Origin of the sequence: Stenotrophomonas maltophilia group sp. RNC7 (genome assembly GCF_030910085.1) — a bacterium.
In the GTDB taxonomy this organism is placed as follows: domain Bacteria; phylum Pseudomonadota; class Gammaproteobacteria; order Xanthomonadales; family Xanthomonadaceae; genus Stenotrophomonas; species Stenotrophomonas sepilia.
In genome coordinates this window covers 1-55,995 of the sequence record NZ_JAVFVN010000864.1, presented here as the reverse complement: position 1 = coordinate 55,995, position 55,995 = coordinate 1, and the positions used below count along the sequence as shown (strand labels likewise).

General features: G+C 66.1%; 52 protein-coding genes, 1 tRNA gene and 2 pseudogenes (1 of these 55 only partly in view). 19 read left to right on the top strand and 36 right to left on the bottom strand.

The window, feature by feature from the left end; all coding sequences use genetic code 11:
- A protein-coding gene (locus RCF13_RS20590) for a GNAT family N-acetyltransferase (RefSeq protein WP_134968743.1) crosses the window boundary here: on the top strand, positions 1-199 show its end. It extends 314 nt beyond the left edge of the window; 199 of the gene's 513 nt are visible here — the last part of the coding sequence; its start codon lies beyond the left edge, outside the window; it ends in the stop codon at positions 197-199.
- 89 nt (positions 200-288) lie between these two features.
- On the opposite strand, the gene RCF13_RS20585 is transcribed toward RCF13_RS20590, so the two are convergent.
- Positions 289-594 carry a zf-TFIIB domain-containing protein gene (locus RCF13_RS20585; protein WP_134968744.1) on the bottom strand — a complete coding sequence of 102 codons (306 nt, stop codon included), beginning with the start codon at positions 592-594 and terminating at the stop codon, positions 289-291.
- A 149-nt stretch (positions 595-743) separates the two neighbouring features.
- Between RCF13_RS20585 and RCF13_RS20580 the strand changes: the two genes are divergently transcribed.
- Together RCF13_RS20580 and RCF13_RS20575 are read left to right on the top strand one after the other, a co-directional pair.
- The gene (locus RCF13_RS20580) at positions 744-1,511 is read left to right on the top strand and encodes a CPBP family intramembrane glutamic endopeptidase (RefSeq protein ID WP_134968745.1); all 768 of its coding nucleotides are present in this window, start codon (positions 744-746) and stop codon (positions 1,509-1,511) included.
- 93 nt (positions 1,512-1,604) lie between these two features.
- A complete protein-coding gene (locus RCF13_RS20575; protein WP_061480336.1) occupies positions 1,605-2,030 on the top strand; it encodes a response regulator in 426 nt (141 codons plus the stop codon).
- Positions 2,031-2,067: 37 nt separating this feature from the next.
- Here the strand turns inward: RCF13_RS20575 and RCF13_RS20570 are convergent, their stop codons facing one another.
- Together RCF13_RS20570 and RCF13_RS20565 are read right to left on the bottom strand one after the other, a co-directional pair.
- Positions 2,068-3,006, bottom strand: a complete 939-nt coding sequence (locus RCF13_RS20570) for an alpha/beta hydrolase-fold protein (protein WP_134968746.1) — start codon at positions 3,004-3,006, stop codon at positions 2,068-2,070.
- Between the two features lie 82 nt (positions 3,007-3,088).
- A complete protein-coding gene (locus RCF13_RS20565) occupies positions 3,089-3,937 on the bottom strand; it encodes an alpha/beta hydrolase-fold protein (protein WP_134968747.1) in 849 nt (282 codons plus the stop codon).
- Positions 3,938-4,869: 932 nt separating this feature from the next.
- Between RCF13_RS20565 and RCF13_RS20560 the strand changes: the two genes are divergently transcribed.
- The 4 genes from RCF13_RS20560 (at position 4,870) to RCF13_RS20545 (ending at position 9,009) form a co-directional block, all read left to right on the top strand.
- Positions 4,870-5,226: a hypothetical protein gene (locus RCF13_RS20560; RefSeq protein ID WP_134968748.1), complete on the top strand. Its 357-nt coding sequence runs from the start codon at positions 4,870-4,872 to the stop codon at positions 5,224-5,226.
- 431 nt (positions 5,227-5,657) lie between these two features.
- Positions 5,658-6,878 (top strand): hypothetical protein, encoded by a 1,221-nt coding sequence (locus RCF13_RS20555; protein ID WP_134968749.1) that lies wholly within the window; start codon positions 5,658-5,660, stop codon positions 6,876-6,878.
- 311 nt (positions 6,879-7,189) lie between these two features.
- Positions 7,190-7,849, top strand: a complete 660-nt coding sequence (locus RCF13_RS20550) for a hypothetical protein (RefSeq protein ID WP_308141529.1) — start codon at positions 7,190-7,192, stop codon at positions 7,847-7,849.
- Between the two features lie 233 nt (positions 7,850-8,082).
- Complete coding sequence (locus RCF13_RS20545) at positions 8,083-9,009, top strand: 2OG-Fe(II) oxygenase (RefSeq protein WP_134968751.1); 927 nt, start codon at positions 8,083-8,085, stop codon at positions 9,007-9,009.
- A gap of 729 nt (positions 9,010-9,738) precedes the next feature.
- Here the strand turns inward: RCF13_RS20545 and RCF13_RS20540 are convergent.
- Positions 9,739-10,002, bottom strand: coding sequence for a hypothetical protein (locus tag RCF13_RS20540; protein ID WP_134968752.1), 264 nt, complete (start codon positions 10,000-10,002; stop codon positions 9,739-9,741).
- 325 nt (positions 10,003-10,327) lie between these two features.
- Here RCF13_RS20540 and RCF13_RS20535 point away from each other — a divergent pair, with 325 nt between their 5' ends.
- Positions 10,328-10,597, top strand: a complete 270-nt coding sequence (locus RCF13_RS20535) for a hypothetical protein (RefSeq protein WP_134968753.1) — start codon at positions 10,328-10,330, stop codon at positions 10,595-10,597.
- 128 nt (positions 10,598-10,725) lie between these two features.
- Here RCF13_RS20535 and RCF13_RS20530 read toward each other — a convergent pair whose 3' ends face one another.
- The 3 genes and pseudogenes from RCF13_RS20530 to RCF13_RS20520 all read right to left on the bottom strand — a co-directional run.
- Positions 10,726-11,040 (bottom strand): HigA family addiction module antitoxin, encoded by a 315-nt coding sequence (locus RCF13_RS20530; protein ID WP_111175729.1) that lies wholly within the window; start codon positions 11,038-11,040, stop codon positions 10,726-10,728.
- A 143-nt stretch (positions 11,041-11,183) separates the two neighbouring features.
- Entirely contained in the window at positions 11,184-11,462 is a 279-nt protein-coding gene (locus tag RCF13_RS20525) for a type II toxin-antitoxin system RelE/ParE family toxin (RefSeq protein WP_111175727.1), read from the bottom strand.
- 196 nt (positions 11,463-11,658) lie between these two features.
- Positions 11,659-12,027 (bottom strand): annotated as a pseudogene (locus RCF13_RS20520) (DNA methyltransferase); the annotation flags it as partial.
- 295 nt (positions 12,028-12,322) lie between these two features.
- Here RCF13_RS20520 and RCF13_RS20515 point away from each other — a divergent pair.
- On the top strand, positions 12,323-13,375 hold the full coding sequence (locus tag RCF13_RS20515) for a tyrosine-type recombinase/integrase (RefSeq protein WP_134968755.1): 1,053 nt from the start codon (positions 12,323-12,325) through the stop codon (positions 13,373-13,375).
- 60 nt (positions 13,376-13,435) lie between these two features.
- On the opposite strand, the gene RCF13_RS20510 is transcribed toward RCF13_RS20515, so the two are convergent.
- Positions 13,436-13,511, bottom strand: a tRNA-Lys gene (locus RCF13_RS20510).
- Positions 13,512-13,679: 168 nt separating this feature from the next.
- Between RCF13_RS20510 and RCF13_RS20505 the strand changes: the two genes are divergently transcribed.
- A complete protein-coding gene (locus tag RCF13_RS20505) occupies positions 13,680-14,633 on the top strand; it encodes a DUF2268 domain-containing putative Zn-dependent protease (protein WP_134968754.1) in 954 nt (317 codons plus the stop codon).
- 97 nt (positions 14,634-14,730) lie between these two features.
- Here RCF13_RS20505 and queC read toward each other — a convergent pair whose 3' ends face one another.
- From queC to aspS, 18 genes are all read right to left on the bottom strand, one after another.
- Complete coding sequence (queC, locus tag RCF13_RS20500) at positions 14,731-15,396, bottom strand: 7-cyano-7-deazaguanine synthase QueC (RefSeq protein WP_061480332.1); 666 nt, start codon at positions 15,394-15,396, stop codon at positions 14,731-14,733.
- Positions 15,397-15,473: 77 nt separating this feature from the next.
- Complete coding sequence (gene queE, locus RCF13_RS20495) at positions 15,474-16,175, bottom strand: 7-carboxy-7-deazaguanine synthase QueE (RefSeq protein WP_111175715.1); 702 nt, start codon at positions 16,173-16,175, stop codon at positions 15,474-15,476.
- A gap of 176 nt (positions 16,176-16,351) precedes the next feature.
- The gene (gene ybgF / locus RCF13_RS20490; RefSeq protein WP_180867541.1) at positions 16,352-17,170 is read right to left on the bottom strand and encodes a tol-pal system protein YbgF; all 819 of its coding nucleotides are present in this window, start codon (positions 17,168-17,170) and stop codon (positions 16,352-16,354) included.
- A 3-nt stretch (positions 17,171-17,173) separates the two neighbouring features.
- On the bottom strand, positions 17,174-17,692 hold the full coding sequence (gene pal, locus RCF13_RS20485; protein WP_005418510.1) for a peptidoglycan-associated lipoprotein Pal: 519 nt from the start codon (positions 17,690-17,692) through the stop codon (positions 17,174-17,176).
- 64 nt (positions 17,693-17,756) lie between these two features.
- Entirely contained in the window at positions 17,757-19,076 is a 1,320-nt protein-coding gene (gene tolB / locus RCF13_RS20480) for a Tol-Pal system beta propeller repeat protein TolB (RefSeq protein ID WP_005418511.1), read from the bottom strand.
- Between the two features lie 283 nt (positions 19,077-19,359).
- The gene (gene tolA / locus RCF13_RS20475; protein WP_061480414.1) at positions 19,360-20,415 is read right to left on the bottom strand and encodes a cell envelope integrity protein TolA; all 1,056 of its coding nucleotides are present in this window, start codon (positions 20,413-20,415) and stop codon (positions 19,360-19,362) included.
- Positions 20,405-20,833 carry a protein TolR gene (gene tolR, locus RCF13_RS20470; protein WP_005410751.1) on the bottom strand — a complete coding sequence of 143 codons (429 nt, stop codon included), beginning with the start codon at positions 20,831-20,833 and terminating at the stop codon, positions 20,405-20,407. Before tolR ends, tolA begins: the two co-directional genes overlap by 11 nt.
- 24 nt (positions 20,834-20,857) lie before the next feature.
- Positions 20,858-21,637, bottom strand: a complete 780-nt coding sequence (gene tolQ, locus RCF13_RS20465; protein WP_005410752.1) for a protein TolQ — start codon at positions 21,635-21,637, stop codon at positions 20,858-20,860.
- A gap of 10 nt (positions 21,638-21,647) precedes the next feature.
- Positions 21,648-22,079 (bottom strand): tol-pal system-associated acyl-CoA thioesterase, encoded by a 432-nt coding sequence (ybgC, locus tag RCF13_RS20460; protein WP_134969345.1) that lies wholly within the window; start codon positions 22,077-22,079, stop codon positions 21,648-21,650.
- Positions 22,069-23,109, bottom strand: a complete 1,041-nt coding sequence (gene ruvB, locus RCF13_RS20455; protein WP_308141528.1) for a Holliday junction branch migration DNA helicase RuvB — start codon at positions 23,107-23,109, stop codon at positions 22,069-22,071. The genes ybgC and ruvB overlap by 11 nt, the downstream gene beginning before the upstream one ends.
- Positions 23,110-23,440: 331 nt before the next feature.
- On the bottom strand, positions 23,441-25,360 hold the full coding sequence (locus tag RCF13_RS20450; protein WP_061480411.1) for a potassium transporter Kup: 1,920 nt from the start codon (positions 25,358-25,360) through the stop codon (positions 23,441-23,443).
- A gap of 49 nt (positions 25,361-25,409) precedes the next feature.
- The gene (gene ruvA, locus RCF13_RS20445; protein ID WP_005418517.1) at positions 25,410-26,003 is read right to left on the bottom strand and encodes a Holliday junction branch migration protein RuvA; all 594 of its coding nucleotides are present in this window, start codon (positions 26,001-26,003) and stop codon (positions 25,410-25,412) included.
- A 13-nt stretch (positions 26,004-26,016) separates the two neighbouring features.
- Positions 26,017-26,538, bottom strand: a complete 522-nt coding sequence (gene ruvC / locus RCF13_RS20440; protein ID WP_005418518.1) for a crossover junction endodeoxyribonuclease RuvC — start codon at positions 26,536-26,538, stop codon at positions 26,017-26,019.
- 105 nt (positions 26,539-26,643) lie between these two features.
- Entirely contained in the window at positions 26,644-27,375 is a 732-nt protein-coding gene (locus tag RCF13_RS20435) for a YebC/PmpR family DNA-binding transcriptional regulator (RefSeq protein WP_005418519.1), read from the bottom strand.
- A 176-nt stretch (positions 27,376-27,551) separates the two neighbouring features.
- The gene (locus RCF13_RS20430; protein WP_032954421.1) at positions 27,552-28,184 is read right to left on the bottom strand and encodes an alpha/beta fold hydrolase; all 633 of its coding nucleotides are present in this window, start codon (positions 28,182-28,184) and stop codon (positions 27,552-27,554) included.
- Positions 28,185-28,259: 75 nt separating this feature from the next.
- Positions 28,260-28,781, bottom strand: coding sequence for a GNAT family N-acetyltransferase (locus RCF13_RS20425; protein WP_134968908.1), 522 nt, complete (start codon positions 28,779-28,781; stop codon positions 28,260-28,262).
- 31 nt (positions 28,782-28,812) lie between these two features.
- Positions 28,813-29,124, bottom strand: a complete 312-nt coding sequence (locus RCF13_RS20420; protein WP_061480409.1) for a hypothetical protein — start codon at positions 29,122-29,124, stop codon at positions 28,813-28,815.
- Between the two features lie 16 nt (positions 29,125-29,140).
- Positions 29,141-30,892 (bottom strand): aspartate--tRNA ligase, encoded by a 1,752-nt coding sequence (aspS, locus tag RCF13_RS20415; RefSeq protein ID WP_088497145.1) that lies wholly within the window; start codon positions 30,890-30,892, stop codon positions 29,141-29,143.
- A gap of 158 nt (positions 30,893-31,050) precedes the next feature.
- Here aspS and RCF13_RS20410 point away from each other — a divergent pair, with 158 nt between their 5' ends.
- Positions 31,051-31,794: a DUF3011 domain-containing protein gene (locus RCF13_RS20410; protein WP_061480407.1), complete on the top strand. Its 744-nt coding sequence runs from the start codon at positions 31,051-31,053 to the stop codon at positions 31,792-31,794.
- A 76-nt stretch (positions 31,795-31,870) separates the two neighbouring features.
- Here RCF13_RS20410 and RCF13_RS20405 read toward each other — a convergent pair whose 3' ends face one another.
- From RCF13_RS20405 to blaL2, 4 genes are all read right to left on the bottom strand, one after another.
- Positions 31,871-32,515 (bottom strand): hypothetical protein, encoded by a 645-nt coding sequence (locus RCF13_RS20405; RefSeq protein WP_134968909.1) that lies wholly within the window; start codon positions 32,513-32,515, stop codon positions 31,871-31,873.
- Between the two features lie 59 nt (positions 32,516-32,574).
- Positions 32,575-34,131: a glycosyltransferase family 39 protein gene (locus RCF13_RS20400; protein WP_061480405.1), complete on the bottom strand. Its 1,557-nt coding sequence runs from the start codon at positions 34,129-34,131 to the stop codon at positions 32,575-32,577.
- A 104-nt stretch (positions 34,132-34,235) separates the two neighbouring features.
- Positions 34,236-35,465, bottom strand: a complete 1,230-nt coding sequence (locus tag RCF13_RS20395; RefSeq protein WP_134968910.1) for a cation:proton antiporter — start codon at positions 35,463-35,465, stop codon at positions 34,236-34,238.
- 84 nt (positions 35,466-35,549) lie between these two features.
- On the bottom strand, positions 35,550-36,464 hold the full coding sequence (blaL2, locus tag RCF13_RS20390) for a L2 family extended-spectrum class A beta-lactamase (protein WP_134968911.1): 915 nt from the start codon (positions 36,462-36,464) through the stop codon (positions 35,550-35,552).
- A gap of 174 nt (positions 36,465-36,638) precedes the next feature.
- On the opposite strand from blaL2, the gene ampR reads away from it, so the two are divergent.
- Positions 36,639-37,502 (top strand): LysR family transcriptional regulator AmpR, encoded by an 864-nt coding sequence (ampR, locus tag RCF13_RS20385; protein WP_154351748.1) that lies wholly within the window; start codon positions 36,639-36,641, stop codon positions 37,500-37,502.
- 114 nt (positions 37,503-37,616) lie between these two features.
- On the opposite strand, the gene RCF13_RS20380 is transcribed toward ampR, so the two are convergent.
- Positions 37,617-39,482: an ABC-F family ATP-binding cassette domain-containing protein gene (locus RCF13_RS20380; protein WP_134969000.1), complete on the bottom strand. Its 1,866-nt coding sequence runs from the start codon at positions 39,480-39,482 to the stop codon at positions 37,617-37,619.
- A gap of 335 nt (positions 39,483-39,817) precedes the next feature.
- Between RCF13_RS20380 and RCF13_RS20375 the strand changes: the two genes are divergently transcribed.
- Both RCF13_RS20375 and ybaL read left to right on the top strand, forming a co-directional pair.
- Entirely contained in the window at positions 39,818-42,205 is a 2,388-nt protein-coding gene (locus RCF13_RS20375; RefSeq protein WP_134968999.1) for a TonB-dependent receptor, read from the top strand.
- A gap of 210 nt (positions 42,206-42,415) precedes the next feature.
- Positions 42,416-44,113, top strand: coding sequence for a YbaL family putative K(+) efflux transporter (ybaL, locus tag RCF13_RS20370; RefSeq protein WP_061480400.1), 1,698 nt, complete (start codon positions 42,416-42,418; stop codon positions 44,111-44,113).
- 274 nt (positions 44,114-44,387) lie between these two features.
- Here the strand turns inward: ybaL and RCF13_RS20365 are convergent, their stop codons facing one another.
- Positions 44,388-45,674, bottom strand: a complete 1,287-nt coding sequence (locus tag RCF13_RS20365; protein ID WP_231352262.1) for an aminotransferase class I/II-fold pyridoxal phosphate-dependent enzyme — start codon at positions 45,672-45,674, stop codon at positions 44,388-44,390.
- Between the two features lie 180 nt (positions 45,675-45,854).
- On the opposite strand from RCF13_RS20365, the gene RCF13_RS20360 reads away from it, so the two are divergent.
- The 3 genes from RCF13_RS20360 (at position 45,855) to RCF13_RS20350 (ending at position 48,820) form a co-directional block, all read left to right on the top strand.
- Entirely contained in the window at positions 45,855-46,592 is a 738-nt protein-coding gene (locus RCF13_RS20360) for a response regulator transcription factor (RefSeq protein WP_134968998.1), read from the top strand.
- On the top strand, positions 46,589-47,878 hold the full coding sequence (locus RCF13_RS20355; protein ID WP_134968997.1) for an ATP-binding protein: 1,290 nt from the start codon (positions 46,589-46,591) through the stop codon (positions 47,876-47,878). Before RCF13_RS20360 ends, RCF13_RS20355 begins: the two co-directional genes overlap by 4 nt.
- A gap of 141 nt (positions 47,879-48,019) precedes the next feature.
- On the top strand, positions 48,020-48,820 hold the full coding sequence (locus tag RCF13_RS20350; RefSeq protein ID WP_134968996.1) for a MipA/OmpV family protein: 801 nt from the start codon (positions 48,020-48,022) through the stop codon (positions 48,818-48,820).
- A gap of 39 nt (positions 48,821-48,859) precedes the next feature.
- Here RCF13_RS20350 and RCF13_RS20345 read toward each other — a convergent pair whose 3' ends face one another.
- The 3 genes from RCF13_RS20345 to RCF13_RS20335 form a co-directional block, all read right to left on the bottom strand.
- Complete coding sequence (locus tag RCF13_RS20345; protein WP_235643252.1) at positions 48,860-49,405, bottom strand: hypothetical protein; 546 nt, start codon at positions 49,403-49,405, stop codon at positions 48,860-48,862.
- 93 nt (positions 49,406-49,498) lie between these two features.
- A complete protein-coding gene (gene clpB, locus RCF13_RS20340) occupies positions 49,499-52,084 on the bottom strand; it encodes an ATP-dependent chaperone ClpB (protein ID WP_154351283.1) in 2,586 nt (861 codons plus the stop codon).
- A gap of 181 nt (positions 52,085-52,265) precedes the next feature.
- Positions 52,266-53,087, bottom strand: a complete 822-nt coding sequence (locus tag RCF13_RS20335; RefSeq protein WP_231352264.1) for a DUF3014 domain-containing protein — start codon at positions 53,085-53,087, stop codon at positions 52,266-52,268.
- 170 nt (positions 53,088-53,257) lie between these two features.
- On the opposite strand from RCF13_RS20335, the gene RCF13_RS20330 reads away from it, so the two are divergent.
- Positions 53,258-53,968 carry a glutathione S-transferase gene (locus RCF13_RS20330; RefSeq protein ID WP_134968410.1) on the top strand — a complete coding sequence of 237 codons (711 nt, stop codon included), beginning with the start codon at positions 53,258-53,260 and terminating at the stop codon, positions 53,966-53,968.
- Positions 53,969-54,133: 165 nt separating this feature from the next.
- Here the strand turns inward: RCF13_RS20330 and RCF13_RS20325 are convergent, their stop codons facing one another.
- Positions 54,134-55,744 carry a hypothetical protein gene (locus tag RCF13_RS20325; protein ID WP_134968411.1) on the bottom strand — a complete coding sequence of 537 codons (1,611 nt, stop codon included), beginning with the start codon at positions 55,742-55,744 and terminating at the stop codon, positions 54,134-54,136.
- 12 nt (positions 55,745-55,756) lie between these two features.
- On the opposite strand from RCF13_RS20325, the pseudogene RCF13_RS20320 reads away from it, so the two are divergent.
- Positions 55,757-55,995 (top strand): annotated as a pseudogene (locus RCF13_RS20320) (ATP-binding cassette domain-containing protein); the annotation flags it as partial.

Sequence of the window (55,995 nt, the reverse complement as noted above, 5' to 3'; positions counted from 1 at the left end):
CGGCCACGGCGCGCGCCTGATGGACGCGTTCATGGCCTGGCTGGACCAGCCGCAGCGCCGCACCCTGTGGGTGGGCGTCTGGGAGGAGAACTTCGGCGCGCAGCGCTTCTACACGCGCTACGGCTGCAGCAAGGTCGGCGAGTACGACTTCATCGTCGGGGATACGCGCGACCGCGAGTTCATCCTGCGCCGGCCGTGATCATGCGGCCCCTGTAGAGTCGAGCCATGCTCGACTATTGGCGGCAACAGCCAGTCGAGCATGGCTCAACGCTACAAAGAGCGAAGCGCCTAGAAATCGAACAGCTCCGACAGGAAGCTCTCCTTCTTCTTTTTCTTGTAGCCGTGGCCACGGTTGTCCTCGTAGCGCTGGCCGAGGTGGCGGGTATCACGGTGCATCACTGGTGGCGGCGCGGACGCCGGCTGAGCCTGCACGGCTGGCGGCGGTACGGCCGCACCGGCACCGGCACGTTCGATGATCTTGTCCAGCTCGCCACGATCCAGCCAGACACCACGGCAGCCAGGGCAATAGTCGATTTCGATGCCATGGCGTTCGGCCATCTGCAGGGTCTGGGTCTTGCACACGGGGCACAGCATCGGCATTGCTCCTCTCGGTCTGGTTTCGACTTTACCTGTCCTGTGATGACTGTGCGGCAACACATGACCGATGGCACAGGGACTTCCGGCGCGTGCCAGCGTGCCCGGTCCCTTCCACACTGCATGCTGGTTCCGCAGGGAGTGCGTGCATGACCGTCCTGTCCCGCCTGCCCAGCGCCGCGCGCCTGCTGCTGGTGCTGCTCGGCGTCGGCGTTGGCCTGAATCTGCGCGATGTCGCTGCGGCCGCAGGCGCGCCGATTCCCGCCTTGCCCATGCCCTACGGCGGCAGCCTGCTGGACAACGCACTGGCCGTGCTGCTGGCACTGCTGCTGGCCGCACTGCTGCGCCCCCATGGGGTAGGCCTGATGGCCAGCCTGGGGCTGCGCGGCAACGGCTGGAGCGGCCCGATGTGGGTACTGCTGGCCAGCCTGCCCTGCTGGCTGGGCCTGGCGCTGCTGGGCACGCCCAACACCGCACTGACCACCCTGGATGCAACGATGCTCGCCGTGCTGTTCCCACTGGCCGAGGAACTGCTGTTCCGCGGCCTCGGCTTCGTGCTGCTGGTGAAGCTCATGCGTGGCCCGTGGTCCCTGCTTGCGCTGCCGCAGGCGCTGCTGTTCGGTTGGGTGCACTGGCTGGGCTTCGGCGGCTTCGACGGCGGCGGCACTGCCCTGTTCGTCGGCGCGGTCATCGCACTGGGCGGCTTCATCTTCGCTTGGCTCGACCATCTGGACGGCGACACCCTGTGGTGCGGCCTGGTGCTGCATGTATCGATGAACATGGCGTGGAACGCGTTCAGCCTCGACGACGCCGTCGCGCTGGGCTGGCAGGCCACCAGCCTGCGTATCGGCACCGCGCTGCTGGCGCTGGCGGTGCTGGCCTGGCAGGTGCGCCGCCGGCAGCAGCATCGGCTGTAACGCCCACTTAGCCTGCCGTGCACGCCGGGATCACCCCCGGCTTGCGCATACTTGCGCGCCTTTTGCTCCCCTGTTGTCCGGAGTTGCCGCGTCATGTTGCTGTCCAAGCGCTTTGTGGAACCGCGCGTCCTGCTGATCGAGGACGCCGAGGAAACCCAGGAACTCAGCCGCCTCGCCCTGGAAAGCCAGGCCTGCCAGGTCACCGCTGTCAGCAGTGCAGAGGCCGCGCTGGGCCTGCTCAACGCCGGCGAGCCGTTCGACCTGCTGTTCACCGACGTCTGCCTGGGCGGGATCAGCGGCATCGAAACCGCCAACCGCGTGCGCGAGCATCTGCCGCAGCTGCCGATCCTGGTCACCTCCGGCATGGACCAGCATCATGTGCTGCCGCAGCTGCGCGCCGGCATCCACTTCCTGCCCAAGCCGTACAGCATGAGCGAGCTGCTCGATGCCATCCGCCTGTGCTTCCGCCATGCAGCGGATGCCACGTTGATGCCGCCGCCGCAGGCCAGCGCGGCCTGAGGCAATCATTCACGCATGGCGTGGATTGAACCTGCAATCAACCGCTGCTGTACGGTCCGGTACCCGGGAACACCTTCAGCAGCGCGCGGGTGATCATGTCCGGATACACGGTGAAGTGATCCTCGTCATCGATCACCATGTTCTCCACCTTCAACGATCGCCCGCTGCTGCGCAGCTGCTCGGCGAATTCTGCGTTGTGGCGCAGCATGTCGTTGCGGGTGAAATAACGCGGCTCCGGCTTCACCGTCTCGAAGCTGCCGATCGACAGCACCACCGTGGTCGGCTGCGTGGGCGCCTTGGCCTCGGCCTGCATGCGCGGCACCCGATGGTTGTCGAACCACAGCGACGGGCTTGACAGGATGTAGCTGTGAAACATGTCCGGGCGCGTGGTCAGCACGTAGGCACCGAACAAGCCACCATAGGAATGACCGGCATAGGCGCGCCGCGCCGGATCGGTGCGGTAGCGCGCATCGATCATCGGCAGCACCTGCTCAGCGAGGAAATCGCGGTAGTGCGCCGCGCCGCCGTAGCTGACGTCGTCGCTGTAGTCACGCGGATCGGTGCGCGCCGGATCGCTGGGCGTATAATCGCGCGAGCGGCTCTGCTTGGACGTCAGGCCTTCCTGCGGCGGCAGCCCGACCAGGATGAAATCCTCCAGGTTGACACCCTTCTGGCCCACCAGGTTGCGCACGCTGCGCACCAGCGGGAAGCTGTACAGCGCGTCGGTCACGTACAGCACCGGATAGTGCTTTTCCGGATGTGCGGCGTAGTCGGCCGGCAACGCCACCCAGACCGGATAATCGCGGCCGATCGGATCGTGCACGCGCAGCGCTTCGGTATCCGGCAGCACCACGCCCGACACAGCGGCGGCCGGGCTCTCCTTCGCTTCACTCTGCGCTGCCGGCGGCGCCACCGACATCGCACAGCCACTCACGGCCAGGCAGGCCGCCACACTCCATCCACGCATACGCTGCATCCACAGGCTCCCATTGCGGGCGGCGCACCGGATGGCGCCGCTGCCGCATCCTTGCATGGTGCGCAACCCGCTGCCAGTGCGGTCAGGGCGAGGCCGGCGGCGCCGGGAACAGTGTGCGCAGCGCCTGCAGTGCGGCTGGATGATAGATCGTAGCGTGGGTTTCTTCCGGCAACGGCAGGTACTTCACCAGCGGCGACGGCGAAGCCTGCTGCAGCAACTCGGCCAGTCGTGCAGTGGATGCGGCCAGCTCCGGCTGCCCACTGCTGGCCAGGAACACGTGCGGCTGCGCACGCGTCACCGCAGGCAACTGCTTGGCCACTCCGGCCAGCATCGCGCCGCGGTTCCACCACAGGCTGGGATCCAGCGCGATGTAGCTGTTGAACAGCATCGGCTCCTGCAGCAGTGTTTCCACCACGAACAGGCCGGCCAGCGACTCGCCGATCAGTGCGCGCTCGTCGGTGGTCGGGTAGCGCTGGCGGACCTGCGGCATCAGTTCATCGCGCAGGAACGCGCGGTAGTCCGCCGAACCACCGATGCGCGGGGCGATCTTCTGGTCCTGCGGATCGCTGCTGGGGCCGGTCATGTCGCGGCGGCGCTCGGTGTTCTCGATGCCGACCAGCAGGAACGGGCGCATGCTGCCGTTGCCGGTCAGCACCTGCACCAGCCCAGCCACATGCAGGAAGTCCTCGCCGATGCCGCCGTCGGGCATGTAGAGCACCGGCAGCGGCGTTTTCGGGTCCAGGCCCCAGGGCTGCGGGCGGTAGACATTGATGCGGCGGGTTTCACCCAGCGCCTTCGATTCGATGGTGAAGGTTTCGCCGATCACCAGCGGGGTTGCGGCCGCTGATTGTGCGGACGGCGCCGGTTCGGCGGCCATCAACGGCGCGACGGAGACGGCGGACAACAACAGCGACAGCATGATCAAGCGCATGGGGTGACCCGTCCTGGGAAAGAGGCCGAGCATAGCGCCCAGCGGCAGGCATTGGCGGCTTCTGCACGCTCAGCATCCCTGCCAGATGCATAGATCCATGCCATGCGGGGGATAACCTCCCCGCGCGCAACCGGGTACGGCTCGGTTTCCCATGCGAATCGCAGCCGAGCATGGCTCGGCTCTACAACAGTTCAACCGTCGCGGATGGGACGGATCACTGTAGAGCCGAGCCCACGCTCGGCTCAGCCCACCGCGCAAACCGCAGCCGAGCATGGCTCGGCTCTACAACAGTTCAACCGTCGCGGATGGGACAGATCTCTGTAGAGCCGAGCCCACGCTCGGCTCAGCCCGCCGCGCAAACCGCAGCCGAGCATGACTCGGCTCTACAGCACCTTGGACGTCGCAGATGCACCGATTTTTGAGTGCGTTACCCGCTGTTCCGTACCACCGCGGCTGGCAAACGTGGCGCCCACTTTCCACGTCCCCCATCACGGCAAACGTGCCGTCAGCGGCAGTTACCGACATTGTCCAACGCGACCGGCCAAGCGCCTGAGCACATGCGTCGCGCCCTGTCGCTTGCTGCGTCGGCGCGGCCTGCGCCACCATCGTCGCGCGCCCGGATTCCGCATCGTTCCTCGGAAAATCCCTCATTGAGCTCCAGGCGCAGGCGTAAACACCATGCAGCGCCACCGACAACGGGTGGCAGCGGGCCTGCAAGCCCGTGATGACCGTAAGCATGTTGTTTGCGCTCACCCGCCGACACTGTCTTTGGACCGTGTCGGTGGGTGATCCGCCGGCCTTCATGGCGGGCGCTGCGTGGGGGTCTTCGGACCCGCCGGTTACTGCGTGATGTCATTCCGGCTTGCAGCCACGCATCGCCCGCCACCCGCCCTGCGCGGTGGCACGCCCACTCCAGAGCCGAGGAAGCCGAGATGACCGACCGTCCGCCCCATGCTTCATACACCGCCAGCACCCACGATGACGACGACAACCCTTCCCCCGAACTGAGCACGTTTCTGGGCTGCCTCAAGCGCATCCGCGCGGGCGAAGGCGCCGATGGCCTGCCCTGGCCTGAAACCAGCGTTTCAACAGGGCGCGGGGTTGCCCTGTCGCGGGTGGAACGGGCCGCCATCGGCATGCTGACCGTGGCGGAAATGCTGCACGCCGCCGACCGCTGCCGGGCCATGGCCACGCCGGACCGGCATCTGGATGCCTGCGTGGTTGAAGGGCTGTTCTTTGCCTGCCGCAGTCTGGCCGAGCTGGTGTGCCGGGACGTGCGGCCGGAGTAGGCGCCGCTCTGCAACGAATCGACCGATGCTCGCCAGACCGGCTGCATCCGTACTGCGCGCCGATTGTCTGCGCGGCAACATTCAGCCCGGCGTGTCCGTTGGCGCTGTCCAACTTGTCTGTACAGCAGGCCTGTGCTGCAGAGCATCCCGGCAGCCTCCTTGTCTCGCTGGAACAGGAGCGCAGTCGACAGCCCGAATTCGGTGCCAACCGAGTCGCTGGTGCCCATCTCCGCATGCTCTTGACTGCCGCGTAGCAGGACATTCTGGCGCATTCATGCTGATCAGAATCTGCTCCGTCGGAAAATATCGCCATCCTCGCCACGGGGAATGAGAACCCGGACGCAAATCCGCGACAGGCGTCCGCATATTCTCAATACTCTTTCAAGAAACTGAGTGGCACGAATTCAATCCGTCCTCACAAGGAAGTTCAGATGAAATGGAAATCTCTCGCGTCCGTTGCAGCGCTCGTCATTGCCTCGGGAAATCTCTCCGCGCAGATGCCTCCCGCCAATTCGGATGCCGAAAAGGAAATGGAGACACTCGTTCATGCCTACACTGCAAAGCATCCTGAAGTTTCGGTGGACGCGGCGATTACACGCTTGGCAGTCCAAGGAGAACTCAATGAGACTTTCGAAAGTCTCAGCGCCGAGTTCGCGGACCGCCTGTCAGCAATATCACTGAGGCATACCCCCGATCAGCACATCCTGGTGGAGCTGACCGGAAACAGCCCAGTGCCCGATCGGTTGATCGGGACAGACAGCGGGACCACGCGCGTCACCTTCGAAACCGGCAACGTTCACACCGAGCGGGAGTTCTACCAGATACTCGAACGCCATACGCCACTGATCTACAGCCTGATCCCTGGGGTTACCGGCATCTCCGGCTTCCCGGGCGACAACCGCGTCGTGATACTGATTGAGGGAAACGCTGCACTTGCCAATAGTCTGAGGACGAACGTACGCAAGCTTGAGCGCGTCACAGGCTTCCAGATCATTCTTGAGGCGGACAATCCCAGATCGCGGAATGCCGCGTACGTGGTAGGCGGCGCGGTGCTTCAAAGCAACAATTCCTACTGCACGAGCGGCTTTCCTGTGAAGCACACCGCTACCGGGCAAAGGGGCATCACCACAGCCGGTCATTGTCCAAACGACTTCATCTACGGAAACTACGCCACTGGAACGGACAAGTACACGCTACCACTCACCTACGTCGACGGCATCGAGGATGCCAGTCACGATGTGCAATGGCATACGGTGGGCTCCCACACGACATTGAGAGAGGTCTATGGCACCTCCACGTCCGACTACAGCAGGCGGTCGATCATGTACATGTGGACCAACGCAAAGGTCGGCCAGGAGATGTGCTTCCGTGGAGTAAGAAGCGGCTACGGTTGTGGAGATGTGGTGGATATCAAGCACAACCCCGGCATCGCCTTCGGCCCCGGCGAGAACCTCCCCTGTGCCAATGCCTGGATACGAATCACAGGCAATCAGCTGGCGTGCGGAGAAGGTGACAGTGGCGCGGCCATCTTCCAGGGAAACAATGGGTACGGAATCGTGTCCAAGGCCAACTCCACTACCCCGTTGAAGGGCGATTGCAAGGGAGTTACTGCAATGCCATGGGGGGCGATCTCGGTGCTCGGCCCCGAATAGGGTTAACGGCCCCTCCTCGGCGCTTGATCGCGGATTCCCGGCAGAGGATTACATCACTGCCGGGATCCATCGCCATTCGCCTTGCAAGGGCGGCCTCCGTCCCGCATCGAAGTGTTCATGCTACGGTCGCATTGATCCTGCGAAAAGATCGGCGATTGCGGAAAAGAAGAGGGCTCCGGATCGCTCCGAGACCCTCGTCTCGCAATGGTGGGCCGTGAAGGATTCGAACCTTCGACCAGAAGATTAAAAGATGGCTAGGCCATCGTTTAGGATCAGTAGCCTACATCCGCGCTCTTTCCCGGCCGCATTCCGTGAAACGCCTGCGGTTGCTTATGGTCCGACTGAATTCTCCCGTCCTGGATCTCGCTGATCTGGCCGACACTCGCCCCCCCAATCTGGAACCAATCTTCATGGTCTATTTTTCTGCTGATCAAGATGACACAACCTCGATGAAGATCTATCGCGGCATGACCTCGCATCAGTGGGAGACTCGGCAAGGTGTTGCGCGAAAGGGCGAGGAACGCGAGGCACAGTTTCATGCAGGAGACACTCGGGTCTTTGCAGGAGACACTGACATCTACGTCGGCAGGTGCGTTCAGAACGCTCTGACCTTCACTGCGATGGACTCTTCCGGCTACAGGCACAGTTGGCTGAGCTTCACCAAAGACAAGTCCGTCGCTGCGTTCTTCGCGCTGAATGAGCTGGACGAGTTAGGTTCAGACCATGGAGTTGTTGTCGAGACGACCCTGGAAGCGCTTCGGGAACTTGGAATAGCCTGCGCGCAGAACGACATTCGAGTTCCATGGGAGCAAGAGATCAGCGTGGATCTCTACGACTCCCCCTACTTCCCGGAGTCAGCAATCATCCAAGTGCATCACGTGCCTTACTCGGAGCTCTGGAAGGTCGCATCGGACCTCCAGAGTCGCTGGGGAGGGACGGGAGCCTACACCCGGCATGCTTTCAGCTTATGACGGTCAGTGGCAAGGAAAAAGATCTGGTAACCACTCCGCTAGCGGTCTCGAGGTCTTTGTCCGCGCCTGCGACCGTCGCTTCCAGCATGCATCAGAACGAGGACAGGGTCTGCGAATCCCCAGCAAGTCATTAAAGCGTTAGGAATAGTTTGAAACTCTCCATTGCACCGCAGGGATCGCTGATCTGCACCACCTAGACTTCGCTTCCCAAAGGTGGCGTAGAGGCCAGGTCGATGCAGACAGGTACCTCCATATTGAATCCCAGCGTTGTTGCCAACGCGGAGAAGCTGCAGTCAGAGTTCCGATGCGGAGTCCCGTTCCCCCACCTGGTCATCGATGACTTCCTCGACCTGGACTTCGCGGAACTTCTCTCCGAGCAATTCCCGCCCTTTGATTGCGGCAACTCCATGGGAGACGACGGAACACCTGGCGGGAAGTCCACCGTCGAGGCCGTGCGCTCTCTGGGCGCCGCCTATCGTCAACTCGACGATTGCATCAGGAGCCCCGAGTTTCTGTTGCTGCTATCGAGGCTGACCGGGATTGACGGTCTGATCTACGATCCGTGGTACCTCGGCGGTGGAACCCATGAAAGCAGAGACGGGACCAGCCTCGACCCGCACATCGATGCCAATTTCCACCCCGTCGAACCCTGGCACCGTCGTCTCAACGTCGTCCTCTATCTGAATCCGTCCTGGGAAGCGGAATGGGGTGGCTCGTTTGAGCTGTTCCGTGATCCCTGGACCACGTCAAACGCCGAGAGGCAAGTGCCGCCAACGTTCAATCGTTGCGCGATCTTCGCGACCTCCGAACACTCCTGGCATGGCTTCAGCCAGGTTCGTCTACCGGCAGCACACGCTCAGCGCACCCGGCGATCGATTGCGCTCTTCTTCTACACCGAGGTTCGACCTGCCGCAGAAACGGTGGAGCGGCACACGGTTCACTACGTCAAGCGCCAGCTACCAGATTACTTCACCACGGGCTACGTGCTGAGCGCGCACGACGTCGCATGGGCCAAGGACGTGATCGCGCAACGCGATGCCCATATCCGGCAGCTCTATTCCGAGAATGCCGCCCTACGCAACGCCCAGGACTCTGGCCTGGGGGGCACGCTTCTCTACTGGGCAAAGCGAGCCTTCCTTCGTCTGCGCCACGCGCGGTAGCACCGGAAGTACCGAAGGCTCCTTCGCATCGCCCGCACCCGGCCGGGCCGGGAGGCAGCCTACTCCCCTGCCATCCAACTGAATGGCAGAACCACAGCGGTCCTGGCCAGCCTGTTGGCGCGCACCGCTTGGCGGTACTTGGTCAATGCAGCCACGTCGGAGCGGAGCCTTGCTTGATGCCGGGCAACCCACAGCTCCGCACCGGCCTGCCCCTGCTCAAAACTGCTGCAGCTCCGGGCAGAGCTGCCCGGACCATATCGGTGACGGTCGAGCGAAGCGAACCACGAGCCGTCGTCCACCCGTTGGGACATGCTGACGATCCACACGCCATCATAGGAAATGACGGTCTGCGGCTCCTCAGGCTTGCTGGCCGAGCGCGTTGTCCCAGAAGCCGTCGGGAAGTGCCATGACGTGCAGGATACGGCTGGCCGTCGCAGGGACTGGGATCACACAGCCAGGCAACGCAGGTAAGCGAGAGGGAAAGAGAGGAAGCGCGTGAGCGGATAGAGAGATGGGTACCCCGCCCTTATAGAGGGAAATTTTCAGATGCCCATCGGGAAGAGGCAATTTCTGTAACGCCCCAGCGAAAAGCACCAAATACCGTTCAAATTCATATAGTTATGAATCAGCTCCACTGGCAACTAATGAGCAATCAAACTGCAATCAGATTACTAAGAGACAGGGCAATCTTCCTCCTGAAATTTTTCTTTATGAATCAATAACATTGCATCAGCGCCCCGCACCGATTATCGGCACATTGCCTTCCCAAGCAACCTCAAATCCTTCTTCTAATTCAACGACATAGGTCGGCTCCAGCGAGATGGCCCAACAGATTGCCTGTTTCCGGTGGGCACATGAAGAATTCCGGCCGCTCATCAGCGACAGACCAGCAGTGCCCTGGCCGCACCAAAGCTGCCCGAGCGCAGGGATCTGCAGGCGGCGAACCATGCTGCCCATGGAACAGGAGCCCACGTAGGGCAGGACTTTCGGCAAGTTGCAGGGGCTGCAGGGAAACCGCCCTATCAAGCCCGCAGGCATGGCGGGGAGACGAGTGCGCGCGCGGGGCATTGAGCATCGCCTGACAAACCGCAGCTGGTTTCGGCGATCTTTGACTTCGTTGATGCGAATTCGTGTCGTACTCGTCCCACATCTACACACAGACCAGCAATGCCCCCTCCGGTCAGCCCAGCTCGCGTAGCCGCATATTCCGTGGCCTCCGGGAATCCCCATCCCTCATCTTTGGGCACTCAAGTTGCGGCCCGTCTCGCCGATACCTCACGCTCAGGGGGAATCCACAAATCTATTGAGGAAGGTGTGTATGTCTGATGGTCTCTCGTTGGGAATTTGGACCGGCATTGGTGCCGCCGGTGGCATCGCCGTTGCGCTCATCGGGGCCGGGCTGCGCCGGTTCGCCGGCTATATGAATGCCGAGGAGGTCAAGCCGCGCCCGCTCATGGCCTGGTGCATCATGTTGGCTATCGTCGGTGCTGTAGCAGGCACGGTGTGGCAGAGCATCGGGTTCGCAGAGTGCCGCGACGCGGGCTACAAGGTGGCAGAGTGCCTGTTGCCCTTACTGCGGCGGGACTGAGCAGTTGGCGTGCCCCACAGGCGGCAATCTCCCGGTGCATCAGACATAAGAAACCCCTGCCGCAAGGCAGGGGTTCCAGTCGCCAGAGGGTGCGGAAGACGCCGCATCTATGCCCTTGAGCCGGCAGATTACGCGGCCCTGGGGCTGATGTGGTCGATCACATCCGCCAGTTCCACGCTAACGGTCAACAGGTCGTACTGCGTTTGCAGGTTCAACCACAGCTGTGGCGTGGTGCCGAAGTAGCGTCCCAGACGAAGCGCGGTATCGGCGGTGATGCCGCGACGGCCGGCGATGATCTCAGAAACGCGGGCCGGGGTGACATTGATCTCGGCGGCCAGTGCGCGTGCGGACATGCCCAGCGGGACCAGGAACTCTTCGGAAAGGATTTCTCCCGGATGGATAGCGGGGAGCGCGATAGCAGTTTTTGCGTTGGCGCGTGTCATGTGCTTTGTAGTTCGCCGCAGGTTGTGGGTGCGGCGCCTCCTATTTGGTGGGCTTCTATATGGTGGAACGAACTTGAACTAATGCAGCGCCGGAACGTCTCAGGGCCGGAGCTGGCGCCAGGCATTCCCGGCGCCTTGTCAGATCAGTGGTAGTCGGTGATCTCTACATCGTAAACGTCGCCATCTTTCCACTTGAAACAGATCCGAAACTGGTCATTGATGCGAATGCTGTACTGCCCTGACCTGTCGCCTTTGAGGGCTTCCAACCTGTTGCCTGGAGGGGCCTTCAGGTCAAGTAGTGAAGTCGCAGCGTTGAGATAGACCAGCTTTCGTAGAATCTGTTTTTCCAGATTAGCCAGGGCTTTAACTTTCTTGCCGCTGGCTATTCGTTCCGTGTCCTTGTCTGCGTACGTTCGTATCAATGGCGGCTCCTTCGTTGGCGACTGGGTGTATCATATATCGATACACAGTACACTGCAAGCAGTTTTGGATACTGTTTCGGGATTCGGCAGGGACCTAGCCAAGGCCGTTCGTGCCAGCGGCCGGGAAATGAACCATGCTGCCAGATGCGAGAAAGCCGCCTGTCGGCGGCTTGTGAAGGGCTGGAATGTGGAAGGGTTACGGGCTGGGCAGTCGGGACCGAGCCACGTCGAAGTAGTGCCTCGTCATCTCGATGCCGGTCCAGCTGTAGCCCTCAAGATCCGCGGCCACCAGCGTCGTGCCAGAGCCGGCGAACGGATCCAGGATCCGCCCGCCTTCCTCACAGATCTGCACCAGCTGCCGCATCAGGTCGGTTGGCTTACCGGTCATGTGGTGCTTGTCGGCCTTCCTCACCTTCTCCCGGATGACCCCGGGCAGCACCGGCGCCCGTCGACCGAGGGGCATGTGGCCCTTGCTGCCCCAGACCACGTACTCGGCCTGATTCCGAAACCGCCCCAACTGCGGCCGCACACCTTCAGTCTTGTCCCATACGGTGATGCCGCGCCAGCCGACACTGCCAGAGAACGTGCTGCAGCTGCCGCTCCTGGCCTCGCATCGGGAGGTGCGCCGTGTCGGCGGCTGACAAGATTATGCGTCCTGGCGCACACGGCGATGTGGCCGAGCTAACAGGCGCACACACCAAGCGCAGGCAGATTCAGAACCTGGCCCGCAATGGCATCCCGCATACCATCAACGCGGCCGGATGGCCGGTGGTCATGTGGTCGGCAGTCGATGGCTCGGCGAAGAAGGCCCCCGAGGCAGATGGCGCTTGGTCAAGCAACGCTATGAGGCCCGCAGCGTAATGGGACGGCGCTCTAAGGATCCTGGTGCCATCCCACACATGCGAAAGCGCGTGCGGGGCAAGACCACGTATTACTTCTTCGACCACGGCGGCAAGCCGCGCCGCGAAACAGCACTGGGCAAGAGCTATCCAGAGGCTGTGCGCAAGTGGGCCGAGCTGATGGCGACCGAGGCAGCAGTGCCGGAAATCGTTACTTTTCGCGACGCTGCCAAGCGGTACAAGCAATTGGTCATCCCGAAGAAGCGCGCATCAACGGCCAAGGTCAATCTGGCGGAATTGGCGAAGCTCGAAGAATTCTTTTGCAATCCGCCTGCGCCACTGGCCAAGATCAGGCCGCTACACGTTCGTCAGTACCTTGACTGGCGAACCAAGAACGGGGCGGTGGCCATGGTCAGCGCCAACCGCGAGAAGGCGCTGCTGAGTCATCTGTGGAACAAGTGTAGGGAATGGGGCTTCACCGACGCGGAAAACCCTTGCAAGGGCGTGCGTGGTTACGGCGAAGCGGGCCGCGATGTGTACGTCGAGGACGACGTATACCGGGCAGTGTGGGATGCAGCAGATCAGCCGTTGCGCGATGCGCTGGATCTGGCTTACCTGACTGGCCAGCGGCCGTCCGATGCTCTCAGCATGGATCGGCGAGACGTGCGCGATGGCTTCCTGCATATCAGCCAGAACAAGACAAAGCACAAGCTGCGCATTGCCATCGAGGGTGAGCTGGCCGAGCTGCTGGTGCGCTTCAGCGCCAGGACGTTCAAGCGGCGCGGCAAGCAAAAGGGCGCGGTCATTGTGCACACGGCGCTGCTGCTGGACGAATACGGCCAGCCCCTCAGCAAGGGTCAGCTGCGGAGCCGGTTTGACGCAGCGCGCGAGCGCGCAGGCGTGCCCAAGGCGGCGTTCCAGTTCCGGGATCTGCGGGCAAAGGCAGGCACCGACAAGGCCGATTCGGCTGGCGATATTCGGAAGGCACAGCAGCAGCTCGGCCACCAGTCGGTGACCACGACAGAGATCTATGTGCGGAAGCGCCGCGGTGCGCTGACCAGCCCGACGAAGTGAATTGCGGAGCGGTCGATATTTTGCGGAGCGAGGGGGAAGGGCTGAAACCCTTGGTGCATATGGTGGGCCGTGAAGGATTCGAACCTTCGACCAAAAGATTAAAAGTCTTCTGCTCTACCGACTGAGCTAACGGCCCATTGCACTGCCCCAGCCTTTCGGCGGGGTGGGCATTCTACCCTACTTTGGCCGGTCGCGTGAAACCCCGGTGTGTCGAGGATGCCGGCCAGCGGCCGGCACTACCAGCGGGCTTAAACCTTTCGGGCCATTGTCGCATCCCATCTGTGATCCTTCCCCGGAGCCATGGATGCGCCTGATCGCCAGCCTGCTTGCCGCCCTGCTGCCCTGCGCAGCCCTGGCCGCCCCGCCCCAGGTCGTCACCGACGACATCGGCCGCTTCTGGGCCACCTATGACGCGGTGCGCGCCGAGCCCGACGTTGACCGCCAGGTCGCACTCGTGCAGGAGCGCTACATCGATCCAGGCAGCCCCGGCCTGCATGCGCTGATGCAGGTCCGCAACTACACCGCCCGCGAATACGCCGAGGCCATGCGTGCGTGGCCGCGCTTCTGGACGTCGGTTCGGCCGTTGACCGCCAACGCGCAGCAGGCCAGCGCCACCCTGGAACGGGATCTTTCCAGATTCCGGGCGCTCTACCCGGCCTTGCGCCCGGCCACCATCACCTACGCAGTCGGTGTGCTGCGCACCGGCGGCACCACGCTGGGTGACAAGGTGCTGATCGGTGCCGAGATGGCACTGGGCGATGAGCGCGTGGACGTGAGCGAACTGCCCGAAAAGATGCGCGACCGGCTACGGATCTTCTACGACAGCCGCCCCGGTGCGAACAACGCGCAGAACAACCTGCACGAGTACGTGCATACCCAGCAGCGCGAAACCAGCGGCAGCGTGGCCCAGTACGCGGTGCGCGAAGGCGTTGCCGAGTACGTGGCCGAACGGCTGAGCGGGCGTCGGCCGGCGTTGCCGATGTATCGCTACGGGCCCGCGCACGAAGCGGAAATCCGCACGCGCTTCATTGCCGAGATGGACGGGGACAACCTGGACAACTGGCTGTACAACAGCGCGCGCAATCCGTTCGGGGTGAGTGACTTGGGCTACTACGCCGGCTACCGCATTGCGCGGGAGTACATGCGCCAGCAGGCCGATGAGAGAGCCGGCATCGCGCGGATGATCGAGCTGGACTATGCCGATCCGAATGCGGTGCGGGCGTTTATTGAAGCGTCGGGGTGGTTGCAGCAGCGGTAGCGCCGGGACAGAGAGTGCGAACCAACGGTTCGCACCCACCAGGGAGACATTCGCACCCACAGGGAAGCCGGCCAGCGGCCGGCTCTACCAGGCGCGGTCAAGCGTACCGCGTCGGGTCCGGCACGCCGGCCTCGGCGAAGCCCTGCGCGCGCAGGCGGCAGGCGTCGCAGTGGCCGCAGGCGGCGCCGTTGGCGTCGGCGTTGTAGCAGGACACGGTCAGGCCGAAGTCCACGCCCAGGCGCACGCCTTCGCTGACGATCTGGCCCTTGCTGAGGAACTGCAGCGGGGCATGCACCTTGATGCCGGCGCCTTCCACGCCCGACTTTGTGGCCAGGTTGGCCAGCGCCTGGAACGCGGCCACGAACTCGGGGCGGCAGTCCGGGTAGCCGGAGTAGTCGACGGCGTTGACGCCGCAGAAGATGTCATTGGCACCGAGCACTTCGGCCCAGCCCAGCGCCAGCGACAGCATGATGGTGTTGCGCGCCGGCACGTAGGTGACCGGAATGCCGGCTCCGCCCGCCTCCGGTACGTCGATGTCGTCGGTCAGCGCCGAGCCACCGATGCTGCGCAGGTCCACGTCCACGGTCTTGTGCGCGACCACGCCTTGGGCCTTGGCCACGCGGGCGGCGGCATCCAGTTCGGAGGTGTGGCGCTGGCCGTAGCGCACGCTCAGGGCATGCACGGCAAAGCCCTGTTCCTGGGCCATGGCGATGACGGCGGCTGAATCCATGCCGCCGGAGAGAAGCACGACTGCCTTCTTCATGGGAAATCTTCCGGTTGGGAGGGGAAAGCCAGCACGCTGTCCCGCGCCGGAGCTACATCAGGGAACGCTGCGCCGGCTCATCGGCCCGGCTCGTCGTTCCACAGGATTTTATGCAACTGCATCTGGAAGCGCACCGGCAGCCGGTCTTCGACGATCCAGTCGGCCAACTGCCGCGCGCTGATCTCGCCCTTGCTCGGCGAGAAGAACACGGTGCAACGCTTCACCAGGCCGTGCTCGGCGACCATGGCCTTCGCCCAGTCGTAGTCCTCGCGGTTGCAGATGACGAACTTGATCTGGTCGCGGACGGTCAGCAGCGGCAGGTTTTCCAGGCGATTGCGGGCGGCTTCGGCCGAGCCCGGCGTCTTGATGTCAACCACGCGCGACACGCGCGGGTCCACTGCGCTGACATCCAGCGCGCCGGAGGTTTCCAGCGAGACATCCATGCCCGCATCGCACAGCTTCTGCAGCAGCACCAGGCAGCGCTTCTGCGCCAGCGGCTCGCCGCCGGTCACGCAGACGTGGCGGACGCCCTGGGCCAGCACCTCGGCCACGATGTCGTCGATGTCCCACCAGGTGCCGCCGTGGAAGGCATAGGCGGTGTCGCAGTACTGGCAGCGCAGCGGGCAGCCGGTCAGGCGCACGAACACGGTCGGCCAGCCGGCGGTATCGGCCTCGCCCTGCAGCGAGGTGAAGATCTCGGTGATCTTCAGGCGCGGCAGCGGCGACTGCACGATGTCGCTGGGGGTGGCGACGGCGTTTGACGGGGTAACGGCGGTCATGGCGGGTACTTCTTGGTGGGACACGTGGCGGGTGGGCTACCGTGGCCGGTAACGAAAACAGCCGAGCATGGCTCGGCTCTACAACAGCAACCGGACGGGTTTGCTGGTCCGGAAACGAAAGCAGCCGAGCGTGGGCTCGGCTCTACAGGGCACCTATTGTACGCCCGCTCAGCGGATCAGCGGATCTGCTTGCCCAGGCGGATGGACTGCAGACGGTCCTGCGCGGTGCGCGCGGCGTCCGAGCCGGGGTACTGCGCCACGACGGTCTCCAGCGTCTGCTGGGCCTGGTCGACCTTTCCCTCGCCGTACTGCGAGAGGCCGACCTTGAGCAGGCCGCCCGCGGCCTTGTCGTGGGTCGGATAGCGCGAGAGCAGCTCTCGGAACTGGGTCTCGGCCATCGGGAAATTGCGGGTGGCGTAGTAGCTCTCGCCCAGCCAGTACAGCGCATTCGGCGCGTAGACGCCGTTCGGGTACAACTCCAGGAAGCTCAGGAACAGCTGCGCCGAATCGTCGTACCTGCCGGCCTTCAACGCATCGAAGGCAACGTTGTAGGAGGTGCGCTCGTCGCCGGTGGCGGCAAGGCTGCCAGCATCACCATGGACGGAAGGCGGCCGCTCGGAAGTGGCCGCCGCTGCGGGTTTTGCCGGGGCCGGTGCGGCCTTCGGCGCGCTCGCCGGAACGGGCGGCAGGGCCGGGGCGGCGTTGCCCCCTTCCAACCGGTTCAGGCGGCTGTCCAGATCCAGGTACTGGTCCTGGGCGGACTGCTTGAGCTGGGCGTTGTCATGCTGCAACTGCTCGATCGAGGCCTGCAGGCTGGTGACCTGCTGCCGCAGCTGATTGATCTGGTTCAACAGGTCCTGGTTGGCACTGTTGTTGTACATCTGCTGCTCGAGCGCGCCGACACGGTCAGCCAGGCTCTGTCGCTGTGCGTGCGCCGGTGCGGCAGCCACGAGGGCTGCCGCAACGACCAGCATCAGTTTGATGCCAATGCGCATGGATTACTGCGCGGTGTAGACGATTTCGACGCGACGGTTCTGCGACCAGCAGGACTCGTTCGACTCGGTGCAGACCGGACGCTCTTCACCGTAGGACACGACGGTCAGCTGCGAAGCCGAACCACCGTTGGCCTGCAGGGCCGAGCTGACGCCGTTGCCACGACGCTCACCCAGGGCCTGGTTGTACGCGCGCGAACCGCGCTCGTCGGTGTGGCCCTGCAGGGTGATGCGCGAGGACGGACGGTCACGCAGGTACTTGGCGTGGCACGCCATGATGGCCTGGAATTCCGGCTTCACGTCTTCCTTGTCCAGGTCGAAGTACACAACGCGCTGGCGCAGGCAGGCGTCGGTGTCCAGGTCGCCCGGGCCGTACAGGCCGGAGGTCGACGGACCGGTCGGGGTGGTGGTCGAGGTGCCGGTGTCGACCGGGGCTGCCGGCTCTTCCTTCACCTTCTTCGAGCAACCGGCCAGGACGGCCACAGACAGCAGGGAAACAAGCAGAACGCGGGTGGACTTGTTCATGGCGATACCTTTGTGGCTCCTAAGCCGATGAGGGGTTCAAGACAACGAAAATATTAACACTCTTTTAGCGCTGGGTACGGTATGGGGACCATGCCGGTTCGCGCACATCACCGTCAGCCAGGACCAGGCGCTGGCGAACCCGCGCATCGGCCGAAACGGCATACAACACACCACGGCCACCTTCGCGGGCGGCGTACAGCACCATGCTTGCGTTGGGCGCAAAGCTCGGCGATTCATCCAGCGAACCCGGGGACAGCGTGCTCCAGCGCGGCGAGCCCAGCGAGCTGTCCATCATCGCGATCTTGTAGCTGTTGCCCGAGCCCTGGGCGACGGCGATCTTCTTGCCATCGTAGGACACCGACGGCTTGGCATTGTAGTTGCCCTGGAAGGTCACGCGCTCGGCGCTGCCGCCACCGGCACCGACCTTGTAGACCTGCGGACGGCCGCCGCGATCGGAGGTGAAGTACACCGCGCTGCCGTCCGGTGCCCAGGTCGGCTCGGTATCGATGGCGAAGTGGTTGGTCAGCTGGGTCAGCTGCTTGCTGCCCAGGTCCATCACGTAGATTTCCGGGTTACCGGAGCGCGACAGGGTCAGGGCCAGCTTGCGGCCGTCCGGCGAGAACGCCGGGGCGCTGTTGATGCCGCGGAAGCTGGTGACCAGCTCGCGCGCACCGGTGCCGATGTTCTGGATGTAGATGGCCGAATTGCCACGCTCGAAGCTGACGTAGGCCAGCTTGCTGCCATCCGGACTCCACGACGGCGACAGCAGCGGCTCGGCCGAGCGCACGATGGTCTGCGGGTTGAAGCCATCGGAATCGGCCACCATCAGCGCGTAGCGCATGGCGTCGCCCTTGCCACTGGCGGTCACGTAGGCGATGCGGGTCCAGAAGGCGCCGCGCACACCGGTGATCTTTTCGTAGATGGCGTCGGCCATCTGGTGGGCAACGTCGCGCATGGCGTTGCCACGGGCGGTCATCGCCAGGCCCAGCAGGCGCTCGCCCTTGGGCACGTCGAACAGTTCGTACTCGACGCGGTAGGCACCCGCACCGGCATCAAGCACGCGGCCAACCACGATGTAGTTCTGCTTCAGCGCGCGCCAGGTCGCGAACTGGATATCCCCCCCCCGCACGGGCTTCTCGACGATCTGCGCTTCCGGCAGCGTGCGGAACTGGCCCGAACGCTCCAGATCGGCACGGACCACGCCGGCGACGTCGGTCTGCGGAGCGGCCGACGAACCCTGATAGGGCATCGGCACGATGGTGATCGGCAGCGCGGAGGCATTGCCGCCGATGATGTCGATATCCAGCCCCTTCTGCTGCGCGACGGCAGCAAAGGGCAGCAACAGGGCCGCAAACACGGCAAGCCAGCGAGGCATCTTTTTCATGGAGCGCTCAATAAGGGGAAACCGGAACGAGGGATAACAAAGCGGGAGTGAACCGCTTCGCAATCATGAACCAAGGGTACGTGAATTCCGGGTCAGTTCCAGCCCGTCTTCTCACGCACCGTTAACGTCGTGGCTAACATCGCACCGTCTGCCCTGGTCACGCCGCCCCGGAGGACGGCGTTCGACAGCAGCCCACAGCCTGCCCGGTCGAAACCGAGCACACCAGAGGCAAGCGCGACAACCGTGGGCAGGAGTGGCCCGAGGCCCCCCTGCCCTGCCCGCCTCAGCGATCCTGGGCAGTAAAGGTGAAGTTGAGCGTGCGTGCGAACACCGACTCGAAGCCACGGTACGGCAGGGGCTGCGCGTTGAGCACGGCGGCCTCGATCGAACGCTTGCCGGCCTCGTCGTAGGGGCAGTTCGGGCTGACCTTGGCCTGCATCACCGTGCCACCCGGAATCTGGGTGATGGTGATCTGGCAGCGCTGGCCCAGCGGCACCGTGTCCGGCCGCACCCACTGCGACAGGACCTTGGCCTGGATCGCCGCGGCGTACTTGGCCGAAAGATCATCGCTGTTGCCACCGCCACCGGCGGCCGGCTGGGACGCACCGCTGGCACCGGCGGCGGCACTGCCCGCGGCATTGCGCGCGGCGGCGACCTGGCGCAGCTTCTGCTCGGCCAGCTTGGCTTCCTTTTCGGCCTGCTCGCGGCGGGCACGGATCTCGGCGATCTTCTTCTGCTTCTCGGCCTCGGCCTTGTCCGCGGCCTGGCGCGCCTGATCGGCCAGCTTCTTCTTCGCGTCTTCTTCCTGCTGCTTGGCCAGGCGCAGCTTCTGCTCGGCCTCTTCCTGGCGCTTGCGTTCGGTCAGGTCGATCTGCTCCTGGCGGCGCTTGGCTTCCTGCTCCTGCCTGGCCTTCTCCTGCGAGATGGCCAGCGCGCTCACTGCTTCCTGGTCCTTGGTATCCGGCTGCGCGACACGTTCCTGCGCCTGTTGCTGCTGTGGCGTGGGGGCGTCCTGTGGGCGCGGCTCGGGAATCGGCTGTGGCGGCGGAATGGTGTCTTCCGGCACCGGAACCGGCTCGGCCACCGGCGGCGGCAGGTCCTCCAGCTTTTCGGACTGGCGCAGGGCCTGGCGGGCGGCGGACGCCTCGGACGCGGACAGCGCCAGGCTGGCCTCCACCGACGGATCACCGGCGGCGGCGTCGGTGTTGCGCTCGGGCGACCAGAACCAGGCCACGATGAAGACCAGCGCGACCAGCAGGTGCACCAGCAACGCCAGCGCCAGGGGCAGGCCCCAGCCGGGTTCGCGCTGCTGCGGAGGTGGCAGGGCGTCAGCGTGCATCGGTGGCCAGGCCTACCTTGTCTACCTTGGCGCGCTTGATCACATCCATCGCGGCGATGACCTTTTCATAGGCCACGGCACGGTCGGCGGCGACGATCACGCGCACGCCCTTGTCCTGGGCGGCGATGCCGGCCAGGCGGCCCTCCAGTTCCTCGGCCGACACGGCGGTCGGTTCCTTGGCGTCGGGCAGCTTCAGGCTGAGCTGGCCGTCCTGGCGCACCGAGACGATCACCGGGTCCTGCTTGCTTTCCAGCGCCTTGGCGTTGGATTGCGGCAGGTCGACGTCGAAGCTCAGGGTGAGCAGCGGCGCGGTGACCATGAAGATGATCAGCAGCACCAGCATGACGTCGATGTAGGGAACGACGTTGATTTCCGATTTCAGCTTGCGGCGCTTGCGGCGACCGATGGCAGCGGACATGGCTTGGACTCCCGGGTCAGGCGCTTACTCGTCGCCAGCGCTCTGGCGCTGCAGGATGGAGCTGAACTCTTCGGCGAAGGTCTCGAACCGCACCGACATGCGCTCCACGCGGGTGGTGAAGCGGTTGTAGGCCCACACCGCCGGGATCGCCACGAACAGGCCGATGGCGGTGGCGAACAGGGCTTCGGAGATGCCTGGCGCGACGGCGGCGATACCGGCCTGCGCACCGCTGCTGATCATGTCGTGCATGGTCACCATGATGCCGAACACGGTACCGACCAGGCCCACGTACGGGGCAGTCGAACCGATGTTGGCCAGCAGTTCCAGGTTACGCTCAAGCTGGTCCACTTCGCGGGTGTAGGTGGTGCGCATGGCACGCTGCGCGCCTTCCAGCTGCGCACGGCCATCCAGGCGGCGCTTGTCGCGCAGGCGGGTGTACTCGCGGAAACCAGCTTCGAAGATGGCTTCCAGGCCGGTCACGCTGCGGCTGCGGTCGGTGGCGGCGCTGTACAACTTGCCCAGGTCGGCGCCGGACCAGAAGCGGTTCTCGAACTCGTCGGCTTCGCGGGTGGCCTGCTTGAACACGCGGGCCTTGCGGAAAATGATCACCCAGCTGACGAACGAGCCGACCAGCAGCAGCAGCACGATGATCTTCACCGGCAGGCTGGCCTTGGCCATCAGTTCGAGGTAGTTGATGCCGCCGCCGGTGGTGGCCTGGGCAAGGGTCTGTGTCGCGGCGTTGCTGACGTCGGCCGGCAGTGCCTCGGTGACCGTGGCCTGCAGGGCCAGGAGCGTTGCGATCATCCGTTGTTCCTCAGTGTTCGGATTCGGGGTGGAGGTGGGGTTGCAGCATGGCAAGGACGGCCCCGTCCATGCCACGCGGGCGGAAACTGGCCGCTTCCAGTGCGGCGATGCGGACCTGGGCCGACAGCAGCAGCTCGCCGTCGCGCAGGATCTGCTGGTCGAAGACCATGCTGGCCTTCTTCAGCTGGACCAGGCGGGCGCTCACCTGCAGGGTGTCATCCAGCCGTGCCGGCTTGATGAAATCCATCTGCATCGAGCGCACCGCGAAGACCATCCCGTGCTCGGCGCGCATGCGCTCCTGGCCGTAGCCGAGCGCACGCATCCATTCGGTCCGGGCCCGTTCCATGAAGGCCACGTAGCGGGCGTGGTAGACCACGCCGCCTGCGTCGGTATCTTCCCAGTAAATGCGTGTCGGCCAACTGAATAGTGGCTCAACCGACATCGGGAACCTCCGCGAACAGGTCCTGCGGCGGGTTCTTCGGCTTCAGGCCCATGTGCCGGTAGGCCTTGTGGGTGGCCATGCGGCCGCGCGCGGTGCGCACCAGGAAGCCCTGCTGGATCAGGTACGGCTCGACCACGTCTTCCAGCGTGCCGCGTTCCTCGGACAGCGCCGCGGCCAGCGACTCGATGCCGACCGGGCCGCCATCGAAGTAGTCGACCAGGGTATTGAGCAGGCGCCGGTCGAGCTCGTCGAAGCCTTCCGGATCAACCTTGAGCATCTTCATCGCGGCCTGCGCCACGGCCTCGTCGATGTGGCCGCCCGCCTTCACCTGCGCGTAGTCGCGCACGCGGCGCAGCAGGCGGTTGGCGATACGCGGGGTGCCGCGCGCGCGCCGCGCGATCTCGCCGGCGCCGTCGGGGGTGCAGTCGATGCCGAGGATGGTGGCCGAACGGCGCACGATCCGGGTCAGCTCCTCGACGCTGTAGAACTCCAGCCGCTGGACGATGCCGAAGCGGTCGCGCAGCGGCGCGGTCAGCAGGCCGGCGCGGGTGGTGGCACCGATCAGGGTGAACGGCGGCAGGTCGATCTTGATCGAACGGGCCGCGGGGCCCTCACCGATCATGATGTCGATCTGGAAGTCTTCCATCGCCGGGTACAGCACTTCCTCGACCACCGGCGACAGGCGGTGGATCTCGTCCACGAACAGCACGTCGTGCGGCTGCAGGTTGGTCAGCAGTGCGGCCAGGTCGCCGGCCTTTTCGATCACCGGGCCGGAGGTCACCCGCAGGGCCACGCCCAGTTCGTTGGCGATGACGTGGCTGAGCGTGGTCTTGCCCAGGCCGGGCGGCCCGAAGATCAGCACGTGGTCGAGCGCGTCGCCGCGCCCCTTGGCCGCTTCGATATAGATCTCCATCTGCTCGCGCACCGGGGCCTGGCCGAGATAGTCGGCCAGGCGCTTGGGGCGGATGCTGGCGTCGGCGGCGTCATCCTCGCGGGTGGCGCCGGCGCCGATGATGCGGTCGTCGGTCATGTGCTGATTATGCGGCAAAAGCGGGGTGATTCGGCCGGGCTGCGCCCGGCACCCGCAGAGGCAACGGCAACATCCAGAGCAACAGCCGAAGCGGGCTTCCTGGGGGAATGGCGGGGTGGGTCCGGTTGCGGGGGACGCCGTAAATACGTCCATGTAGGCTCGGTCGCGCCATCCATGGCGCTCACGCCCCCGCAACCGGACCCACCCCGCCTTCGACAGTTTCCTGCGGTCTGTCGGAACGGCGTTCTGCTTTGGTGGGTGCCGACCGTTGGTCGGCACGGTAGATCCACGCCATGCGTGGACGGATCTCTGGAGGAATCGACGGTGGAGATTAAATCTCCACCTGCGCGCCGAGTTCCACCAGCCGGTTACCCGGAATCCGGAAGAAGCCGGTCGCCGGCGCGGCATTCCGGTGCATCAGCGCGAACAGCTTGTCGCGCCAGATCGGCATGCCGCGGTTGGCGGTGGCCACGATGGTTTCGCGGCTGGCGAAGAAGGTGGTGTCCATCGGGTCGAAGTAGATGCCACCGTGGTCACACGAGCGCATCAGCGCCAGCGGCACGTCCGGGGTTTCCATGAAGCCGAAGCGCACATAGACGCGGTAGAACTCGTCGCCCACCGATTCGATCTTCAGCCGCTGCCCTTCCATCGCATACGGAATCGGCAGGGTTTCCACGTGCAGGAACACGTTGCGCTCGTGCAGCACCTTGTTGTGCTTGAGGTTGTGCATCAGCGCATGCGGGGCCACGGTCGGGTCGGCGGTGAGGAATACCGCGGTGCCCGGCACGCGTACCGGCGGTGCCAGCATCAGGCCCGGCAGGAAGGTATCCAGACGGATGCCGTCCTTGCGGATCTCATCGCGCAGCAGCTCGCGGCCACGGCGCCACGTGCGCATCATGGTGAACAGGAAGATGCCCAGCACCACCGGGAACCAGGCGCCCTGCAGCAGCTTGGCACCGTTGGCGATGACGAAGCCCAGATCGATGATGAAGAACACCACGCACAGCGGCAGCAGCCAGGCGCGCGCCTTCGGCCACAGCGAACGGGCCACCAGGGCCAGCAGCAGGGTGTCGATCAGCATGGTGGCCGACACCGAGATGCCGTAGGCCACCGCCAGGTTGGACGAGCTGCGGAAGGCCAGCACCAGGCCGATCACCATCACCGCGATGCCCCAGTTGATGCCCGGGATGTAGATCTGGCCGATGGTGTCGTGCGAGGTGTGCTTGATGCGCATGCGCGGGATGTAGCCCAGTTGCATCGCCTGACGCGAGACCGAGAACGCGCCGGTGATGACCGACTGGGACGCGATCACCGCCGCCATCGTGGCCAGGATGATCATCGGGTACAGCGCCCACGACGGCACTGCCTCGAAGAACGGGTTCTTCAGCGCCTCGGGGTGGTTGAGCACCAGTGCGCCCTGCCCCAGGTAGTTCAGCACCAGGCACGGCAGCACGAAGAAGTACCAGGCGTGTCGGATCGGCTTGGCACCGAAGTGGCCCATGTCGGCGTAAAGCGCCTCGCCACCGGTCACCGCCAGCACCACTGCGCCGAGGATGAAGATCCCATGCCAGCTGTGCTCCATGAAGAAGCGGATCGCCCACCACGGGTTGAATGCCTTGAGCACTTCCGGCGCATCGACGATGTTGTAGATGCCGATCGCCGCCAGCGAGATGAACCAGACCGATGTGATGGGGCCGAAGGCCTTGCCGATCTTCTCGGTACCGAAGCGCTGCGCCGCAAACACCATCAACAGCACCACCACCGTGATCGGCACGATGAAGGCATGCAGGCCCGGCGCGGCCACCTCCAGGCCTTCCACCGCACCCAGCACCGATATCGCCGGGGTGATCACGCCGTCGCCGAAGAACAGCGAGGCACCGAAAATGCCGAGGATGCCGACCACGTAGGCCGAGCGCGAGCCGTTGCGCAGCGTGCGCTGGGTCAACGCCATCAGCGCCATGATGCCGCCCTCGCCGTCGTTGTCGGCGCGCATGATGATGGTCACGTACTTCAGCGTGACCACGATGTTCAGCGCCCAGAACGCCAGCGACAGCACGCCCAGCACGGTGTCGTGGTCACTGTTGAGCCCGTAGTGCGGCGAGAACGCCTCCTTCAGCGTGTACAGCGGGCTGGTACCGATATCGCCGAACACCACGCCGATCGCACCGATGATCAGCGCCATGCCTCCTGCTGGAGGGGCGTGACCGTGGCTGCCGGAGGCAGCTGCGTGCGGGGTTTGACTGCTGGACATGGGACTCCTGGCGATGCTCAGGCGGTTCGTTGAAGGAAAGGGACGCGGCTCAGCGCAGCGCCGACTGCAGCGCCTTGCGGATCACGGTGGCCACTTCGTCGCCTTCATTGAAGGCGTCGCGGGCCATGCGTGCCGCTTCGGCCGGCTTGTAGCCCAGCTGCTGCAGGGCCACGGTGGCATCGGACAGCGGGTCGGCCGGGGCCGGGCCGCTGCCGGTGGGCAGCGCGCCGCCGGCGCCGAACTGGGCGGCGCGGTCACGCAGTTCCAGTACCATGCGCTCGGCAGTCTTCTTGCCGATGCCGGGGATACGGGTCAGCGCGGTGATGTCACCGGCCTGGACCATGCGCGCGAACTCCTCGACGGAAACGCCGGACAACACCGCCAGCGCGATCTTCGCGCCGATGCCACTGACCTTCTGCACGTCGCGGAACAGGCGCCGCTCACCCTCGCGCAGGAAGCCGTACAGCGAAACGCTGTCTTCCTTCTGCGCGTAGTGGGTGTACAGCGTGACCTCGCGGCCGAGCTCAGGCAGGTCGTAGAAGGTGCTCATCGGCGCCTCCAGTTCGTAGCCCACCCCGTTCACGTCCACCACCAGCCACGGCGGCGCCTTGTAGGCGACGATGCCGCGCAGTCGTCCGATCATTGCGTGCAGCTCCTCATTTTCGGCCCCACGCCTGGCGGGCACTGAGCCCCAGGCGGTTGGCCGTTGCCCGTACGTGGGCATGGGTGATCGCCACTGCCAACGCGTCGGCCGCGTCGGCCTGCAGCTTGGTTTTCAGGTTGAGCATGAGCCCGACCATGTGTTGAACCTGTTGCTTTTCGGCGCCACCACGGCCAACCACGGCGAGCTTGATCTCGCTGGCGGCGTATTCGTGCACCGGCAGGTCGCGCAGCACCACGGCCGAGATCGCCGCGCCCCGGGCCTGGCCCAGCTTCAGCGCCGAATCGGGATTGCGGGCCATGAACACCTTTTCAATGGCCACTTCCTGCGGCTGGTACTCGCGGCACAGGTCGGCCAGGCCCAGCACCAGCAGCTTCATGCGCTGCGGGAAGTCGTCGGCGCCCAGCAGCACCAGTGGCTGGTGGTGCACGTAGGTGACGCGGCCGGCGGCATCGACATCGATGATGCCGACCCCGGTCCGCTGCGAACCGGGGTCGATGCCGAGGATGCGGGTCATGCTGCACTCCTGGCGGGGCGGAACGGGATGCGCTGGCAGGCGTATGGGCTCATGACTGTCCGCGGTGACCGTTCAACGGCCCGCGCCCAGGCCGTCGAAGACGGCTCAGGCGTAGGCGTCGGCGCCGAGTTCGGCGTTGGAATACACGTCCTGCACGTCGTCCAGGTCTTCGAGCATGTCCAGCAGCTTCTTGACCTGCAGGGCGACGTCGCCTTCAACCTTGATGTCGTTGTCCGCGCGGAAGGTGATCTCGGCGTGGTCGGCGACATGGCCGGCGGCGGCCATCGCATCCTTCACCGCGTTGAACGCGTCAGGGCTGGTGACCACATCGATCGAGCCGTCATCGGGGTAGACCACGATGTCATCGGCACCGGCTTCAATGGCCGCTTCGGTGATGGCTTCCTCGTCGGCCCCTGCGGCGAAGCTGAGCACGCCCAGGCGCTTGAACATGAAGGCCACCGAGCCCTCGGTGCCCATGTTGCCACCGCACTTGCTGAACGCATGGCGGACATCGGCCACGGTGCGTACGCGATTGTCGGTCAGGCAGTCGACGATCACGGCCACGCCACCCGGGGCGTAGCCCTCGTAGCGGACTTCCTCGTAGTCGACGCCTTCCAGCTCACCGGTCGCCTTCTTGATGGCACGCTCGATCACGTCCTTGGACATGTTCACGGCCAGGCCCTTGTCCACGGCCACGCGCAGGCGCGGGTTGTTGTTGGGGTCGCCTCCACCGCCGCGCGCGGCAACGCCGATCTCGCGGATGATCTTGGTGAAAATCTTGCCGCGCTTCGCGTCGGACGCGTTCTTGCGGGCTTCGATGGAGGGGCCTCTACCCATGGGTGCTACCGTCTGGCTGCTTCAGGATCAAGGCGCGGATTCTACCTGATCGGGCGCTGCAACCGTGTCTAGGCCCGTATTGTTGTAGAGCCGAGCCCATGCTCGGCCCAATGGGCCCGACGGAATGCAGCCGAGCATGGGCTCGGCTCCACAGGGCGGCCCTGCCTCCCCTGCCCCTATGCTGCCGCCGCGTCGCGGCTGTGGTCGAACTTGCCATGACGCAGGAAATGCGCGGTCTGCCGCGCGGCGTCGGGCGACACCACCAGGCCGCTGTGGCTGGTGCGGACCACGCAATGGTCGGCCAGGCCCGGCAGCCGGGTCTCGGCCAGTGCCACGGTGCCGTCGGAGGCATCGTCGATGGCACCCAGCAGGCTGCCCAGCCCATGCGGCACCGAGCCGGCGATCAGGCCAACCTCGGCCCTGCCCTGCCAGTCCGGCAGGCCATCGAGCAGCAGCTCGCTGCTGCGTCCCAGCGCCAGGCCCCAGCCGTGCTCGGACAACGAGCGTGCGGTGCCACTGCCGCGCAGCGGTGAACCCAGGCAGACCACCCGCTGCACCGGCAGCTGCGGATTGCGCCGCAGCGCTTCCAGCGCCAGCAACCCGCCCAGGCTGTGGCCGACCAGCGACAACGGCCCGGCGTCGGCCAACCGTTCCAGCAGCTGGGGCACCGCCACGTCGGGACCACCGAACACCGAGGAGTAACCGAACGCATGCACCTGGAAACCACGCGCGCGCAGGCGCCAGGCCAGCGGCCCGACCCAGGCGCGGGCATTCCAGATGCCATGCAGCAGCAATACGGGGGGAGTCATGCAAACAGCCTGGCGGTCAGCGGGGCAGGAACGTGAGGTGATTGAACACGCGCGCGCAGCAAGCGGCGGTGAACGTCAGGCCGCGCGCGGTGCGCGGCGCAGGATGAATTCAAGATCGTTGGTATCGCCGACCGGGAACAGGTACTCGCCGGCCTTCTCGAAACCATAGCGGGCGTAGAAGCGTTGCGCGCCGAAGTTCTCCGACCACACACCCAGCCACAGCGTGCGCGGGCCTTCGCGCTCCAGCCAGGTCAGCGCGGTTTCCAGCAGGCGGCTGCCCCAGCCGCAGCTCTGCTGCGTCTTGATCAGGTACAAGCGCTTGAGTTCGCCGTCACCGGGTTTCACATCCGGATGCGGCAGGCCACAGGGGCCGGCGGCGGCATGGCCGACCGCCTCCCCATCCAGTTCCAGCAGCCACACCGCGTAATCGGGGTGGGCCAGGATCACGCGCTGGCGCTCGACCGTGTAGGCCTCCTCCAGGAAGGCCTGCAGGTCCTGCGGCGGGTACAGATGGCCGAAGGTTTCGGTGAACGTGCGGGCGGCCAGCGCCGACAGGGTCGGCGCGTCGTCCACAGTGGCGCGGCGGATCGAATACATGCAGGAAGTTGACGCCAGGGCGAAGCGGGGGTCAAGCCTTTTCAGGCGACTCCGCTTCTTCTTCCTCGTCCTCTTCCTCGTACTCCTCTTCGTCCTCGTCCTCTTCTTCCTCGTCCTCTTCGTACTCTTCCTCTTCGTCGTCCTCGTAATCCTCGACGCCGAAGTCTTCACCGTCCCAACGGCCTTCGCCGTCGGCGACGAAGGTCAGGGCCATCGCCGCCGGGTTGGTACCGACGCGGACCAGCCAACCACCGAACACGCGTGCACGCTCGGTGACCAGGTTGGCCTCGGAGCCTTCATTGCCCAGCTTTTCCCACTCCAGCGAAAACGCAAACTCGGTCATTGCCTGGATCTCCTGATCAGTTGGTCTTGGGGCGAACCTGGATGTGCACTTCGGCCAGCTGCGCGTCGACGATCGGCGACGGCGCGTCGGTCATCAGATCCTGTGCACCGGTGGTCTTCGGGAACGGGATGACGTCGCGGATCGACTCGGTGCCGGCCATCAGCGCGGCGATGCGGTCGATGCCGAAGGCGATGCCACCGTGCGGCGGCGCGCCGTAGTTCAGCGCGTCGAGCAGGAATCCGAACTTGGCACGGGCCTCTTCGGCGCCGATGCCGAGCAGCTCGAACACTGCGCTCTGCATGTCCGGACGGTGGATACGGATCGAACCGCCGCCGATTTCATTGCCGTTGAGCACCATGTCGTAGCCGCGCGAGACGGCGGTACGGGCGTTGGCGCGCAGGTCGGCGATGTCATCCACGGCCGGTGCGGTGAAGGGGTGATGCAGGGCGACGTAGCGCTGTTCTTCCTCGTCCCATTCGAACATCGGGAAGTCGGTGACCCACAGCGGCGCCCAGCCATCGGCGATCAGGCCGAAGTCCTTGCCGGCCTTCAGGCGCAGCGCACCCATGAAGTCGGAGACCTTGTTGTAGCTGCCGGCGCCGAAGAACACGATGTCGCCGTTGCCGGCGCCAACATGGGCGACCAGCGCAGCGAAGGAAGCCTCGCTGAAGAACTTCTGGATCGGCGAGCTGACTTCGCCGTTGTCGGCGATCTTGATGTAGGCCAGACCCTTGGCACCGTACTTGGCGGCATGCGCGGCGTACTCGTCGATCTGCTTGCGGCTGAGCGCTGCACCGCCCGGGATGCGCAGCGCGGCAACGCGGCCTTCGGCATCGTTGGCCGGGCCGGTGAACACGGCAAATTCGCTGTCCTTGACCAGTTCAGCCACGTCCACCAGCTCCAGCGCGATGCGCAGGTCCGGCTTGTCCGAACCGTAGCGGCGCATCGCCTCGGCCCAGGTCATGCGCGGGAAGCTGGCATCCAGCTGGACGTCGACCACTTCCTTGAAGATGGCGCGGATCATGTCTTCGACGAAGTCCTGCACGTCGCGCTCGCGGACGAAGGCGAATTCCATGTCCAGCTGGGTGAATTCCAGCTGGCGGTCGGCACGCAGGGCTTCGTCGCGGAAGCAGCGCGCGATCTGGTAGTAACGGTCGAAGCCGGCCACCATCAGGATCTGCTTGAACAGCTGCGGGCTCTGCGGCAGGGCGTAGAACTCGCCCGGGTGCATGCGCGCCGGCACCAGGAAGTCGCGGGCGCCTTCCGGGGTGGCCTTGGTCAGGATCGGGGTCTCGATGTCCTGGAAGCCCTTCTCGTCCAGGTGGCGGCGCAGGGCCTGCACCAGCTTGATGCGGGTGCGCTGCATGCGCTGCATTTCCGGACGGCGCAGGTCCAGGTAGCGGTACTTCAGGCGGGTTTCCTCGCCCGGGTTCTCGTGGGCGTGGAACGGCAGCGGCGCAGCCTTGTTCAGCACGGTGATGGCGGTGGCGATCACTTCCACCTTGCCGGTGCGCATCTTGTCGTTCACCGCGTGGCGGGCGCGCACGACGCCCTCCACCTGCAGCACGTCCTCGTAGCCCAGCGAAGCGGCCACGGCGAACACTTCGGCGTTGTCGACCTCCACGGTCACCTGCACGATGCCTTCATGATCGCGGAGATCGATGAAGCAGACGCCGCCCTGGTTACGGGCCACGTCGGTCCAACCGGCGAGGGTGACAGTCTGGCCAATCAGGGTCTCGTCGACCAGGCCGCAGAAGTGGGTACGCATTGGGGGAAGCTCCGCTGGAGAACGCCGGCACCGGATGGGGGCCGGAAAGCCTCGTATTCTGCGGCCGAGGCCCCGGCCGGGGCAAATCCGGCCAGTCACACCGGCTTGATCATCCCCCTCCCTATAGTCAGGCACCTGCCACCGTATGGGATGCCGCCATGAATCCGCTGTCCCTGGCCCGCCTGGCCGTGACCCTGAGCCTGGGCACCATCGCCACGCTCGCCCTGCCCTCCGCCCCGGCCGCCGCGCAAAGCGGGGTGATCCGTTGCGAGAGCCAGAACAACCGAGAACGCGTGTGCAATACAGGCTGGCGCAATGCGCAGCTGGTCCGCCAGCTGTCCGGCAGCGCCTGCGACGAGGGCCGCACCTGGGGCAGCCGCAATGGCAGCATCTGGGTCAGCAATGGCTGCCGCGCCGAATTCGTCGAGGCCCGTGGTGGCTGGGGCGGCGGCAACGGCGGTGGCTGGGGCGGCAACAACGGCCGGCCCGGCGAAACCATCCGCTGTGAGAGCCAGAACAATCGCGAACGCAGCTGCCCGGTCGGCTGGCGCAATGCCCGCCTGGTCCGCCAGCTGTCCGGCAGCCCCTGCGACGAAGGCCGTACCTGGGGGGTGCGCAACGGCGCGGTGTGGGTCAGCAACGGCTGCCGCGCCGAATTCGCCGAAGCTCGCGGCTGGGGTGGCGGGGGCGGTGGCTGGGGCGGCGGCAACAGCAACTACTCCATCACCTGCAGCAGCAACAACAACCGCACGCAGAACTGCGACTGGGATGAGCGCCAGGGCCGGCCGGTGCTGCAGCAGCAGCTGTCCGGCAGCGCCTGCCAGGAGGGCCGCAGCTGGGGCTACTCACGGGGCCAGGTGTGGGTGAGCAACGGTTGCCGGGCGCGCTTCGGTACGCGTTGAGGGGTAGCGCCGGGCCATGCCCGGCGAGCGCAGTGGCGCGGTCAACTGCAGAAAACCCGCCGGGCACGGCCCGGCGCTACCGGGCTGGCTGCGCGGCCTCGTCACCCCACGGCGGCGGCGGCAGATCGACCGGCTTGCTCAGGTCGAACTTCACGCGGAAGCGGCGGCCGTCCGGGCGGGCCAGCTCGTAGACGAAGGTCTGGTCCGGGTCGATCTCCATCGCCCAGGTGTTGTGCGTGGACGCAAGCATGTCGGCACGACGGAACATCGCCACCGAATCGGTGTCCGCCGGGAACTGCTGGCGCTCGGCGGTGCCCGGCGGCGTGCTGTCGCCGCCATAGAGGGTGATCGCATCCGCGCTGCCATCCGGGTGGCGATGGTCGTGCTTCAGGCGCAGGCCGTTTTCGGTGCGGGTCAGCACCCAGGTGCGCGAGTGGTCATCCCCCACATGGAAGGGAATCCGCAATTCATGGGCAGGATCGGCACAGCCGCGCACATGCATGACCAGGCGCTGCCCGGCGAACGGGTCCTTGCCGGTCGGCGCCGGCGTGTCCTCCACCACCCGGCCTTCATAGGCCTGGCCGCAATGCGCGGCGACGGCCGCCATGAAGGCATCGGCCGGTGCGGTCGCCAGATCATGGGCGACCGAATCGGAACGCTGCGAGCAGGCAGCGAGGCTGAGCAGGAGGGCGGAAGCGGTAACTACGGCAGGCAGTCTCATGCCCCAACCCTAACGACCCGGGCCGGTGCGCGCAAACCCTGCGCACCGGCCACGTCACCTCATCGGTGCAGCCAGACCTCGCAACCGCCGACGTCCTGCTTCTGGCCACCGGCGGCATAGCGGCGGATGATCTCCGCCTGCCACTGCTCGCGCTCGGGGCTGCTGCCCACCTGGCTGGGGCAGTTGACCAGTGCGGCCAGCGGCAATCCACCCAGTGCTGCGTCATCTGCAGCCAGCGATGCGAGCACGTCGTCCGATGCCCAGTCCGGAATCATCACCGCGCGGCGGCCGGAGAAATACGGCAGCTCGGAGGACCAGTCCTGACCGAACGCGACCACCACACCCTGCGCCGGGGTGCCGGTCCGGATGGCCTCGGCGATCTGCGAAACCGGTGTCGGCTCGCGTGCCTCCTTGATGTCCTTCAGCGACTTCACCAGGCCAAAGCCCACCGACAGCACGCACAGGAAGATCGCCAGCGCAACGCCACGGCGCGGCTTGCCCGCCGCTTCGGCCGCCAGCACCGTCGACCACAGCACCAGGCCGATGATCGACGTGGCGAACACGATATTGGCCGCCTGGTAGTAGGGATGGGCGATGTGCAGGTTGGTGAAGACCAGGAACGGCGCCAGGTAGGCCAGCAGCAGGACAGCCACCGCCGTGCGCGTGCGCTTCTGCCACAGCCCGGCGATGACGAAGATCAGGAAGATCCAGTTGGAGCCGATCGCACCGGAGAAGCGCTTCTTGAACACCGTGCCCCACCAGGTAGCCGGATCCAGGCGCTGCTGCAGGGTGCCGTAATTCCAGGTGGACAGAGCATCGGAGGTGATCTGCCGGCCCAGCGCCGACTGCGCCTTCAGCGCATCGGCATGCTGCAACCACAGGCTGAGCGTGGCCAGCACGGCAAGCGCGGACAGGCCACCCCAGAACAGCAGCTGCCAATGCTGCTGCAGCCACCGCGGACGCCAGCCGTGCTCGCGCAGGGCCAGCCACAGGAAGGCCAGTGCAACGAACGCGGCAAAGCCGAAGAACGAAGTCACCTTGATGGCCGCCGACAGCACCGCCGCGACGACGGCAACCAGGCCCACCCACGCGCGCGGCTGGCTGCGCAGGCGTGCCATCGCCCAGACAAAGAGCAGGCCAAAGAACACCGCGCTGGATTCCATCATCACCGAGCGCCCCCAGAACTGCGCGTACGGTGAAACGGCGAAGGCGCCGGCCACGGATAGCGCCAGCGTGCGATCAGGGCGCCATGCCAGCAGCGTGCGGTAGACCAGCCAGATGCAGCCGGCATGGAAGACGGTGGAGACCAGCCGCCCGCTGTTGTCGGCACTCATGCCGGTGACGCTGGACAGCAACGCCGCCAACCACTGGTAGAACGGGAACTCGAACGGGATCGACCAAGGCGCGCCCAGCACCGGGGTCACGTAGTCCAGCCAGGGACCGCCGCGCAGCAACCAGTCGATCGACAGAGCAGTCTGTGTCTGCCGGAAACCGGAGGCATCGACCGGGGGCATCGACCAGCTGCAGCCCAGCAGGACCAGCAGCGCGACCGCCGAGAACCACAACAGGATCTTGCCCGGCAACAGGCTGCGGTCTGGGTTGCTTTCCTGGGTCACGCCTGTTGCTCCTGGCTGTGGCCGCCCACGACAGGGCGCGCTTCACGGGCGCGCAGTGTCTGTGTTGGCACGCGGGAGTGCAAGCCGCTGCACGCGTCCGCGGCTCAGCCCTGCGGTGGCAGCGGCGCCTTCGGCGGCTCGGCGTGGCTGACCTCGGTGGCCGCTACCGGTGCGGCCTCGCCCTCGCCCGCCGGTTCCTGCTCCACCGGATCGACGTCGAACGGCGTGCGGAACACCAGCGACGGCAGCAGCGTGGTCAGTGCGGCGTACAGCAGCAGCGCGCCGAACAGCACCGCCGGAATCTGGAAACGCTCGCGCATGATCGCCGCCAGCACCAAGGTGAAGATCAGGGTCGGAGCCAGCGCCAGCGAGACGCGCAGGCTGCTGCGGAAGCTCTCGCCGAACATCACCCGGCGCTGCAGCCAGACCACGCCGATGCGCAGCGGCAGCACCACCAGGGTGATCACGATGCCCAGCCCCAGCGCCTCGAAGCTCAACGCTTCGCTGGGCACCTTGGTGCCCGCGTTGAAGAAGTAGAACGGCACGAAGAACGAGGCGAACAGGCGCAGCGCGTGCAGGTTCTCGTGCGAGGCCAGCAGCGGCATGCGCTGGTGCAGCAGGCGCGCGACCAGGCCGGCGATGAACGCGCCCACCAGGTAATACACGCCCAGCAGGTAGGTGATGTAGGCCGCCACCATGCCGACCATCACCAGCAGCGAGAACTCCGAGCCCGGCGCGTGCGGCGCCACCCAGCGGCCCAGCGCGATGAACAGCAGCGGCAGGCCGACCATCATCGCCAGCAGCGCCAGGCTGGACAGCGCCATGTGGCCCGGATCGCCCGCCTGCAGCACGATGAACAAGGCAGCCAGCGCCAGCAGCTCACCGGCAATGGCCTTGCTGGTGACCCAGAACCGTTCGTCCTCGCTCAGGCCCAGCCGCGACAGCGAGTCCATGATGAAACCGGTCGAGGGCGTCAGCAGCGCCAACGCCAGCAGCCCGGCGGCCTGCCATGGCAATCCTGCGTAACGCCAGGCCAACCAGCCGACGCCGAACAGCGTGCCGGTACGGATCACCAGATGTGCCAGCAGCGGCCACATGCCCCGGCGCAGCGCCTGCAGATCCACTTCCAGGCCGGCGAACAGGAACAGCGAGGAAATGCCCAGGGTGGCCAGCAGTCCGATCACCGCATCATGTGCCTGATCCCCCAGCCAGAGCATGGCGATGATGCCGAACAGCAGGCAGGTCAACGGGGCAGGCAGGCTGAAACGCTGCAACGCGCGTGGGATCACCAGCAGCGCGAAGATCAGCAACAGGTAGATCAGTTCATGGCTCATGGGGTCTTCCGTGGGGTTGGAACGCGCGCAGGATGCGCGCGCTGAACCGATCCGGCAAGCCGTTTTCGAATGACCCCGGTTACCTCATCCGATCATCGCGTCGGCCAGCGCCCCCACCCGTGCAAGCACCGCTGCGCGCTGGTCGTCATCGACCGACGCGCCCTGCAGATAGGCGGTGACCACCCACGCTGCGCCGCCCGCATGCGGCCACAGCACGGCGATGTCGTTGCGCGTGTCATCACCGTTGCTGCCGGTCTTGTCCCCCACTCGCCAGCGCTTGCCCAGCCCAGCGCGCAGGCAGGCATCGCCGGTCTGGTTGTCGATGAGCCAGTCAGTGAACTGCTGGCGCGATGCCGGCTGCAGGCCATTGCCCACCGCGAAGCGGGCCAAGCTGGTGGCCATCGCGGCCGGGCTGGTGGTATCGCGCGGGTCTCCCTTCGCGAACAGATTCACGTCCGGCTCGTTGCGGTCATTGCGGGTAACGCTGTCGCCCTGCCCGCGCAGGAATGCCGTCAGCACCGACGGCCCGCCCACCACCTCCAGCAGCAGGTTGGCCGCCGTGTTGTCGCTGGTGGTCAGCGTGCCCCGGCACAGGTCGCGCACCGTCAGGTCCTTGCCCACATGGCGGCGCGCCACCGGGGCGTAGGACAGCAGATCCTTTTCGGCGATGGGCACACGTGTGTCGAGCGAAACGCGGCCTGCATCGGCAAGGCTCAGCACATGGGCAACCAGCATCGACTTGAACGTGCTGCACATCGGGAAGCGCTCGTCCTGACGATGTCCGCCGATGCGACGGCCGTTACCGGTGTTCAGCACGGTGACGCCCAGTCGGCCACCGCTGGCTTTCTCCAGCGCGGCGAAATCGGCGGCGTCGGCAATGGCGGCGTTCGCGGCGGATATGCCGGACGATGGGGAAACAGCTCGCGCCAACGCCGGGGCAAGCAGCGAGGAAGCAACGGCAGCACCACTGAACTGCAGGAATCGGCGACGGGCGAGCATAGGGGTTCTCCTGGTGACCACTCGATTATTGGCGCTTCCCCTGCAGCCGACCAGCGCGAAAAATCAAGGCAAGCCATAAGTTGAACTCATGCCTGTCGTAACCAACTTGTTGAGATTTACGAAATTCCTTATTGAACGGTAGGATCAGCCATCACCATGGCTCACGGCTTTCCGATGCTGCACCCGACCCTGCCGCTGAACGCGCTGCGTGCTTTTGAAGCCGCCGCCCGCCATCAGAACTTCACCCGTGCCGCGCTGGAGCTGTGTGTCAGCCAGGCGGCGCTGAGCCACCAGATCCGGGGCCTGGAAGACCGGCTCGGCATCCGCCTGTTCCATCGCCTGCCGCGCGGCGTGGCGCTGACCGATGAAGGCGCAGCGCTGTATCCGGTGCTCAACGAATCGTTCGAACGCATCTCGGCCAGCATCGCGCGCTACACCGGCGGGCCGGCCCGCGAAGTGCTGACACTGGGGGTGGTCGGCACCTTTGCCACCGGCTGGCTGCTGCCACGGCTGGCCGCATTCGAGGCCGCGCATCCGGACATCGAGCTGCGCCTGCAGACCCACAACAACCGCATCGACCTGGCCGGCGAAGGGCTGGATCTGGCCATCCGCTTCGGTGATGGCGACTGGCAGGGCCAGGCCTGCACGGCGATCCTCGATGCGCCCTTCGCGCCGCTGTGCGCCCCGGCATTGGCGCGGCGGCTGAAGCAGCCGCGCGACCTGGCCGCGCTGCCGTTGTTGCGTTCCTATCGCAGCGACGAATGGCCGCGCTGGCTGCAGGCGGCCGGCGTCAACGGCGTGGAAGCGCGTGGGCCGGTGTTCGATTCCTCGCTGACGGTGGCGATGGCCGCCGCCGGAGGGGCCGGCGTGGCCTTGCTGCCGCTGCGCATGTTCGAGCAGGAACTGGCCGAAGGCCGCCTGCTGCAGCCGTTCGGCACCACGCTGGAGCTGGGCCGCTACTGGCTGACGCGGCTACGCTCGCGCGCCGAGCGCGAGCCGGCCAAGCGCTTCCGCGAGTGGCTGCAGGCGCAGGCATGATGTAGCGCCGAGCCCACGCTCGGCTGCTTCATGTGCGAACCCGCGCTGCGCGCATAAGCCGAGCATGGCTCGGCTCTACAGAGAAGGCAGCTGGCCAGCGGCCGGCACTACCGATTACGACTCCAGCAGCTCCATCCACGCCGCTTCAGCCTTTTCCAGCTGCGCGGCGGCGGTTTCCCGATCGCGGCCGAGCACGGCCATGCGGCTGGCATCGGCATAGTTGGCCGGATCGGCCAGCTGGCGATCCAGTTCGGCCAGCGCACTTTCCAGCTCGGCCACCTTGGCTTCGGCCGCGGCCAGCTTGTGCGGGTTCACCGGCTTTTTCTGCACCACCTGTGCCACCGGGGCGGTCTTGACCACCACCGGCTCTTCCACCTGCTCCATGCGGGCCTTCGTGCCCTGCGCCTGCGGACGGGTGCGCAGCCACGCGGCGTATGCATCCAGGTCACCGTCGAACGGCTCGACCACGCCATCGGCCACGCGCCAGTAGGTATCGCAGACCAGGCCGATCAGGTGGCGGTCATGCGAGACCATCACGATCGCGCCTTCGAAGGTGGCCAGTGCTTCGGCCAGCGCTTCGCGCATTTCCAGGTCAAGGTGGTTGGTCGGTTCGTCCAGCAGCAGCACGTTCGGCTGCTGCCAGGCGATCAGCGCCAGCGCCAGGCGTGCGCGCTCGCCACCGGAGAAACCATCGACCGGCTCGAACGCGCGGTCGCCCGGGAAATTCCACTTGCCAAGGAAATCGCGGAACGACTGGTTCGGCGCATCCGGGGCAATCTCGCGGAAGTGCTCCATCGGCGACTGGCCTTCGTGCAGCGACTCCACCGTGTGCTGGGCGAAGTAGCCGATCTTCAGGTCCGGGTGCGCCATGCGCTCACCGACGATCGGCGCCAGTTCACCCACCAGGGTCTTCACCAGGGTGGTCTTGCCGGCGCCGTTGGGGCCGAGCAGGCCAATGCGCTGGCCCGCTTCCAGGCCGAAGCCGACGTTGTGCAGGATCACCGCATCCTGGCCGTAGCCGGCCTCGACGTGGTTCAGGCGGATCAGCGAGAACGGCAGCTTGGCCGGCGGCGCGAACTCGATGCGGAACTCGCGTTCGGCGCGCACCGCTTCGGTGCCGGCCAGCTTGGCCAGGCGCTTCATGCGGCTCTGCGCCTGCGCGGCCTTGCTGGCCTGCGCCTTGAAGCGGTCGATGAAGCTCTGCAGGTGGGCGCGCTCGGCCTGCTCCTTCTCGTGCGCGATCTGCTGCTGGCGCAGCTGTTCGGCGCGCTGGCGCTCGAAATCGGTGTAGCCGCCCGGGTAGAGCTTGGCGCCGCCGCCGTGCAGGTGCAGGGTGTGGGTGGCCACGTTGTCGAGGAACTCGCGGTCATGCGAGATCAGCAACAAGGTGCCTGGGTACTTCAGCAGCCACTGTTCCAGCCAGTACACCGCGTCCAGGTCCAGGTGGTTGGTCGGTTCGTCGAGCAGCAGCAGGTCGCTGGGCATCATCAGCGCACGGGCCAGGTTCAGGCGCACGCGCCAGCCACCGGAGAACGAGGACACCGCACGGTGGTGCGTCTCGGCGGGGAAGCCGAGGCCGTGCAGCAGCTTGCCGGCGCGCGCTTCGGCGTCGTAGGCGCCCATCTCGGCCATCTTGGTGTGTGCGTTGGCCACCGCCTCCCAGTCTTCGCGGGCGGTTGCCTCGGCCTCTTCGGCCAGCACCGCGGCCACCTCGGTATCGCCGCCCAGCACGAAGCTCAGCGCCGGGTCCGGCAGCGACGGGGTTTCCTGGGCCACGCTGGCGATACGGACCTTGCCGGGCAGGTCGACGTCACCCTTGTCGGCCTCCAGTTCGCCCTTCACCGCCGCGAACAGGCTGGATTTGCCAGCACCGTTGCGGCCGACCACACCTACCCGGTAACCGGCGTGCAGGGTCAGGTCGACATTGGACAACAGCAGCCGCTCGCCGCGGCGCAAGGCGAAATTACGAAGGGAGATCATCGGGGAAGGGGTCCATATAACCGGATGGAATGTGCTGGTGAGCACTATTCCTGCGACGCAATTCTAGCGTTAACGAATACTTGACGCGTCCCGGGATGCGCAGTGGCCGACGTTCCTCTCTCCCACGTCCCCGCCGCGCGCGTCCCGGGTCTCCTCCCCGCCGATGCCTGTCCGGGCTAAATGGTTGCTGCTGCAACGTTTTTTCCGATGACCGGCATTTGACAGGCACTGAATATCCCGTTAATTGCTGTATTGCGCACCGCAACAACCGCCGTCCGCCTCACCCCCGTGATGTCGATTCCGGTGCCGCCCCCGCCAACCGGAGCCCCATCCCGATGACCCGCAAGACCAGCCTGATCGCCGCCGCCGTCGCTGTCGCACTCGGTGGCTCTCCGTTCGTCGCCGCCGCCCAGCAGGCCGGCACCGCCGCCAACACCCTGGACACCGTGATCGTCACCGGCACCCGCGTGGCCGACCGCACCGTCGCCGAATCGCAGTCGCCGATCGACATCATCACCCCTGAAGTGCTGCAGTCCACCGGCACCAGTGAACTGGCCACCGCCCTGTCACGCGCCCTGCCCTCACTGAACTTCCCGCGCCCTGCCCTGACCGACGGCACCAGCGGCGTGCGCCCGGCGCAACTGCGCGGCCTGTCACCGGACCAGGTGCTGGTGCTGGTCAACGGCAAGCGGCGCCACACCTCGGCGATGATCAACGTCAACGGCAGCATCGGCCGTGGCTCGTCGGCGGTGGACATCAACGCGATCCCGATCGCCGCGATCGAGCGCGTGGAAGTGCTGCGCGACGGCGCGTCGGCGCAGTACGGCTCGGACGCCATCGCCGGCGTCATCAACATCGTGCTCAAGGGCAGCGGCCGTGGCGGCAGCCTGGCCGTGGACTACGGCCAGTACTCCGCCGGCGACGGCAACAAGTACCAGCTTTCCGGCGATATCGGCGTCGAGTTCGGCAACGGCCGTGGCCGCGTGCACGTGGCCGGCCAGATCAGCCAGCAGGACGAGAGCAACCGCGCCGGCCCGTACCGCGGCACCACGCCGAATACCGGCAACTTCCCCAGCATCGGCCAGAAGACCTTCATCGTCGGCGACCCGCGCGTGGATGCCACTGCTGCGTCGGCCAACGCCAGCTTCGATTTCAGCGATCACGTAACCGGCTACGCCAGCGCGCTGCTCAGCAACCGCGACATCACCTCGTTCGCGTTCTACCGCTCGCGCAACCACAGCGGGCAGAGCGCGCTGCTGGCGCAGACCTACCCGGACGGCTACGTGCCGCAGATCAACCAGTATTCCAAGGACCGCTCGCTGGTGGCCGGGGTCAAGGGCAACACCGACAGCGGCTGGACCTGGGACCTGAGCCTGAACCACGGCGAGAACACCCTCGATTTCCACACCCGCAACAGCATCAACTACAGCCTCGGTGCGACCAGCCCGCGCTCGTTCTACGACGGCACGCTGAAGTACCAGCAGGACATCTTCAACGCCGACCTGACCAAGTCGCTGGACTGGGGCCTGGCCTACCCGGTCACGCTGTCCTTCGGCGGTGAGTACCGCAAGGAGAAGTGGGACCAGAATCCGGGCGAACTGAACTCGTACACCGGCAGCGGCGCGCAGGGCTTCGCCGGCTTCACCCCGACCAATGAAGTGCATGCCGACCGCCACAACTACGCGGTCTATGCAGGCCTGGAAGCCGACCTGACCGAGAAGTTCTCGGCCGGCATCACCGGCCGCTACGAGGACTACTCGGACTTCGGCGACCGCTTCTCCGGCAAGCTGTCGGCGCGCTATGCGTTCACCGACAAGGTCGCGCTGCGTGCCACCGCCTCCAGCGGCTTCCGTGCACCGTCGCTGGCGCAGCAGGGCTACCAGGCGGTCACCAGCCAGTTCCTCAATGGCGTGTTCGTTGAACGCGGCACCTTCCCGACCACCAGCCCGGCCGCGCAGGCGCTGGGCGCCTCGCCGTTGAAGGCCGAAACCTCCACCTCCTACAGCCTGGGCCTGGTGCTGCAGCCGGTGGACCGCCTGTACATCACCGTCGATGCGTACCAGATCGACATTGATGACCGCATCGCGCTCTCGTCCAGCATCACCACCAACGCCGCCACCAGCGCGCTGCTGGGCACCCTCGGCCTGCCGCAGGTGACCGCGTTCTCGTACTTCACCAACGGCCTGGATACGCGCACCCGCGGCGTCGACTTCGTCTCCAGCTACACCGTGCCGTTCAGCGCCAGCAGCCTGGAGCTGACCGCCGCCTACAGCTACAACGACACCGAAGTGCGCCGCGTCGGCGGCACCCCGGCGGTGTTTGGCACGCTGGGCCTGACCCAGTCACTGATCGGCCGAGACGAGATCGGCCGCATCGAGGACAGCTACCCGCGCGACAAGGCGATCCTGAGCGGCACCTGGCGTTCGGACCACTGGGAACTGGGCCTGGCCGCGACCCGCTACGGCAAGTTCACCGTGCGCAACTCGGCCACCGCGCTGCGCGACCAGACCTACGGCGATGCCTGGGTGGTGGATGCCTCGGCCAGCTACAAGCCGAGCAGCAACTGGACCCTGACCGTGGGCGCCGACAACCTGCTGGACAAGTACCCGGACCGCACCGAAGACCTGCAGAACTCCACCTTCGGCATGCTGCCGTACAGCAACTACTCGCCGTTCGGCTTCAACGGCGCGTATGTGTACGGGCGGATCAAGTACACCTGGTAAGCGAGGCTCTGGTAGTGCCGGCCGCTGGCCGGCAACCCCGGGCCACATCTGGAGGAGAGCCCCTTCTTGTTGAAGGGGCGCGCCGAAGGCGGGGGTAGAGGAGAAATGCGTGGGCAAGCCCGCCGGCCACGGCACGTGGACGGCGGGTTTGCCGTATCTGGCCTCGTCGGTGAAAATCGGGGTATCCCCCCCGATTTCCTGCGAGTGCCGATGCACCATGACACCGACCTGATCAACATCGTTGCCGTTGGCCTGGGGCTCGCCTTCATCTTCGGCGCGCTGGCCAACAAGCTCCGCTTGTCTCCCCTGGTCGGTTACCTGGTTGCTGGCATCTGCGTAGGCCCGTTCACCCCCGGCTTCGTCGCCGATCAGGCGCTGGCCAACCAGTTGGCCGAACTGGGCGTGATGCTGCTGATGTTCGGCGTCGGCCTGCACTTCTCGCTGAAGGACCTGATGGCGGTCAAGGCCATCGCCATCCCCGGCGCCATCGGCCAGATCGCGGTGGCCACCCTGCTCGGCTGGGGCGTGGCCTCGCTGATGGGCTGGCCGGCCATTCATGGCGTCATCTTCGGTTTCTCGCTGGCCACGGCCAGTACCGTGGTGCTGCTGCGGGCAATGGAGGAACGGCGCCTGCTGGAGACGATGCGCGGCAAGATCGCGGTCGGCTGGCTGATCGTCGAAGACCTGGCCTGTGTGCTGGCGCTGGTGATGATGCCGGTGATGGCCGGCGTGTTCGGTCCCGACGCGGCCAAGGAGTCGCACTCGCTGGGCAGCGTGCTGGCCGACATCGGCTGGACCTTCGTGCAGCTGGGCCTGTTCGTGGCGGTGATGCTGGTGGTCGGGCGCCGGGTCATCCCGTGGATCCTCGAACGTATCGCCGGTACCGGCTCACGCGAACTGTTCACCCTGTCGGTGCTGGCAATTGCGCTGGGCGTGGCCTTCGGCTCTGCGATGCTGTTCGGTGTCTCGTTCGCGCTGGGTGCGTTCTTCGCCGGCATGCTGCTCAACGAATCGGAACTGAGCCAAAAGGCCGCGCATGATTCGCTGCCGCTGCGCGATGCGTTCGCGGTGTTGTTCTTCGTTTCGGTCGGCATGTTGTTCGACCCCAACATCATCGTGCAGCACCCGTGGCAGGTGCTGGCCACGGTGCTGATCATCATGTTCGGCAAGTCGGCCGCCGCCTTCTTCATCGTGCGTGCGTTCGGCCATCCCACCAGCACCGCGTTGACCATCTCGGCCAGCCTGGCGCAGATCGGTGAGTTCGCCTTCATCATCGCCGGGCTCGGTGTGGCGTTGCAGATCCTGCCGAAGGAAGGCCAGTCGCTGGTGCTGGCCGGTGCGCTGGTGTCGATCATGCTCAACCCGCTGGTGTTCGGCCTGCTCGACCGATGGCAGGCCAAGCAGGAAACACAGCCGCAAACGCCGGAGCCGGAAGAGGCGACCGGCCCGTCACGGGACCTGCATGACCACGCCATCGTGATCGGCTATGGCCGGGTCGGCAGCGAACTGGCGCAGGTGCTGAGCGACCGTGGCGTGCCGGTGCTGGTGATCGATGACAACAAGGAACACGTCGAGTCGGCGCACGCCAAGGGCCTGGCGGCGATCCGCGGCAGTGCGGCGGCCGACCGGGTCCTGGCCGAGGCCCATCCTGAGCGGGCGAAGATTGCGGTGCTGGCGATTCCGCAGCCGCTGGAAGCCGGTGAGGCGCTGGCCAAGCTGCGTGCGATCAACCCGGACCTGACCCTGCTGGCACGTGCGCACAGCGATGCCGAAGTGAAGCATCTGCTGGAGCATGGTGCCGATGGCACGGTGATGGCCGAGCGCGAGCTGGCCTATTCGCTGGCGGAGATGATCATGTCCACGCCGCCGTACCGGAACCTGAGGCAGCACAACATTCCTGTTGTATGAGGGGTGTGCTTGCGGCAGGGCTTGCAGCCCTGCACCTGCCGAGGCAACGGCAAAAGCAAGGCTGACTATCCGTGGGATGGCGGGGTGGGTCCCCGCTGCTGTTGGTGGGTGTCGACCTTGGTCGACACGGCGACACAAAAAAATCCCCGGTCGACCCGCATCGACCGGGGATCTGGATCGCCACGTTGCCACGCCTTGGAGAGGCAGTTCCACCGTAGCGCATCGCGTGGCCGGCGGTGATCGCCTGTGGCGATATGCACCAAGCGCGCGGCTATCAGGCGGCGGCCAGGGCCTGCTCCAGGTCGGCGCGCAGGTCACCGATGTGCTCGATGCCGATCGACAGCCGCACGGTATCTTCGCTGACCCCGGCCTTGGCCAGCTCTGCCGCATCCAGCTGGCGATGGGTGGTCGAGGCCGGATGGGTGGCCAGCGACTTCGCGTCGCCCAGGTTGATCAGGCGGGTGAACAGCTTCAGCGCATCGAGGAAGCGCGCGCCAGCCTCGCGCCCACCCGGCAGGCCGAAGGTCAGCACGCCCGAGCCATGCCCGCCCAGGTAGCGCTGCGCGGCGGCATGCTCGGGGTCGTCTGCCAGTCCCGCGTAACGCACCCAGGCGACCTTGTCGTGCGCCTTCAGGAACTGCGCGATGGCCAGTGCATTGGCGTTGATGCGTTCCATGCGCAGGGCCAGGGTCTCGATGCCCTGCAGGATCAGGAACGCATTGAACGGCGACAACGCGGCACCGGTATTGCGCAGCGGGACCACCCGCGCGCGGCCGATGTAGGCCGCCGGCCCCAGTGCTTCGGTATAGACCACGCCGTGGTAACTGGGGTCGGGCTGGTTGAGCCGCGCGAAGCGCGTGGGTTGCGCCGCCCAGTCGAAGCGGCCCGAATCGACGATCGCGCCGCCCAGGCTGGTGCCGTGGCCGCCCAGGTACTTGGTCAGCGAATGCACCACGATGTCGGCGCCGTGCTCGAATGGGCGCAGCAGGAACGGCGTGGCCACGGTGTTGTCGACGATCAGCGGCACACCCGCGGCATGCGCCACCTCGGCAATGGCGGCGATGTCGGTGACGTTGCCGCGCGGGTTGCCGATCGATTCAACGAACACCGCCTTGGTGCGCTCGTCGATCAGCGCGGCGAACGCAGAAGGATCGGCCGGGTCGGCGAAGCGCGCCTGGATGGCATACTGCGGCAGCGTGTGGGCCAGCAGGTTGAGGCTGCCGCCATACAGCGCGCTGGAGGCGACGATGTTGTCACCGGCCTCGGCGATGGTCTGGAGGGCATAGGTGATCGCGGCCTGCCCCGAGGCCAGCGCCAGCGCACCGATGCCACCTTCCAGTGCGGCCAGGCGTTGCTCCAGCACGTCGGTGGTAGGGTTCATGATGCGGGTGTAGATGTTGCCGGGCACCTTCAGGTCGAACAGGTCGGCACCGTGCTGGGTGTCATCGAAGGCATACGCCACGGTCTGGTAGATCGGCACCGCCACCGCGCGGGTGGTCGGGTCGGGTCGGTAGCCACCGTGCACGGCCAGGGTTTCCAGTTGCCACTGCGGTTCGCTCATTGCACCAGGCTCCATCCGGGGAAACCGCCACCATAGGCCAGCTGGCACACGCCGCTGAAAGCTACTGGCGATGACGCCCGTACCGGCGGTTATCAGGTTGGCCGCGATTCAGGCAGTCGTCATGGGGCGTTGCTAGGCTGCGCCGCCGGGCGCTGCTGCCCGGGCACGGAGGCCCCACCCATGCAGCCATCGCCCTGGCATCCCACCACCAGCAGTTCGCCTACGTCGGTCATGCTGGTAGAGGACGACCGTCGCCTGGCCGAACTGGTGAGCGACTACCTCCACCAGCATGGCTTCGCCGTGCAGCACATCGCACGCGGCGACCTCGCCGGCGCCGCCTGCCGCCAGCACGCGCCGGAGCTGGTGGTGCTGGACCTGATGCTGCCCGGCCTGGGCGGCATCGACGTGTGCCGGCAGATCCGCAGCTTCTCCGATGTGCCGATCCTGATGCTGACCGCCTGCGAGGACGACATCGAACAGGTGCTGGGCCTGGAATCGGGCGCCGACGACTATGTGCACAAGCCCATCGAACCACGCCTGCTTCTTGCCCGGCTGCGCGCCCTGCTGCGCCGCCGCCACGGCAGCGGCAATACCGGCACGCCCAGCCGGCTGATGCACGGTGAACTGCTGATCGACCGCATGCAGCGTGAGGTACACCTGCACGGCGCCACGGTGGACGTGGGCACCACCGAATTCGAAATCCTGTGGCTGCTGGCCAGCCAGCCCGGGCAGATCCTGTCCCGTGACCAGATCCTGCAGGCGGTGCGCGGTATCGGCTTCGACGGCCTGGACCGCAGCGTTGACGTCTGCATCGGCAAGCTGCGTCGCAAGCTCGGCGATGATGCGCGCGAGCCGCGGCGGATCAAGACCGTGTGGGGCCGCGGCTACCAGTTCAATCCGTCGGCCTGGACGGCATGAAGCGGCTGTTCCTGTGGTTGTGGTTCATCACCGGCGCCTGCTTCCTGGTGTCGGTGTTCTTCCTCAACCGGGTACTCGACAGCATCTATACGCCCGTGCAGGATCGCGTATTCGTCCAGCAGGTGCGCGGGCAGGTGTACGCCCTGCGCAGCGGCCTGGCCGGCCTGGACGGTAGCCAGCAGCGCGAGCGCCTGCAGCAGTGGCAACCGCACTATGGCATCGCATTGACCCTGCTCGACACGCCTCCCGCGCTGGCCCCGCAGGAACAGGCAGCCGTGCAGGCCGATGGCTTCATCGTGCGCGATCAGTACCAGCAGGTCCTGCTGCCGATCGAAGGCATCGACGGTCGCTGGTTGCACCTGCGCCTGCCTGGCGCGGTGCAGATGACCACGTACATGACCATCGCGGCCTACCTCAGCATCCTGCTGCTGGTCGGCGCCAGCCTGTATGCCTGGGTTCGCCTGCTCTGGCGCGATCTGGAGGCCCTGCGCGTGCATGCCGACCGCATCGGCGCCGGCGATCTGCAGGCACGCGCGCAGGTTTCGCCACGCTCGCAGATCCGGGTCATCGTCGATCACTCCAACCGCATGGCCGCACGCGTGGCCGAACTGGTGCAGCGCCAGCGCGACCTGACCCATGCGATCTCGCACGAACTGCGCACGCCGATCGCGCGCGTGGCCTTTGGCCTGGACCTGATGCAGGACAGCGATGACCGCGAGCGCCGCGAACGACTGGCGCAGGGCCTGCATGGCGACTTGGCCGAGCTCAACCGGCTGGTCAGCGAACTGCTGGCCTACGAACGGCTCGAGCATCCGGGCGAGGGCGAACCGATGCAGCGGATCGAAGCCAACGACTGGCTGCAGGCCTGCCTGGCCGATGCCCGCCGCGATGCCGAACGTGCCGGCCTGGTGCTGCGCGTGCAGCCCAGTGCCCTGCCTCGGCTGGACGCGGAACCGCGCCTGCTGCAGCTGGCGCTGAGCAATCTGGTCGGCAATGCCCTGCGCCACGCGCGCTCGCAGGTGGACGTGTCGCTGGTGAGTGTGGGCGGGCGCGCCTGCCTGCGCGTGGACGACGACGGCCCCGGCATCGCCGAAGCTGACCGCGAAAAGGTGGTCCGCCCGTTCACCCGCCTGGATGACAGCCGCAGCCGCGACACCGGGGGCTTCGGCCTGGGCCTGGCGATCGTCGGCCGCATTGCCGCACGCCACCACGGCGAACTGCGCATCGGTCGCGCCGCCCTCGGCGGCGCACGCCTGGAAATGCACTGGCCGCTGGCTGCCAGCTGAACGCCCACGGGCGCAATTACAGTTGATTACAACTCCCGCACAACTGCGGACGGATCGGTCGCCGGCGTATCGCCACGCTAGCGACCCTGCAGCACTCGCCGGATGCGCGCGCTGCTTTTCCTCCCATTGTCGAGAGTTTCCATGTCCCAGCTTCGCCGTTCCCCCACCCTGCTCTGCCTGGCCCTGTTGCCACTGTTCGCTGCCCCGATCGCCCACGCCAAGGACGACCACTGGACCTTCGAGCTCGCCGCCGGTGGTGGCGTGGCGCCGCGCTACAGCGGCAGCGAGGAGTATCGTGCGACGCCGTCGTTGTCCTTTGATGTCACCTCGCCGGGTGGATGGTTTCTGGGCACCAGTGGCATTGGCTGGGGCACCTCCATCGGCGAGCACACCCGCGTGCGCGCCTATGTCGGTGCCAGCGGTATCCGCAAGGACAAGGATTCGCTGCTCGGCGGTTCGGACTTCCTGTGCGGCATGGGCGATATCGATACCCGTCCCCTGGTCGGTGTCTCGGCTGGATATACGCTGGGCGAAGCCGTGCTGAGCGGTTCCTGGCAGTTCACCCGCAAGGACGAGGACAAGGCTGAGAACGGACTGGCTACCCAGCAGATCCACCTGAACCTGAGCATGCCGCTGTTCGACCTGGCCGGTGGCGTGGTCAGCGGCAGCGTCTCCACCGACTACGGCAACCGTGGGTACATGCAGACCTGGTACGGCGTCAGTCCGGAACAGGCCGCGCGCACCGGCTTTGCCGAGCACAAACCGAAGGCCGGCCTGGTCAGCGCCGGTGTGGGCCTGAAGTGGAGCCACCGCGTGGGCCGTAATGGCAACTGGTACATCTCGGCCGAAGGCACGCGCCTGCTCGGCGATGCGGCCAACAGCCCGATCGTGCAGAAGGCCAACCAGTTCGGCGTGATGAGCGGCTATACGCACCGCTTCTGATGCATGAAGGACGCCGCTGGGCGCCCTCTTTCGCTTCGATCAGTGGCAGGCTTGTGCGGCGCCGCTGCCGCACAAGCCGACCTCGCGCAGCCAGCCGATCCACTGCACGACGTCGTCCTTCTCCGGCTCGGCGCGGAACGACTTCTGCACGGTGTGGAAGCCCTGCCTGCCCTGCATGCCCTTGATCCAGGTGAACTCCGGTTTGCCGGTGCCGGGGTTCAGCGGGCAACTGAGCATCAGCAGCGCGAATGGCCGTCCGCCCTCCTCGCCTTCGCGGATCCAGTGGCTCTGCGCAGCCGGACAGGCCATGCGCCACCCCGCCTCGATGATGCCGAGGAACTCGCGCGGACTCACATGGCCACTGTTCGGCGCATCATTGACGGTAACCATGTCGGTCCAGTCCTGCACGGTCTGGCCCTGCGGCACGTACTCGGTGATGCGGTTGCCTTGTGCGTCGGTGCTCTGGTGGGCCTGCTGGTAACCCTTCATCGGCGGCAGCTGGACCTGTTCGACGGCTGCGGCGTGTCCAGCAACTGCAGCGAGCGCCAGCGCCACGCAGAGTGAAACCCTGCGGGTAACGTCCATGCGGTTCTCCTCGTCCTTGCGAAAGTGAAACGGGATCATTGTGCCTTGCTGAGGCTTTGGTGGCGCGCCAGCCATGGCAGGCGCGCCACCGGTTCAGGCCTTGGCGAAGACCAAATGCCCACCCTCATTGCCGACTTCGATGGTGTCACCGTTGACGAACGCGCCGGACAGGATCTGCTGCGCCAGCGGATTCTCCAGCTGCGACTGGATCGCGCGCTTCAGCGGCCGCGCGCCATACACCGGATCGAAGCCGACGTTGCCGAGCAGATCGAACGCCGCATCGGAGACCGCCAACTTCAGCCCGCGCTCGGCCAGGCGCTTCTCCAGCCCGCGCATCTGGATGCGTGCGATCTGCTTGATCTGCTGCTTGTCCAGCGGGTGGAACACGACGATGTCATCCAGGCGGTTGATGAACTCCGGACGGAAGTGCGCCTGCACCACGCCCATCACGGCCGCCTTCATCTGCGTGTAGGCCTCCGGGCTGTCGTCGGTGCTCATGTCCTGGATCTGATGCGAGCCCAGGTTCGAGGTCATCACGATGACGGTGTTGCGGAAGTCCACCGTGCGGCCCTGGCCGTCGGTCAGGCGGCCATCGTCCAACACCTGCAGCAGGATGTTGAACACATCCGGATGCGCCTTCTCCACCTCATCGAGCAGGATCAGCGAATACGGGCGACGACGCACGGCCTCGGTCAGGTAACCGCCTTCCTCGTAGCCGACGTAGCCCGGGGGCGCACCGATCAGGCGGGCGACGCTGTGCTTTTCCATGAACTCGCTCATGTCGATGCGGATCATCGCGTCGGCACTGTCGAACAGGAACTCGGCCAGCGACTTGCACAGTTCGGTCTTGCCGACGCCGGTCGGGCCGAGGAACAGGAACGAGCCGGCCGGACGATTCGGATCGGACAGGCCGGCACGCGAGCGGCGTACCGCATCGGAGACGACCTTGATCGCCTCTTCCTGGCCGACCACACGGTTGTGCAGCACTTCTTCCATGCGCAGCAGCTTGTCGCGCTCGCCTTCGAGCATCTTGTTGACCGGGATGCCGGTCCAGCGCGAAACGACCTCGGCGATCTCCTCATCGGTCACGCGGTCCTGTACCAGCTTGAAGTCCTTGTGCTCGGCTTCCTGCGCGGCGGCCAGCTGCTTTTCCAGCTGCGGCAACAGGCCGTACTGGATTTCGCTCATCTTGGCGAAATCCTGGCGGCGCTGCGCAGCTTCCAGTTCCAGCTTGGCCTGCTCGACCTGTTCCTTGATCTTGGTGGCGCCCTGCAGCGCCGCCTTCTCCGACTTCCAGATTTCATTGAGATCGGAGAACTCGCGCTCCAGCCCGTCGATATCGTTCTCCAGGTCGGCCAGGCGCTGCCGCGAGGCTTCGTCCTTTTCCTTTTTCAGCATCTCGCGCTGGATCTTCAGCTGGATCACCCGGCGCTCCAGGCGGTCCAGCTCCTCCGGCTTGGAGTCGATCTCCATGCGCAGGCGTGAGGCGGCTTCGTCCATCAGGTCGATGGCCTTGTCCGGCAGCTGGCGGTCGGTGATGTAGCGGTTGGACAGCGTGGCGGCAGCCACGATGGCCGGATCGGTGATCTCCACACCGTGGTGCACGGCGTACTTTTCCTTCAGCCCGCGCAGGATCGCGATGGTGTCCTCCACCGTGGGTTCGCCGACGAACACCTTCTGGAAGCGGCGCTCCAGCGCAGCGTCCTTCTCGATGTACTTGCGGTATTCGTCCAGCGTGGTCGCACCGATGCAGTGCAGCTCGCCGCGTGCCAGCGCCGGCTTCAGCATGTTGCCGGCATCCATCGCGCCATCAGCCTTGCCGGCGCCGACCATGGTGTGCAGCTCGTCGATGAACAGGATGATCTGGCCTTCGTTCTTGGCCAGGTCGTTGAGCACGCCCTTCAGGCGCTCCTCGAATTCACCGCGGAACTTGGCGCCGGCGATCAGCGCGCCCATGTCCAGCGACAGCACACGCTTGCCGCGCAGGCCTTCGGGCACTTCGTCATTGATGATGCGCTGGGCGAGCCCTTCCACGATCGCGGTCTTGCCCACGCCGGGCTCGCCGATGAGCACCGGGTTGTTCTTGGTCCGGCGCTGCAGCACCTGGATGGTGCGGCGGATTTCCTCGTCACGGCCGATCACCGGGTCGAGCTTGCCGCTCTCGGCGCGCGCGGTCAGGTCGATGGTGTACTTCTCCAGCGCCTGCCGCTGCTCCTCGGCGTTCTCCGACTGCACGTTCTCGCCGCCACGCAGCTTGTCGATGGCCGCCTGCAGGCGGGTCTTGTCGGCACCGGCGGCGCGCAGCGCCATGCCCAGCGTGCCACCATCCTCCAGCGCCGCCAGCACGAACCACTCGCTGGCGATGAAGGCATCACCGTGCTGCTGCGCCAGCTTGTCGGTCTGGTTCAGCAGGCGCCCCAGGTCATTGCCCATCGACACGTTGCCGGCCTGACCGGACACCTTGGGCAGTGCGTCCAGCGCCTCGGTCAGGCGCTCGCGCAGGACCGGCACGTTCACCCCGGCCTGGGCCAGCAGCGGGCGCGTGCTGCCACCCTGCTGGTCCAGCAGCGCGCTGAACAGGTGGACCGGTTCGATGATGCTGTTGTCGCGGCCCACGGCCAGCGACTGTGCGTCTGCCAGCGCCTGCTGGAAACGCGAGGTGAGCTTGTCCATCCGCATTGCGAATCCTCATCGGTCATCAGGGCCGGCCCGCGCCGGCGATGCTGGGAAGATGCGGCTGCCCCACCCCGTTTCAAGGGTGGCTGCGACTGCACCCCGAGGCCAGTCAGCCTGCGGCCAGCATGCCGGAACGGGTGTGGTCGGCGCGTTGATCCCGATCAGTTCGGCGCAGTGGACCGGTTCAGTGGGTGATCGCAGAGCGGAGCGCCCGCAGCTGCTGCTTGACCGCCCGCGCCTGCGTGGCGTCCATGCGCAACAGCGCCTTCTGCCCGATCGAGCGCGACTGCAGGGTGGGATCGACAAAGCGGTAACGGCCGCGCTCATCGCGCTGCACCAACGGCGCCTGCGCCAGTTCCGGGGTCTCCAGCAGATGGTCGATCACCGCCACCAGACGGTCGTTGAAGTAGCCCTCGGGCCGGCCCAGGTCGACGTAGGCCTGCTGGATCAACGGATAGAAGCGCTTGTACGCCGTAGCCGCTGCCGCTGGATCCAGCGCAGTAAAGGCCTGCACATAGGGCGCGTAACGTGCCGAGTTGCTTGCCGCGATGCGTTCCCCGCCCTCGCCAGGCTCGACCTGCAGGTTGCCCGGCAGCGGCCGTGCGGCCAGCGCCGTCGGCGGCACGCTTGGTTTGTCCAGGTTGTCGACCTGGGTGACCAGGCGCTGGATCAGGTGATCGCGCAGCAGCAGGGTCATCGGGCCCTCGCCCTGGAACAGCTGGCTCAATGCACCCCAGGCAGCCGTATCGCTGTCAGCCAGCTTCGGTAGCGCCGGATCAGCCGCGGCCTCGGTATCCAGCGGATGCTTGATCGTCGGTGGCGCTGGCGCGGGTTCCGCGGCCGCCTGCGGTTGTGGCGGTGCGCTGGTACTGGCGGGGGGCGATTGCACCGGCACCGAGACACCGTCTGCCAGGCTCTTCAGCTGATCGCGGAACAACCAACCGCCCGCGCCGCCGATCACCACCACACCCAGCACCCAGGGCCATACCGCCTTTCCACTCTGCATGATGCAGCACCCTCGTTTCACACGCATGGAGAAGGTGTGACCCCACCGGTTCCAGCCGGTTCCCCGCCTGTTCCGCTGCCGTTCGGCTTCGGCCCGCGCCAAAGCCGCGCTCACGCCTGCTTTGCGTGCCGCGCGCGAGGCTGTGGGCCTTGTCCTGCGGAGACACTGCCATGCAGTACGCGCTGTATTACTGGACCGGCATCCAGGGCCGGGGCGAGTTCGTGCGGCTGGCGCTGGAAGATGCCGGCGCCGACTACATCGACATGGCGCGGGTGCACGGTGATGCGGTGATGCAGCCGTTCCTGGAGGGCCACAGCGAAGGCCCGCAGCCCTTCGCGCCGCCGTTCCTGAAGGCCGGTCGCCAGGTCATTGCGCAGGTTGCCGCGATCCTGGACTTCCTCGGCCCGGCGCTGGATCTGGTGCCGCAGGCCGCATCGCGGCGGATGCAGGCGCTGCAACTGCAGTTGACCATCGCTGACCTGGTGGCCGAAGTGCATGACACCCATCATCCGATCGCCGCATCGAAATACTACGAAGCGCAGAAGACCGAGGCCAAGGCACGTGCCGCGTCGCTGCGCAGCGAGCGCCTGCCGAAGTTCCTGGGCTACTTCGAACGGGTGCTGGCCGCCAACGGTGGCCGCCATGCACTGCGCGAGCATTCGTATGTGGACCTGTCGCTGTTCCAGCTGCTGAGTGGGCTGGACTACATGTTCCCGCGTCGCATGCAGGCACTGGCGCCCACACTGCCCCTGCTGCGCGCGCTGCAGGCGCGGGTGGCGAAGCGGCCGAACATCGCCGCCTACCTGGCCTCGGAACGACGTCTGGCGTTCAACACGGATGGCATCTTCCGCCATTACCCGGAGCTGGACGCCGAGCGGTAGTGCCGGCCGCTGGCCGGCAGAGCGGGCTGTGAGCATTCGCCGCCCGCAACACGCCCCTGTAGAGCCGAGCCATGCTCGGCTCAGAGCAGCCGAGCGCAGGCTCGGCTCTACAGAGCACCAGAAGTGGAAGAAGCGGTAGCGCCGGGCCATGCCCGGCGTCACCGGTCAATGATCGGTGCGATCACCCAGCGGCTTCACCGGCTGCTTCTGCAGCGACAGCAGGCCCAGCAGCAGCGCCAGGGCCACGTAGGCGCCGGCAAACTGCACACTGATGATGCGCGCCAATCCTTCCAGGTCCCACGGCAGGTAGATGCCGCCGCGCGGATCCACCGAGTGGATCAGCCCGAACAGGGTCAGTACCGCCGCCACCAGCAGGAAGCCGCAGGCACGGCGCAGGCGGCCATCGACCATCGCCGCCACCGCCGAAATCCACAGCATCGAGGTGATGATGAAGCCGTTGCCGAGGGTGAAGATCACCGCCAGCTCAGGCAGGCCGTGGCCGTCGAGCTTGGTCAGCAGCTGGGGCAGCTGATCCGGTGCGATCCAGCCGGGTGCCTTGATCGCCAGCAGGTAGGCCACCGAAGGCAGGAAACCGAACACCATCGCGCCGGTATGGTGGCGCGGCGTGGCCTGGAAGGCCTGGGTGGTGATGTCGATGGCCACGTATACGATGATCGGTGCCAGCACCGCCAGCGGCAGCCACTGCACCAGCCCGGAGATGATGCCGAGCATGCCGCCGATGCCGACGAACAGGCCGGTCAGCAGCGTATAGCCGCTGCGCGCGCCCATGTGCTTGTACGCCGGCTGCCCGATGTACGGCGTGGTTTGCGCGACGCCGCCACAGACGCCTGCCACCAGCGTAGCCACCGCTTCCACCAGCAGGATGTCGCGGGTGCGGTAGTCATCGCCGGCCGCACGCGCGCTTTCAGACACATTGATGCCGCCGACCACCATCAGCAGGCCGAACGGCAGCAGCAGCGGCAGGTAGGTCATCGCAGTGGGCAGGCCGTCGAGGAAGCCCAGCGTCGGCAGCGGCAGCACCACCTGCGGCGGCACCCACGCCGGCACATGGAATCCCGGCGCACCCAGCCCGGCCAGGCCCAGGCCGTAATACAGCACGGTGCCGAACACGAAGGCCAGCAGCACGCCCGGGCCACGCACCGGCAGCTTGCCCTTGGCGATCAGCACATACAGCAGCAGGCCCAGCGTGGTGAAGCCGACCAGCGGCGAGCGCAGCGTTTCCAGCAGCGGCAGCAGGCCCATCAGCACCAGCGCGATGCCGGCGATGGAACCCAGCAGCGCGGCACGCGGCAGCGCGCGGGTGACTGCTTCACCGAAGAACGACAGCACGAACTTGAGCACGCCCATGATGACCAGCGCGGCCATGCCCAGCTGCCAGGTGGCGATGCCCGCCGCGTGCGGGTCCATGCCCTGCTGCTTGAAGGCGAGGAAGGCCGGGCCAAGCACCAGCAGGGCCATGCCGATGCTGGTGGGGGCATCGAGGCCGAGCGGCATGGCGGTGACGTCGTCACGGCCGCTGCGCGCGGCCAGCCGGCGTGCCATCAGGGTGTACAGCAGGTTGCCGATCAGCACGCCGAAGGCGGTGCCGGGGAACATGCGGCCGAACACCACGTCGGCGGGGAACTGGAAGATCCCGACCAGGGCCATGGCGATGAAGCCGAGGATGGAGAGGTTGTCGACGACCAGGCCGAAGAAGCCGTTGAAGTCGCCGGCGACGAACCAGCGACGCGGTGCGGCGGAAGCGGGAGCGGACATGGAAGGGGCGGTGGGGGTGGGGACCGCCGATGGTAGGCCCAGCGGGGCCTGGGCGCCAATTCCGTCGTGGAATGATGGGTTCCAGCCAACGGCGGGGCCCCTCGTGGCTGGGTTGGTCGCGGACAGCGCATCGCCGTGGTCGGTGACAACGGCAGTGGCAAGTCAACGCTCCTGCGCGTGCTGGCCGGCCAGCTGCCTGCACGCAGCGGCATCGTGCAGCGCCATGCACCTCTGGCGCTGCTCGACCAGCA

Coding starts and splice junctions, on each gene's coding strand:
- ampR (WP_154351748.1), top strand. CDS start 36,639: ATGCTGCACCCGACCCTGCCGCTGAACGCGCTGCGTGCTTTTGAAGCC.
- queC (WP_061480332.1), bottom strand. CDS start 15,396: ATGAAGAAGGCAGTCGTGCTTCTCTCCGGCGGCATGGATTCAGCCGCC.
- RCF13_RS20410 (WP_061480407.1), top strand. CDS start 31,051: ATGAATCCGCTGTCCCTGGCCCGCCTGGCCGTGACCCTGAGCCTGGGC.
- RCF13_RS20555 (WP_134968749.1), top strand. CDS start 5,658: ATGAAATGGAAATCTCTCGCGTCCGTTGCAGCGCTCGTCATTGCCTCG.
- RCF13_RS20375 (WP_134968999.1), top strand. CDS start 39,818: ATGACCCGCAAGACCAGCCTGATCGCCGCCGCCGTCGCTGTCGCACTC.
- ybgC (WP_134969345.1), bottom strand. CDS start 22,079: ATGTCGGTTGAGCCACTATTCAGTTGGCCGACACGCATTTACTGGGAA.
- RCF13_RS20545 (WP_134968751.1), top strand. CDS start 8,083: ATGCAGACAGGTACCTCCATATTGAATCCCAGCGTTGTTGCCAACGCG.
- RCF13_RS20405 (WP_134968909.1), bottom strand. CDS start 32,515: ATGAGACTGCCTGCCGTAGTTACCGCTTCCGCCCTCCTGCTCAGCCTC.
- pal (WP_005418510.1), bottom strand. CDS start 17,692: ATGAACAAGTCCACCCGCGTTCTGCTTGTTTCCCTGCTGTCTGTGGCC.
- RCF13_RS20435 (WP_005418519.1), bottom strand. CDS start 27,375: ATGGGTAGAGGCCCCTCCATCGAAGCCCGCAAGAACGCGTCCGACGCG.
- RCF13_RS20355 (WP_134968997.1), top strand. CDS start 46,589: ATGAAGCGGCTGTTCCTGTGGTTGTGGTTCATCACCGGCGCCTGCTTC.
- ybaL (WP_061480400.1), top strand. CDS start 42,416: ATGCACCATGACACCGACCTGATCAACATCGTTGCCGTTGGCCTGGGG.
- RCF13_RS20515 (WP_134968755.1), top strand. CDS start 12,323: ATGGGACGGCGCTCTAAGGATCCTGGTGCCATCCCACACATGCGAAAG.
- queE (WP_111175715.1), bottom strand. CDS start 16,175: ATGACCGCCGTTACCCCGTCAAACGCCGTCGCCACCCCCAGCGACATC.
- RCF13_RS20420 (WP_061480409.1), bottom strand. CDS start 29,124: ATGACCGAGTTTGCGTTTTCGCTGGAGTGGGAAAAGCTGGGCAATGAA.
- tolQ (WP_005410752.1), bottom strand. CDS start 21,637: ATGATCGCAACGCTCCTGGCCCTGCAGGCCACGGTCACCGAGGCACTG.
- blaL2 (WP_134968911.1), bottom strand. CDS start 36,464: ATGCTCGCCCGTCGCCGATTCCTGCAGTTCAGTGGTGCTGCCGTTGCT.
- RCF13_RS20425 (WP_134968908.1), bottom strand. CDS start 28,781: ATGTATTCGATCCGCCGCGCCACTGTGGACGACGCGCCGACCCTGTCG.
- RCF13_RS20430 (WP_032954421.1), bottom strand. CDS start 28,184: ATGACTCCCCCCGTATTGCTGCTGCATGGCATCTGGAATGCCCGCGCC.
- RCF13_RS20360 (WP_134968998.1), top strand. CDS start 45,855: ATGCAGCCATCGCCCTGGCATCCCACCACCAGCAGTTCGCCTACGTCG.
- RCF13_RS20335 (WP_231352264.1), bottom strand. CDS start 53,087: ATGCAGAGTGGAAAGGCGGTATGGCCCTGGGTGCTGGGTGTGGTGGTG.
- RCF13_RS20395 (WP_134968910.1), bottom strand. CDS start 35,465: ATGAGCCATGAACTGATCTACCTGTTGCTGATCTTCGCGCTGCTGGTG.
- ruvC (WP_005418518.1), bottom strand. CDS start 26,538: ATGACCCGCATCCTCGGCATCGACCCCGGTTCGCAGCGGACCGGGGTC.
- RCF13_RS20560 (WP_134968748.1), top strand. CDS start 4,870: ATGACCGACCGTCCGCCCCATGCTTCATACACCGCCAGCACCCACGAT.
- RCF13_RS20450 (WP_061480411.1), bottom strand. CDS start 25,360: ATGTCCAGCAGTCAAACCCCGCACGCAGCTGCCTCCGGCAGCCACGGT.
- RCF13_RS20535 (WP_134968753.1), top strand. CDS start 10,328: ATGTCTGATGGTCTCTCGTTGGGAATTTGGACCGGCATTGGTGCCGCC.
- RCF13_RS20380 (WP_134969000.1), bottom strand. CDS start 39,482: ATGATCTCCCTTCGTAATTTCGCCTTGCGCCGCGGCGAGCGGCTGCTG.
- RCF13_RS20330 (WP_134968410.1), top strand. CDS start 53,258: ATGCAGTACGCGCTGTATTACTGGACCGGCATCCAGGGCCGGGGCGAG.
- RCF13_RS20570 (WP_134968746.1), bottom strand. CDS start 3,006: ATGCAGCGTATGCGTGGATGGAGTGTGGCGGCCTGCCTGGCCGTGAGT.
- tolR (WP_005410751.1), bottom strand. CDS start 20,833: ATGTCCGCTGCCATCGGTCGCCGCAAGCGCCGCAAGCTGAAATCGGAA.
- aspS (WP_088497145.1), bottom strand. CDS start 30,892: ATGCGTACCCACTTCTGCGGCCTGGTCGACGAGACCCTGATTGGCCAG.
- RCF13_RS20575 (WP_061480336.1), top strand. CDS start 1,605: ATGTTGCTGTCCAAGCGCTTTGTGGAACCGCGCGTCCTGCTGATCGAG.
- RCF13_RS20505 (WP_134968754.1), top strand. CDS start 13,680: ATGCGCCTGATCGCCAGCCTGCTTGCCGCCCTGCTGCCCTGCGCAGCC.
- RCF13_RS20350 (WP_134968996.1), top strand. CDS start 48,020: ATGTCCCAGCTTCGCCGTTCCCCCACCCTGCTCTGCCTGGCCCTGTTG.
- RCF13_RS20365 (WP_231352262.1), bottom strand. CDS start 45,674: ATGAGCGAACCGCAGTGGCAACTGGAAACCCTGGCCGTGCACGGTGGC.
- RCF13_RS20565 (WP_134968747.1), bottom strand. CDS start 3,937: ATGCGCTTGATCATGCTGTCGCTGTTGTTGTCCGCCGTCTCCGTCGCG.
- RCF13_RS20325 (WP_134968411.1), bottom strand. CDS start 55,744: ATGTCCGCTCCCGCTTCCGCCGCACCGCGTCGCTGGTTCGTCGCCGGC.
- ruvB (WP_308141528.1), bottom strand. CDS start 23,109: ATGACCGACGACCGCATCATCGGCGCCGGCGCCACCCGCGAGGATGAC.
- RCF13_RS20530 (WP_111175729.1), bottom strand. CDS start 11,040: ATGACACGCGCCAACGCAAAAACTGCTATCGCGCTCCCCGCTATCCAT.
- clpB (WP_154351283.1), bottom strand. CDS start 52,084: ATGCGGATGGACAAGCTCACCTCGCGTTTCCAGCAGGCGCTGGCAGAC.
- tolA (WP_061480414.1), bottom strand. CDS start 20,415: ATGCACGCTGACGCCCTGCCACCTCCGCAGCAGCGCGAACCCGGCTGG.
- ruvA (WP_005418517.1), bottom strand. CDS start 26,003: ATGATCGGACGACTGCGCGGCATCGTCGCCTACAAGGCGCCGCCGTGG.
- tolB (WP_005418511.1), bottom strand. CDS start 19,076: ATGAAAAAGATGCCTCGCTGGCTTGCCGTGTTTGCGGCCCTGTTGCTG.
- RCF13_RS20345 (WP_235643252.1), bottom strand. CDS start 49,405: ATGGACGTTACCCGCAGGGTTTCACTCTGCGTGGCGCTGGCGCTCGCT.
- RCF13_RS20580 (WP_134968745.1), top strand. CDS start 744: ATGACCGTCCTGTCCCGCCTGCCCAGCGCCGCGCGCCTGCTGCTGGTG.
- ybgF (WP_180867541.1), bottom strand. CDS start 17,170: ATGCGCATTGGCATCAAACTGATGCTGGTCGTTGCGGCAGCCCTCGTG.
- RCF13_RS20585 (WP_134968744.1), bottom strand. CDS start 594: ATGCTGTGCCCCGTGTGCAAGACCCAGACCCTGCAGATGGCCGAACGC.